Source organism: Streptomyces sp. NPDC015220, assembly GCF_043079345.1.
Taxonomy (GTDB): domain Bacteria; phylum Actinomycetota; class Actinomycetes; order Streptomycetales; family Streptomycetaceae; genus Streptomyces.
This window is the reverse complement of record NZ_JBIBUK010000021.1, coordinates 56328-113709: the sequence shown is the minus strand read 5'-3', so window position 1 is coordinate 113709 and position 57382 is coordinate 56328. Positions and strand designations below refer to the sequence as shown.

Below are 57382 nucleotides of genomic sequence, written 5' to 3'. Positions count from 1 at the left end.
GGCCGTGCCCACGCCCGCGACGATCGGGACGCGGTCGCCCACCGCCTCGCGCACGGCCCGGATCAGCTCGGCCTTCTCGGTGTCCGTCGTGGTCGGCGACTCGCCCGTCGTGCCGCTGAGCACCAGACCGTCGCACCCCTCGGCCACCAGCCGGCCCGCGAGCCGTTGGGCCCCGTCCAGGTCGAGGTGGCCGGACCCGGCCGTGAAGGGCGTGACCATGGCACACAGGGCCCGGCCGAAGGGCGGAGCGGGCGCTGGGGAGGGAGTGGCGGCAGCCGCCTCGGTCGTCGTCATGACGGTAGTGTCGGCGGGCCGACGGTGAAGCTCCACTTAAATCCGCTACGGGGTATTCATAAGCGATACTGGAGGAACGGTGCCCTGTGTCCAAATGGGCCGTTCTGGGCCACCATGGGCATGAGGTCACCGACCGGCAGCTCATGGGAGGCGTCATGAAGCTCGGCAAGGCACTGGCCACCGGAGTCGCGGAGGAGCGGCAGCGGCCGCGGACCGAGGAGCGGGCCCCCGGACGTCCCGCGCGGACCGAGGCGGAGGCCCGGACGGAGATCCGGGAGGCACCGCGGGCCACCGCGACCGAAGAGGTCCCGGCCGCCCGATGAGGCTGCGGCTGCCGACGGAACACCCGGCGGAGCCGCCGACCGGCTACAAGATCGCCCACCCGGTGCTGTCCCAGGACGGCACCCGGACCGGCTTCACCGGAGTGTCGCTCGGCGGCGCGCTCCCGTACGGCGTCGTCGCCGACGCGGCCTGCGTCTACGGCCGGCGGCACCGGCCGCCCGCCCGGCTGTGCGACTGCGGCTTCCACTGCGTGCACGACCGCGCCGTCGCGGAGGAACTGCTCTGCACGGCCGAGCACCGGGACGCCGTGCTCCTGGAGGTCACCGTCCTCGGCGCCTACATCCGCTTCGAGCGCGGCTTCCGCTACGCCCGGCAGCGGGTGCGGAGGGCGACGGTCGGACCGTGCGGCTGCGGCGCGCCCGCCGTGGCGCTGGCCGACGCGGGCTGGGGCAGGTCAGGCCGGCGGGCGCTGGCCGCCGCGTGCGGGGGCTGCGTGCGCGGCCGCCGGTCCGTGACGCTCGCCGATTTCGCCCGGCTGGCCGGTGAGGGGCTACGGGTCGTGGCCGCCTCCCCGGGGCCGCCGGCAGCCGAGGACGGCGTCCCCGGGGAGCAGCCGGGCGTGCGCGGGGCGCCGGGTGCGCCCGACGGCCTCGGCGTGCCCGCAACGCCGAGCGTCCCCGAACTGGTCGCGGAGGCGGCGCTGTTGCAGGCCCGGCTCGACTGGTTCCAGACCCAGCTGGCCAGGCTGGGGGAGCGCGGGCCGGGCAGTCCGGGAGCTCCGGGCCGGGGATGAGGGGCGTGCCCGGTGACCCCGGCGTGGGCCCGGTGGTGCGGTCGGGCCTGGCCGCGGCCGGGCGTGGCGGACCGCCCCGGCCGGGGCGGCGGGGCGACGGCCGGGTCTGCGGCCGGGTCGGCCGGGGCGGCACGGGCCCGCGCCGGGGTAGCCGGGGCGTCGCGGGGTACCCGGTAGTTCCGGACCGAGAGGAGGCGGGACACCGTGACCGGGACCATCGATGCCAGGCCAGTGGTGCGCGACGAGCGCCACCTGGTGGCCGACCGCCCGGCGGGCGACCACTCGGTGGGCGAACTCGTCCACCAGGCCACGGAACAGATCTCCCTGCTGGTGCGGCAGGAGGCGGCCCTCGCCAAGGAGGAGCTGACCGCGAAGGGCAGGCGCATGGGGCGCGGCGGCGGGCTGCTGGGCGCCGCGGGCGCCGTCGCCTACGTCGGGCTGTTCGCGCTCGCCGGCACGGGTGTCGCCGCGCTCTCGCTGGTACTGCCGGTGTGGGCGTCGGCGCTCATCGTGACGGGTGTGCTGTTCGCGATCGCGGGCCTGCTGGCGATGACCGGCCGCGTCGAGCTGCGCCGCGCCGGGCCGCCCACGCCGGAGCAGACGCTGGGCAGTGTCAGGGCGGACGTCGAGGAGATCAAGGAAAGGGCGCACCACCGATGACGGACAGGACGCAGGGGGCGGGCGGCGGGGCGACCCACGCCGTCGGCGCGAAGGGCCCCGACGAACTGCGGCAGCAGATCGAGCAGACCAGGAGCCAACTCGGCGACACGGTCGAGGAGCTGGCCGCGAAGGCGGACGTCAAGGGCCGTGCGAAGGCCCGCGCGGCCGATCTGCGGGACAAGGCCGGCGCGATGACGGTGCAGCTGCGCAGCACCGCGGCGCAGGCCGGGCACCGCGTTCAGGAGCGGACGGCCGAGGCGGGGCACCGGGCACAGGAGAAGGCGCAGCGGGCCGGGCACACGGCCGGGGACTCGGTGCGGCGGCCGGTGAGCGGCGCCGTGCGGACCTGCCGGAGCCACCCGCGCCAGACGATCGCGGGCGCGGTCGGCGTGATGGTGGTCGTGGCCGGGATCGCCGGGCTGATGGTGCGCCGCCGCAGGGGCTGAGCCCGACGCCCGGACGCGGCACGCCCCGGCCGGGCAGAGCAGGAGGCCGCCCCACCCGTCAGGTGGGGCGGCCTCCTGTTGCGCGGCTTCCGCGCCTCACGGTGCGGTCCCGAGGGGGCCCGGCCGGGGGCCGAAGGGCCGCCCCGTGAACGGACGACGCGGCCGACGGGAGGCCGCGGGGCGGCCGTCCGCGCGCAGGGTCGCGCGGACGGCCGGCGGGCGCCGGTGACGGGTCCTACGGGCGGAACCGCAGCACCTGCGGGTCGTGGTCGCTGATCTGGTCGTGGAACTCCGAGTTGATGTGCACGCTGTCGTACTCGAAGCCGTCGCCGCGCCGGATCGACGGGCTGATCAGGATCTGGTCCAGGACCTGCTGGTTGCCCTGGTAGTCGTAGGTGTAACGCTCGCTCTTGGGCAGCGACTTGATCGCCGACCACAGCTCGCCGTCGCCCTCGAGGATCTGCGCGGTGCCGGAGAACTCGAAGTCGTTCATGTCGCCGAGCGCGATGACGTCCGCGTTCTTCTGGACCTTCAGGATGTCCTTGACGAAGGAGTTCACCTCGGCGGCCTGGAGGTGGCGCTGGATCTCCGAGCTGCGCGCCGGCGGCTGGTACTGCGAGGTCAACCCCTGGTCGCCGCCCTTGGAGGCGAAGTGGTTGGCGATCACGATGACCGTACGGCCACGGAAGACGAACTCGCCGGCCAGCGGCTTGCGGCTGGACTTCCACGCGTCGCTCGTCGGGTCGATCCGGCCGGGCGAGACCGTCAGGGCCGCCTTGCCGCGCACCCTGGTGACGCCGACGGCGGTGGTGGAGTCGCCGCCCGGGCGGTCGGTGAAGGAGACCCGGGCCGGATTGAACAGGAAGGCCTGCCGGATGTTGCCGCCGGGCTCGCCGCCGTCCTGGTCGTTGACCGGGTTGATCGAGCGCCACTCGTACCGGGGGCCGCCGGCCGCGACGATCGCGTCGATCAGCTCGGTCATCGTCCGGGTCGCGTCGACCGTGCCGTCGTCGGTGGCGCCGTTGTCGTCCTGGATCTCCTCCAGGGACACGATGTCGGGCGACCGGAGGTTGTGCACGATCGCGTCGGCGTGGGCGGCGAAGGTCGAGTCGGACGGGTCGAGGTTCTCCACGTTGTACGTGGCGACCGCGAGCTCGCCGGGCGACTGCCCGGCGGTCGTCTCGCGCTCCAGGCCAGCGCTCCGCAGCGCGCCGAGCTGCCCGGCGACCAGCGTGTAGCCGCCGTACTGGTTGTAGTCCAGCGGGCCGGTGGTGGCGCCGGCGAGGGTGTCGCCGACGTTCGCGACGGGGAAGTCGGCGGTGGAGCCCAGCGACTGGACCTGGAGCCGGCCGGTGTTCTGGGAGTCGTAGGAGCCGTACACCGTGCCGCCGCGGCGGGAGGCGTTCTCGTGCGGCTTCACGGTGACCCACAGCTCGCTGTACGGGTCGGTGGCGGTGACCACCCGGGCGTCGGTGATCTGGACGTTCATGCCCTCGAGGGACTCGTAGTGGTCCAGGGCGTACTGGGCGGGGCGCAGCGGCAGGCCGTTGACGGAGCCGCCCGCGGCCGGGTCGCCCGCCGGGGTGTACGCGGCCGGCACCGACTTCGCGTCGACGACGACCGGAGCCGGCACCGCGTTGCCGCTCGACAGGACGGTGACCGTCGGCTTGGTGAGCTCCGTGATCGACTGGTTGCCGGAGGAGGCGCCGCCCGGCACGAACTCCGAGACCGTGCCGGTCACCGTCACCGAGTCGCCCACGGCGACCTTCGGGGCGGAGCTGGTGAAGACGAAGACGCCCTCGCTGGTGGCCGGGTCGGCGTCCGGGTTCGGGTCCTGCATCCAGAAGCCCTTGGACGAGCCGTAGCCGCGCACGCCGGTGACGATTCCGGCCACGTCCGTGACCTTCTGCCCGGCGTACGGGGATATCCGGGTGGTGCCCTGGATGTCGTGGATGCGCACGGAGTCCGCGTGCGCGGGCGCGGTGAACAGGATCGTGGACGCCGCGGAACACACGGCGGCGACGGTCAGCGCGGCGAGACGCGCGGAAGACTTGCTCGGCAACGGAAATCCCTCCGGGGACGTGACAAGCGCCGGGACGAGGGTGGAACGGGTGGCGCTGTGGCAACGCGCGTAGAAAGAGAGCGCGGTGCACGGCCGCCGCCCTGTTTCTACGCGCGTCAATCTCCTGCGCGTTCAGGCCGGTTGTCAAGGTTTCGGCCATGTACGGAGCCTGACGGGGAGATGAACCGGGCGGCATGGGTGGAAATCCGTCTAGGCTGAGCGGTTGAGTCGTAAGGCTTCCAGGCCCGCCGGGTTCAGATCCCCCGGGCCTCCAGGTCCGCTAGGAGAACCAGCCGATGTCAGACAGGTCCCCGTTCCCGCCGGTGCGGCTCGCTTCCGAACCGGAGCTGGCCCGGGACGCCCTCGCCGCCCCGCTGCTCGCGCGTGCCGCCCGGCTCGCCCGCTGGGCCGGACCCGGCACGCGAATCGACGCCGGCGGCGCGCTGGTGGAGGAGCAACTGCCCGCCGCCGCCGAGGTGCTGGGGCTGAGCGGCGACGACGCGGCCGCGCTGGCGAGCGAGGCCTGGCGCACCGCCGTCGACACCGGTCTCGTGGAGATCGTCGACGAGGACGAGGGCGCCGTCGAGGCCGGAGCGGATCTGCGCCTGCTGACCGGCGGTTCGCCGCACGACGTGCTCACGGTGTGGCTGACCGCGCTGGACGCCGTGCTGGCCGACGCGAGCGTGCCCGACCTGGAGGGGCTGATCGACGCGATGGACGAGGGCGGCGCGGTCGACCTCTCCGCGCTGGACTGGGACCCGCAGGCCGAGGCGGACTTCCTCGACGGTGTGCTCGCCAACCTGTACCTGCTCACCGTGGGCGAGGACGGTCCCGGCGGCGACCCGGTGCCGCTGCCCGCGCTCGCCGCCTCCATGATCGTGCCCAGCGACATGGGCGAGCCCACCAACGACATACTGCAGCAGGTCTCCGACGCGATGATGCGGCTGGACGACCAGTTCCGGCTGCTGGAGCCGACCGGGCTCGTCGAGTACCGCCCGGTGGACGAGGCGCTGCTCGTCGACGCCGAGGAGGCCGACGCCGCCGAGGAGACCGCGGCCGAGCCGTCGGCAGCGGTCGACGACGCGGACGTCAGCCGCTACGGCATGGTGCGGCTCACCCCGCTCGGGCTGTACGGGATGCGCGCCCGGCTGCTGGACGCCGGCCACGAGGCCCCGGTGGTCGGCGACCTCGCGGACAAGGGCGCGGACGCGCTGCTCGACGGCACCGCCGCCTTCCCGCCGGCGGCCTCCCACGCCGAGACCGAGCAGTGGCTGGCGCGCCGAGACCCCCTGGCCGCGGCCGCCGAGCTGCTGGCCGCGGCGCGGGGTACGGACCCCGGGGCCCCGCTGCGGCGGCTGCGCTGCCAGCAGGCGCTGTCCCTGGTGGGCGCCGTGGCCGAACCGGCGCTGCGCGAGGTGCTCGACGACCGCGAGCTCGGCGGCCTGGCCCGGGTCTGGCTGACCGAGCGCGGTCTGGCCGACGTGCCGCCGCCGACCCAGGACATGGTCTTCTGGCTCACCATCGACACGGTGGCGGCCCAACTGGCCGCCGAGGGCGACTCCGCCGAGCTGCACGCCCTGGTGCAGGGCCTCGCGGAGCAGCACGGCGGCTTCTTCGCGGCGGCCTGGCGGGTGGACCACCCGCAGACGGCGGACGTGCTGGAGGCGATGGGCCGGCTGCACCCGGACAAGCGCATCGCCAAGGAGGCGCGCAAGGCGGCCTTCAAGGCGCGGTCCGCCCACGGGGCCTGACGCCGTCCGCGAGCGGGCGGGCGGCCGCCCGAGGACGGGCCGCCGGCCGAGGACGGGCCGCCGGCCCGCCCAGGGACGGCCCGGGGTCGTCCGGGAACGGTTCCGGGCCGTCCCCGGACGGGCCGGGACCGGTGATCCAGGCTCGGGCGAGTGGGCCGTCCGGGGCGGGCCGGGACCGGTGATCCCCGCGCGGACGAGTGGGCCGTCCGGGGCGGGCCGGAGAGGATTCTCCGGGGTCCCGTGCGTGTCGTGTGGGGAGCGCTTTGCACATCCCATACGGATTCATGAAAGGGGGACCGGTGCCGTCGGCCGGCGTTCAGCTCCCGTTCAGGCTCGGGCGGGACGGTTTCGCCGGACCGAGGTCGCCACCCTCCACGGCAGCTCCCCTCTCACAGGAGACACCATGTCGCTCACCCGCAGGGACTTCGCCAGACAATCCGCGCTCACCGGCGCCGGGGTCGCCCTGGCAGGCAGCGTCGGCGCCCTCGCCACCGCGCCGAACGCCCTCGCCGCCTCGGACGCCGACGCCGCGGCGGGCGAACCGGGGGAGAGGCGCCACGGGGTCGGCTACGGCCCGCTGCGCCCCGACCCGAACGGCGTCCTCGCCCTGCCGGCCGGCTTCTCGTACCGCATCGTCACCTACAGCGGGCGGACGAAGCTGGAATCGGGCGAGTTCACCCCGTCCAACCACGACGGCACCGCCACCTTCGAGGGCCCGCGCGGCGCCGTCCTCCTGGTCAACAACCACGAGCTGAAGGGTCCGCGGTCCGGCTGGCCGCATCCCGTCCCGCTCGCCGAGGGCCTGGTCTACGATCCGGCCGCCTCCGGTGGCTGCACCGTGGTCGAGGTGCGTCGCGACCACGTCGCCGAGTGGGTCGGCATCGCCGGCACCTCCACCAACTGCGCCGGCGGCAGCACTCCGTGGGGCACCTGGCTGACCTGCGAGGAGACCGAGGACAAGGCCGGCCAGAACGGCATGACCAAGGACCACGGCTACGTCTTCGAGGTCGATCCGGAGGACCGCCGCGCCAACCGGAACCCCCGGCCGGTCAAGGCGCTGGGCCGCTACGCCCACGAGGCGGTCGTCGTCGACCCCAGGCGCGGCCACCTCTACCTGACCGAGGACGCCTCGGGGCCCAACGGCCTGCTCTACCGCTGGACGCCGCCGGAGGGTTTCCGGCACGGCCGCGGCCGGCTGCGCGCCCTCGCCGACGACGCCGGTGTGCTCCAGGCGTTCAAGTGCTTCGACTCCGGCGGCCGGTTCGTCGACGACCTCTCCCGCGCGACGCGGATCGGCACGGTGTACGGCGTCGACTGGACCGACGTCCCGGACCGTGACGCGAAGAAGACCTCCGTGCGCAAGCAGTTCACGGCCGGCCAGGTCACCCGCGCCCGCAAGCTGGAGGGCATGTGGTGGGGCGACGGCGGGGCCTACATCGTCTCCTCCTACGCCCGCGAGGAGAGCCCGGCGCAGCACGACGGCCAGGTCTGGTTCTACGACCCCAAGCGCCGCACGCTGACGCTGAAGGTGCTGCTGGGCGTCAACACCGACCCCTCGAAGGACGGCGCCTTCGACGGACCCGACAACATCACCGTCTCCCCCTACGGCGGCCTCGTCATCGCCGAGGACGGCGATGGCGTCCAGCACCTGTTCGGCGCCACCGAGAGCGGCCGCACCTACCCGATCGCCCGCAACGAGCTGAACATCGGTACCGAGGAGGAGCCGGAGTACAGCGAGTTCACGGGCGTCACCTTCTCGCCCGACGGCCAGACCCTGTTCGCCAACATCCAGGAGCCGGGCATCATGCTGGCGATCACCGGCCCCTGGAAGCGGCAGCGACGCTGACCGCTCCTGGTCCGCCCCTCGCGGTGCGGGCCGGCCCCGGTCCCTACCGGCCCCGGTCCCGCACCGGCACGGCGCCCTGACGGCGCCTCGCGGTGGACGGCGGCCCGGGGACCCGCCCGTCTCAGGCGCCGCAGCCGGACGGAGTGCGGGTCCGGCCGGGCGGGGCGCCCCCGGGTGACGGGGGCGCCCCGGCCGCCGTGGCGCCGACTACAGCGCCTGCGCCGCCGGCTTCACCATGTTCCGTACCGTGCGGGCCTTGACGAAGTCGCCCATGGCCGTCATCTCCCACTCGCCGGAGAACTGCCGGATGAGCTTGGCCATCATCACGCCGGTCTGGGCCTCGGCGTGGGTGAGGTCGAAGCGGACCAGTTCCTCGCCGGTGGCGGCGTCGAGGAGACGGCAGTAGGCCTTGGCGACATCGGTGAACTTCTGGCCGGAGAAGGAGTTCACGGTGAACACCAGGCCGCTCACCTCCTGCGGCAGCCGTCCGAGGTCGACCACGATGACCTCGTCGTCGCCGGCGCCCTCGCCCGTGAGGTTGTCGCCGGAGTGCTTGACCGCGCCGTTCAGGATGGACAGCTTGCCGAAATAGCAGCTGTCGATGTGGTTGCGCTGCGGGCCGTAGGCGATGACCGAGGCGTCCAGGTCGATGTCCGCGCCGCGGTACGCCGGCTCCCAGCCGAGCCCCATCTTCACCTGGGACAGCAGCGGGCGGCCGCCCTTGACCAGGGAGACGGTCTGGTTCTTCTGGAGGCTGACCCGGCCCTTGTCCAGGTTGACCTTGCCGGTGCCGGGGGCCGGTGCGGCGGCGGCCGGCGGGGCCGGGGGAGCGGCCGGGGCCTGCCGGGCGGCCTGGGGCGGCGTCGCGGGCGGCGGCGGAGTCGTGGGCCGCGGCGGGGCGGCCGGGGCGGGCGCGGGCTCCTCGACGCTCACCCCGAAGTCGGTCGCGATGCCCGCGAGCCCGTCGGCGTATCCCTGGCCGACGGCCCGCGCCTTCCACCGGCCGCCGCGCAGATAGATCTCCACGACCACCAGCGCGGTCTCCGTGCCCAGCCGCGGCGGCGTGAACGTGGCCAGCGCCGAGCCGTCGTCGGCGTCGCGGATGGTGGCCGTGGGCTCGATGCCCTGGAAGGTCTGCCCGGCGGCGTCCGGACTGGCGGTGACCACGATCTTCTCGATGCCCGGCGGCACGGCGGCCGTGTCCACGGTGATCGCGTCCGGCGCGCTGCCGCCGCCCGAGCGATAGGTCACGCCCGGTCCGGTCGGCTGGTTGTAGAAGATGAAGTCGTCGTCGGAGCGCACCTTGCCGTCGGCGGTGAGCAGCAGGCCCGAAACGTCGAGCCGCACGGGAGCGGCCACGTCCACCGTCACGCGCGCGGCGTCGAGAGGGATGTTCGAGCCAGGGGTCATAGCTGTCATGTGGGAGGTAACGAACGAGGCCGCTTTACCGTTCCCTTACCTGCCGAACGGGTGAGGGGGCCCGCCGCGCCGTTCGGCGGGTCAGTACGGCCAGATCGGCGGGTCGGTCACGAAGTGGCCGCCCAGGTAGGCGTGCGCCTCGTCGTCCGGGTCCAGTTCGCCCTGCTCGGCGACGAGCTTCGCGGCGTACGGCTCGGAGTCGTCCCGCGGCTCGTAGCCGAGTGCCCGCGCGCTGGTCAGGTCCCACCACAGGCGGGTGTTGGCGGAGGAGCCGTAGACGACGGTGTGGCCGACGCGCTCGGCGGTCAGGGCGGCGTGGAAGAGGCGGGCGCCGTCGGCGGGGCTCATCCACACCGAGAGCATGCGGACGCTGGTCGGCTCCGGGAAGCAGGAGCCGATGCGCACCGAGACGGTCTCCAGGCCGTGCTTGTCCCAGTAGAGCTGGGCCAGGTCCTCCCCGAAGGACTTCGACAGCCCGTAGAAGGTGTCGGGGCGGCGCGGGGTGTCGACCGGGATCAGCGGGTCCTCGCCGCGCGGCCGCGGGGTGTGGCCGACCGCGTGGTTGGAGGAGGCGAAGACAATCCGGCCGACGCCCTCCTCGCGGGCCGCCTCGTACAGGTTGTACGTCCCCTCGATGTTGGCCTTGAGGATCTTCTCGAACGGAGCTTCCAGGGAGATGCCCGCGAGGTGGATGATCGCGTCGACGCCCCGGACCGCCTCGCGCAGCGCCGCCCGGTCGCAGAGGTCGGCGGTGACGGCGTCGGGCTCGCCCTCGACGGGCCGCAGGTCGAGGAGGCGCAGCGCGTAGCCGTACTCGGGCAGCAGGCCCCGCATCAGGGTGCCGAGCCCGCCGGCGGCGCCGGTGAGCAGAACGGTGCGGGGAGCGGGCATCCTCGGTCTCCTAGCGTCGAACAGCCGCATGCGTGGACGACATTCACATGTATGGACAAGCTAAGGACGAGACGGCGGCCCGTCAAGTGTGTCGTACGGGCGTGAGATCCGCTGTCGGGATGCCGGTTCGCGCGCTTGACCGGCCCGGATGGGCCCGCGTAGCGTGACTGCGTTCATGAATATGGACATCGATCAGAAACGTGAGCGTCTGCCCCTAGGGAGAGCCCGTGCCGTCAGCCGTCCCCCTCGCCGAACGCCTCAGCATCCCCAGCGGGCCGCTGTTCTTCCCCGTCACCGCCTACGGCCCCGACGGCTCCGTCGACCTCGACACCTACCGCACCCATGTCCGCGACGGGCTTGAGGCCGGCGCCGCCGCCGTGTTCGCCTGCTGCGGCACCGGGGAGTTCCACGCGCTCGCACCCGAGGAGTTCGAGCTCTGCGTCCGCGCGGCCGTCGAGGAGAGCGCGGGACGGGTACCGGTCGTCGCCGGCGCCGGATACGGCACCGCCCTCGCCGTCCGCTACGCCCGGCTCGCCGAGGCGGCCGGAGCGGACGGGCTGCTCGCCATGCCGCCCTACCTGGTCGTCGCCGGCCAGGAGGGGCTGCTGCGCCACTACCGCGAGCTGGCCGCCGCCACCGCCCTGCCGGTCATCGTCTACCAGCGCGACAACGCCGTCCTCACCCCCGCGACGGCCGTCGAACTGGCCCGTACGGACGGAATCGTCGGCCTCAAGGACGGCCTCGGGGACCTGGACCTCATGCAGCGCATCGTCAGCGCGGTGCGCACCGGGGTCCCCGGCGACTTCCTGTACTTCAACGGCCTGCCCACCGCGGAGCAGACCCAGCTCGCCTACCGCGGCATCGGCATCACCCTGTACTCCTCCGCCGTCTTCTGCTTCGTCCCGGAGCTCGCCCTCGCCTTCCACCGGGCGCTGCGCGAGGGCGACGACGCCACCGCCGCCCGGCTCCTGGACGGCTTCTACCGTCCGTTCGTGGAACTGCGCGCCCAGGGCAACGGCTACGCCGTCGCCCTGGTCAAGGCGGGCGTGCGGCTGCGCGGGCTCGACGTCGGCGAGGTGCGGCCGCCGCTGCACGAACCGGCCGAGGAGCACGTCGAGCAGCTCGCCCGGCTGATCGAGCACGGCCGCGCGCTGCTCGGGGAGGAGGCGTGAAGGCGTCGGCGTTCCTCTACCCCTGGGACGTCGACGGCGACCCGGAGGCGCCCGCGCGCATCGCCGGGCTCGGCGTACGGTCGGTGACCCTCGCCGCCGCCTACCACTCCACCCGCGCGCTGACCCCCCGCCACCCGCGCCACCGCGTGGTGACCGCCGAACACGCCGCCGTCCTCTACCCGCCCGACGGCCGCTGGACGGGCCGCGCCCTGCGCCCGTACCCGGCCGGCGACTGGGCGCCCGGGGACGCGTACGGCCGGGCGGCGGCGGCCCTGACCGGGGCCGGTCTGGAAGTGCACACCTGGGTGGTGCTCGCGCACAACTCCCGCCTGGGCGCCGAACACCCGGACACCTCCGTCGTCAACGCCTACGGCGACCGTTACCCGTGGGCGCCGTGCATCGCCCAGCCGGCCACCCGCGCGTACCTGACCGACCTGGCCGCCGAGGCGGCCGTGCGGCCCGGCGCGCGCGGCACCGAACTGGAGTCGCTCGGCTGGTACGGACTGGCCCATCCGCACGCCCACGACAAGACCGCCGGGGTGGGCCTCGGGGACGCCGGGCAGTACCTGATGTCGCTGTGCTTCTGCCCCGCCTGCCGCGCCGGCTACGGCGGACGCGGCCTGGACCCGGACGAGCTGGCCCACGCGGTGCGCACCGCGCTGGAACCCGCGTGGCGCAGGGCGCGCCCGGACGGGAGCGCGCGGGGCTGGGCCGAGGTGGAGGGACTGCTCGGCGAGACCATGGCCACGGTCAGCCGCGCCTGGCGCGACGAGACCGCCCGCACCCTCCAGGAGCGGGCCGTCGCGGCGGTCCGCGCGGCCGCCCCCGACGGCTTCCAGGTGCTGCTGCACGCCGACCCGGTGTCGTACCACTGCGGCGCCAACGCCGGAGTCGACCCCGCGCACGTCCTGTCCGTCGCGGACGGCGTCGTGGTGCCCTGCACGGGCGACCCCGGCCTGCTCGCCCCGTTCGCCGCACAGGGACGCGCGGGCACCGTCCTGGCCGCCAACCTCACCGTCGTGTCGGGCATGGGCGGCCGGCCGGCCGAGCTCGCCCGGGACGCCGCCCGGGCCCGGGACCTCGGCGCGAGTGAACTGCGCCTGTACCACGCCGGGTTGGCGTCGGACGGTGACCTGGCGGCGGTGCGGGCGGCACTGGGGCCCGGCTGACGGTCGGCGTCGGAAACGGCCCGCGGTGTCCGGCGCCGCGCATCGCGAGGCGCAGGGCCGTCTTCGTACCGGGTGCGCGTGGGCGTACCCGGTGAGGCGGCCGATTGCCGCGGCAGGCGACGCCCGCCGGTCGAGGGGCGGCGTCCGGCGCGCCTTCCGGGGTCTCCTGCCGGAAGTGCTCGGGGGAGTGCCGGCCGGAAGCGCCGGTGCGTCCGGTACGAGGGCCCGGTGCGGCGAGCGTGGGTCCTCTGTTCGGGTCGGACGGGCCGGGCGTCGCCACGGGCCGAACACCGCCTGCCGCGGCGCCTAGCCGCGGTGCCGGGCGTCGCCGCGGGCCCGGCGGGGCTCGTCGGGCAGGGGCCGGGCGGACCGCCGGGCCAGCGGAGCCGTCGACGCCAGCAGCCCGAGCCCGGCCAGGACCAGCAGCAGCCGCCGGTCGGCCACCTCGGCCAGCGCCGCCCCCACCGCCAGCCCCACCGTGTTCGGCACGAACACGAGCGAGTTGGCGGTGGCGGCCACCCGGCCGACCAGCTCCCCCGGTGTCTTCTGCTGCACGGCGGTGAACGCCGCGATCAGCACGCACGGCAGCCCCGCGCCGATCGCGGCGCTGCACCCCAGCGCCACCGGGTCCGACGGGACCGCCCGCAGGGCCACCGCGACCGCCGTCAGGACGATCCCGTACGCCGCGAACCGGCTCGCGCCCAGCCGGCGCAGCCCGGCGCCCGAGGCGACTCCGACCACGACCGACCCCGCGCCCTGGACGGCGTACAGCACTCCGGCGTACGCGGGGGCGTGCCCGAGGCCGTCCACCACGGCGTAGACCAGCGCGCCGTTGACACCGGCGCACAGCATCGTGGCGCCACCGGCCAGCACCAGTGAGCGCAGCAGCGGGTGCGACCACAGCCGGCGGGCGCCCTCGGCGGTGTCCCGCCGCCAGGACCCGGTCGTCCGCGCCGGCCGGTCCTCCCGGGCCCGCAGGAGCGCGTACAAGCCCGCGGCCAGCGCGAACGTGACCGCGTCCAGCAGTGCCACGCACGCGCCGCCGTAGGCCGCGTACAGGCCGGCGCCGGCCAGCGGGGCCAGCAGCTTCATGCCCTCGGTCGCGGTGGTGCGCAGCCCGTTGAAGTCGCCGAGCAGCGCCGGGTCGACGGCCCGGGCGACCAGCGCCGACTGCGCCGCGTCGTGCACGACGCCGGCGGCGCCGTAGAGGAACAGGACCGCGTACAGCAGCCAGAGCCGGCCGGGCGAGTCGACGGTGAACAGGGTGAGCAGCAGAGCCGCCAGCAGCAGGTTCACGCCGATCAGCAGGGGCCGGCGGCGGGCGCGGTCGGCCACCGTGCCCAGCAGCGGCCCGGCCAGGGTGGGCGCCCACATCGCGAGCAGGCACAGCGCGGCCAGCGAGGTGGAGCCGGTGAGGTCCTTGACCCACACCCCGGACGCCAGCCACAGCGCCGAGGTGCCGAATCCCGAGACCACCACCGCCGCCAGGCACAGCCCGGCCTCGCGGTCGCGCAGGACCCGCACCAGGGTCCGGTCGGTTGTCTTCATGCCCGCCGATCGTGTCCCTAAGGCCCCGCCCCGCGGATCGGGCGGGCGCCTTAGTCGCCGCGGCGCCGGGCGGGAATCCGTCGGAAGCCGTCAGTAGGGCTCCTGGGGCGTGGGCCGGCTCCGGCCTGGCGTCGGCCGCATGCCGCGCTGCCTCGCTCCGATCGTCATCGGCGTCCTGTACGCCCTGGTCACGTCCCTCCCGCACGAGCCGCACCGCCGCCGCGTCAACGCGGTCACGGTCGCCGGAGCGGGCGCCGCCCACCTCAGCGGCGGCGGGTTCGGCGGCTGGGAGTTCGCGTTCACCGCCGCCTCCGCCTACGTCGCCTACCGCGGCCTGGACTCCTGGACGTTCATCGGCGTCGGCCGGCTGCTGCACACCGCCTGGGACGTCGTCCACCGCCCTCAAGGGCCATCCCATCGTCCCGTTCGCCCACGACTCCTCGTTCGGCTGCGCGATCTGCGACCCGGTCATCGCCCTGTGGTGCTTGCGGGGCGGGCCCTCGACACAGGAGCTGCTCGGCCGCGCACGGACCGCGCGGCAGCGAGGAGCCGGCCACCGGAGGCGACTTCCTCTGTCAGAAGCATTGACGAAAGCGCGTGCCACTCCTACTTTCATCGCGTCGTACTTCGTACGTCATATATGAGACGCGATACATGAGATTAGCTGCGCGGGATCCGGGACAGGGATCCGTGCGTCCGGAACCGGGTACCGAACCGGGGCCGGCCGTACGCGACCAGGCGGTCCGCGTGGTGGTCGACGAGATCCGAGAGGCGCGCATGACCTCTGTGCCCACGCCGATCCCCTCCCGCACGCAGTTCGTGCTGGAGGGGATCAAACACCGCATCCTCACCGGACGGCTGACACCCGGCCAGGCCCTGGTCGAGACCGAACTCGCCGCCCTGTTCGGGGTGTCCAAGACGCCGGTGCGCGAGGCGCTGAAGACCCTGGCCGGCACCGGCCTCGTCGTGATGAACCAGTACAAGGGCGTCACGGTGCGCATGGTCGACGCGGACATGGCACGCGAGGTCTACGACGTGCGCCTGCTGCTGGAACCCGAGGCGCTCAGGCGCTCGGTGCGGCGCGGCGCCCGTCTGGACGCGGCGCGGGACGCGCTGCGGCGGGCCGACGAGGCCGAGGACACCGCCGAACGCTCCCTCGCCAACCGCGAGTTCCACCGCGCCCTGTACCTGCCCTGCGGCAACCCGCTGCTCGGCCGGATGCTCGACGAGGTCCGCGACCAGGCGGCCCTCGTCTCCGCGGTCGCCTGGTCCACCGACCCGTCCTGGGAACGGGAGGCCACCGAGCACCGCGACATCCTGCGGCTCGCCCTCGACGGCGACGCCGACGGCGCGGCCGGCGCCCTGCACGCGCACATCGCTTCGTTCGTGCACCGGGCCTTCCCCGAGGTCCTCGACGAGGAAGGCAGGCCATGAGCGGCGTGACGTTCCAGTCCCAGCGGACGGCCCTGGCCGACGTGGTGGCCATCCCGGTGACCCCGTTCGCCCCGGACGGCGCCGTGGACACCGTCACCCACCGGGCCCTGCTGCGCCGACTGCTCGACGGCGGCGTCACCACCCTCACGCCGAACGGCAACACCGGCGAGTTCTACGCCCTCACCCCCGAGGAACGGCGGCTGGTCACCGAACTGACCGTCGAGGAGGCCGCCGGCCGGGCGAGCGTCCTCGTCGGCGTCGGCCACGACGTCCCCACCGCCGTCGCCTCCGCCCGGCACGCCCGCGCGCACGGCGCGCAGATGGTCATGGTCCATCAGCCCGTCCACCCCTACGTCTCCCAGGGCGGCTGGGTCGACTACCACCGCGCCATCGCCGAGGCCGTGCCCGAGCTGGGCGTCGTGCCCTACCTCCGCGACGCGCGGCTTCCCGGCGCCCGCCTGGCCGAGCTCGCCGACGCCTGCCCGAACGTCATCGGCGTCAAGTACGCCGTCCCCGACGCGGCCCGCTTCGCCGCCTTCGCCCGCGACGCGGGACTCGACCGCTTCGTCTGGGTGGCCGGCCTCGCCGAGCCCTACGCCCCCTCCTACTTCTCCGCAGGGGCCACCGGTTTCACCTCAGGACTGGTCAACGTCGCCCCGGCCGTCTCCCTGGACATGATCGAGTCGCTGCGGGCCGGCGACTACCCGGCGGCGATGAAGGTGTGGGAGCGGATCCGCCGCTTCGAGGAGCTGCGCGCGGCCAACGGCTCGGCCGACAACGTCACCGTCGTCAAGGAGGCCCTGGCCTCACTCGGTCTGTGCCGCCGGGAGGTGCGCCCGCCGAGCAAGCCGCTGCCCGAGGGCGAACGCGCCGAGGTCGCCGCCATCGCCGCGGGGTGGTCCGTATGAGCGTCCCCGGCAAGCGTCCCGAAGAGCTCAGGAGCCACCAGTGGTACGGCACCGACGGCCTGCGCTCCTTCAGCCACCGCGCCCGCACCCGCCAGCTCGGCTACCTGCCCGAGGAGCACCTGGGCAAGCCGGTCATCGCGATCCTCAACACCTGGTCCGACATCAACCCCTGCCACGTCCACCTGCGCGAGCGGGCCCAGGCGGTCAAGCGCGGGGTGTGGCAGGCGGGCGGCTTCCCGCTGGAGTTCCCGGTCTCCACCCTCAGCGAGACCTTCCAGAAGCCGACCCCGATGCTCTACCGCAACCTGCTCGCGATGGAGACCGAGGAGCTGCTGCGCTCCTACCCGGTCGACGGCGCGGTGCTGATGGGCGGCTGCGACAAGTCCACGCCCGCCCTGCTGATGGGCGCCGCCAGCGTCGACCTGCCCGCCGTGTTCGTGCCCGCCGGGCCGATGCTCCCCGGCCACTGGCGCAGCGAGGTCCTGGGCTCCGGCACCGACATGTGGAAGTACTGGGACGACAAGCGGGCCGGCCTCATCGGCGACTGCGAGATGGCCGAGCTGGAGAGCGGTCTGGCCCGCTCGCCCGGCCACTGCATGACCATGGGCACCGCCTCCACCCTCACGGCCGCCGCCGAGGCGCTCGGCGTGACCGTCCCGGGCGCCTCCAGCATCCCGGCCGTGGACTCCGGGCACGACCGGATGGCGGCGAAGGCCGGTCTGACCGCCGTCGAACTGGTCCACAAGGACCGCAGGCTGAGCGACATCCTCACCCGCGAGGCCTTCGAGGACGCCGTCACCACGGTGCTCGGCCTCGGCGGCTCCACCAACGCCGTGATCCATCTGATCGCCATGGCGGGCCGCGCCGGGGTGCGGCTCACCCTCGACGACTTCGACCGCATCGCCCGCACCGTCCCGGTCCTCGCCGACGTCCGTCCCGGGGGCCGGAAGTACCTCATGGAGGACTTCCACTTCGCCGGCGGCCTGCCCGGCTTCCTCTCCCGCATCCCGGACCTGCTCCACCTGGACCGGCCGACCGTCGCGCACGACACCCTGCGCGAGCAGACGGCCGGCGCCCGGGTGCACGACGACGACGTGATCCGCCCCCGCGGCAACCCGGTGGCGAGCGAGGGCGGGGTCGCCGTCCTGCGCGGCAACCTCTGCCCCGACGGCGCCGTCATCAAGCACATAGCCGCCGAACCGCGCCTGCTCAGGCACACCGGCCCCGCCGTCGTCTTCGACGACTACCGGACGATGCAGCGCACCATCGACGACCCCTCCCTCGGCATCACCGCCGACAGCGTGCTGGTGCTGCGCAACGCCGGCCCCAAGGGCGGCCCCGGCATGCCCGAGTACGGCATGCTGCCGATCCCCGAGCACCTGCTCAAGCAGGGCGTGCGCGACATGGTGCGGATCTCCGACGCCCGCATGAGCGGCACCAGTTACGGCGCCTGCGTGCTGCACGTGGCCCCGGAGTCCTACGTCGGCGGACCGCTCGCCCTGGTGCGCACCGGCGACCCGATCACCCTCGACGTCCCGGCCCGCACGCTCCGGCTCGACGTGGACGACGACGAACTGGCCCGGCGCAGGGCCGAGTGGACACCCCCGCCGGTGCGCCACGAGCGCGGCTACGGAGCGCTCTACACCGAGCAGATCACCCAGGCCGACACCGGCTGCGACTTCGAGTTCCTGGCCCGCCCCGGCAAGGTGCCGGACCCGTACGCGGACTGAGGGCCCCACGGCGCGGGCCGCGCACCACACCTCCCGTCATCCTCGCGAAGCACCCCCCACGTCCATGTAGCAAGCGCTTCCTGCGCGCGCTGCGCCCGCCCGCCGCCCGACCACCGCCCCCGCGGACGTCCTCCGGGCGACGCCTCATCCATGCGAACGGAGAACAGTCATGGCCCAAGCCGCAGCCGTGGCGAAACCGCCCGCGCCACCCCGGCGGCGCCGTGCCTCCGCCACGCCGCGCAGGCTCCCGTACCTGTTGATCGCCCCGGCCGCCCTGCTGATGCTGGGCTTCATCGCCTACCCGGTGCTCAGCGTCTTCTACTACAGCCTGCGCGACTACAACCCCACCAAGCCGTGGCGCGACGGCTGGGCCGGATTCGACAACTTCGTCCACGCCTTCACCGACGACCCCCAGTTCTGGGACACGCTCACCTTCAGCGCCAAGTGGGTCGTCGTCGAGGTCGGGCTCCAGCTCCTCTTCGGACTCGCCCTCGCCCTGATCGTCAACCAGACCTTCGTGGGCCGCTCGCTGGGCCGGGCACTGGTGTTCTCGCCGTGGGCCGTCTCCGGCGTGCTCACCTCCGCCATCTGGGTGCTGCTCTACAACTCCCAGACCGGCGTCAGCCGTTACCTCGCCGACCTGGGCCTCGGCTCCTACGGCGCGAGCTGGCTGTCGGACACCTCCACGGTCTTCCCGGCCGCGGTCGTCGCCGACCTGTGGCGCGGAGTGCCCTTCTTCGCCATCCTCATCCTCGCCGACCTCCAGTCCGTCCCCAAGGACCTGTACGAGGCCGCCGAGGTCGACGGGGCGAGCCGGCTGAGGCAGTTCCGGCACATCACCCTGCCCCACCTGAAGGACGCCATCGTGCTGTCCACGCTGCTGCGCGCGGTCTGGGAGTTCAACAACGTCGACCTGCTCTACACGCTCACCGGCGGCGGACCGGCCGGCGAGACCACCACCCTGCCGCTCTACATCGCCAACACCAGCGTCGACGCCCACAACTTCGGCTACGCCTCCGCCCTGACCACGGTGGCGTTCGTGATCCTGCTCTTCTGCTCGATGGTCTATCTGCGGCTGAGCAAGTTCGGAGGTGACGAGAAGTGATCACCGAGATCGCCCCCGCGCCCGGGCGCACGGCGCCCGCGCCGGCCCCGCCGCGCGGCCGGCGCCGCGCCTGGGACGAGGTCCCGCGCTGGCAGATCTACCTGCCGCTGACGGTCTACCTGGTCTTCACCCTGGTCCCCTTCTACTGGATCCTGCTGTTCGCGCTGCGCCCGGCCGGCTCCACCTCCCTGGTCCCCTGGCCCGTCACCTTCGACCACTTCGAGAAGGTGTGGACCGAGCGGAGCTTCGGCACCTACTTCGGCAACAGCGTCCTCGTCGCCGTCGCCACCCTGCTGCTCACCACGGTGGTGGCGCTGGCCGGCGGCTACGCGCTCGCCCGGTTCGACTTCCGGATGAAGCGGGCGTTCATGCTGGGACTGCTCTGCTCGCAGTTCGTCCCCGGCGCACTGCTGCTGGTCCCGCTCTTCCAGATCTTCGCCAGGCTGTCGATGATCAACTCGCTCGGCAGCGTGATCATCGCCGAGACCGTCTTCCAGCTGCCGCTGTCGATGATCCTGATCAGCGGCTTCATCCGGAACGTGCCGCCGTCGCTGGAGGAGGCCGCCTGGGTGGACGGCTGCAACCGGTTCGCCGCCTTCCGCATCGTCGTCCTGCCGCTGCTGCGGCCCGGCCTGATCGCCGTCGGCTCCTTCGCCTTCGTGCACGCCTGGAACCACTTCCTGTTCGCGCTGATGTTCCTGTCCGACCAGAGCAAGCAGACCATCCCGGTCGGCCTCAACACCCTGATGGGCGCGGACAGCGTCGACCTCGGCGCGCTGGCCGCGGGCGGCATCGTCGCCGCCGTGCCCGTGGTGATCGTGTTCGCCTTCATCCAGAAGTGGCTGATCACCGGCTTCAGCGCGGGGGCGGTGAAGGGATGACCACGGCCCCCCTGCCCCTCGTGCTCGCCGGCGCCCGCGGCCACGGCCGCCGGCACCTGGACAACGTCCGCCGCCTCCAGCGCAGGGGCCTGGTCCGGCTCGTGGGCGTCTGCGAGCTGACCCCGCTCACCGACGACGAGATCCCCGAAGGACTGGGCAGGCCCGCGCAGTCCGACGACTTCGGCGCCCTGCTCGACGCCACCGGCGCGCGGATCGCGGTCATCTGCACCCCCATCCCCACCCACACCCGCCTGGCGCTCACCGCCGCCGAACGGGGCGTGCACCTGCTCCTGGAGAAGCCGCCGGCCCCCTCCTACGCCGAGTTCCGCCGGATCGCCGACGGGGTCGCCGCGGCCCCGGTCGCCTGCCAGATCGGCTTCCAGTCGCTCGGCTCCCACGCGGTGCCCGCCGTCCGGGAGCTGATCGCCCAGGGCGCCATCGGACGGGTGACGGGGATCGGCGCGGCCGGCGCCTGGGCACGCGACGAGGCGTACTACCGGCGCGCGCCCTGGGCGGGCAGGCGCCGGCTGAACGGCGCCGACGTGGTCGACGGCGTGCTCACCAACCCCCTCGCGCACGCCACCGCCACCGCCCTCGCCCTGCTCGGCACCACCCGCGCCGAGGACGTCACCGGCATCGAGACGGAGTTGTGGCGGGCCAACGCCATCGAGTCCGACGACACCTCCTGCGTCCGCGTCACCACCACCCGCGGCCCGGTCGCCGTCGCCGCGACCCTGTGCGCCGAGCACCCCGGCGAGCCGTACGTCCTGGTGCACGGCACCAGCGGCCGGATCACCCTCTGGTACAAGCAGGACCGCGTGCTGCTGCAACGCGCCGGACACGGCCCGCGGGAGTTCCGCCACGGCCGCACCGACCTGCTCGAGAACCTGGTCGCCCACGTCACCACCGGTGCCGGGCTGCTGGTGACGCCCGCCGGAACCGGCGCCTTCATGCGGGTGGTCGAGGCCGTCCGCACGGCCCCGGACCCGCGCCCGCTGCCGTCCGGCGCCTGGCGCCCGGACGCCGGCGCGCACCGCAGGGTCGTACCCGGCATCGACGGGCTCGTCGCGGACTGCGCCGACACGCTCCGCCTCTACTCCGAACTGGGCGCCCCCTGGGCCCTGCCGGAGGAGGCGACCACCGGATGACCCCGAACGACGCGCCGGTCCTGCGGGTCGCCGGCCGCCCGGTGGCCCGCTACGTCACCCGGCCCCGGCTGCCCGCCCGGCTCGCCCCCCGCCCGTACCTGCACCCCGTCACCACCCTGTCCGGCACCCCGGTCACCGAACTCGGCCCCGCCGACCACCTCCACCACCTCGGCGTCGGTGTCGCCGTCCCCGACGTCGAGGGGCACAACTTCTGGGGCGGACGCACCTTCGTGCGCGACCGGGGCCCGACCGAGCTGGACAACCACGGCGTCCAGCGGCACGCCGGCTTCCGGCGGTGCGGCCCGGACGGGTTCGTCGAGGAGTTGCGCTGGGTGGCCGACGGGCGCGAACTGCTGCGCGAACGCCGTACCGTCGCGGCCACCGGGCTCGGCGACACCGCCTGGGCGCTGGACTTCACCTTCTCGCTCACCAACGTGACCCATGGCCCGCTCTCGTTCGGCAGCCCGGCCACCAACGGGCGCCCCGGAGCGGCGTACGGCGGCTTCTTCTGGCGCGCCCGCAAGGAGGACGAGCCCCCGCTCGTGCGCACCCCGGACGGCGACGGCGAGGCGGCCGCGCACGGCGCCCGCGCCGACTGGGTCGCCCTGGCCGGCCGCACCTGGACGCTGGTCCTCGCCGGGGCCACCGGGGCCACCCGCCGGGACGCGTGGTTCGTCCGGGCCGCCGAGTACCCGGGCGTGGGCTCCTCGCTGGCCCGCACCGAACGGCTCGCCGTCGCGCCGGGGGAGACCGTCGTGCGCCGGATCGTCACCGTCGTCGCCGACGGCCGCCTGGAGCGGGAGCAGGCGGCGGCGCTGGTGCGCGAGGCGGTGACGCCGTGAGGCCCGCGAACTCCCGGGGCGTCCCCGGCCCGCCCGGCGCCGGAGTGGGCGACGGCGTCTACCGCAACCCGGTCCTCGACGCCGACTGGTCCGACCCGGACGTCCTGCGCGTCGGCGACGACTACTACCTGACCGCCTCCAGCTTCGGCCGCGCCCCCGGCCTGCCGCTGCTGCACTCGCGCGACCTGGTCGACTGGACCCTGGTCGGGCACGCCCTGGAGCGGCTGGAACCGGAGGCCGAGTTCCGCTCCCCACGCCCCGACGGCGGCGTCTGGGCGCCCGCCCTCCGCCACCACGACGACCGCTTCTGGATCTTCTGGGGCGATCCCGACCACGGCCTGTTCCAGGTCAACGCCCCCGAGATCCGCGGCCCGTGGACCCGCCCGCACCTGCTCAAGGCGGGCAAGGGACTCATCGACCCCTGCCCGCTGTGGGACGAGGAGACCGGCGAGGCCTACCTGGTGCACGCCTGGGCCAAGTCCCGCTCCGGGGTCAAGAACCGGCTCACCGGCCACCGCATGCACCCCGACGGCACCTCGCTGCTGGACGACGGCAAGGTGATCGTCGACGGGGACCGCATCCCCGGCTGGTTCACCCTGGAGGGTCCGAAGCTCTACCGTCACGACGGCTGGTTCTGGATCCTCGCGCCCGCGGGCGGCGTGGAGACCGGCTGGCAGGGCGCCTTCCGCTCGCGCGGCTTCTTCGGGCCGTACGAGGAGAGGGTCGTCCTGGAACAGGGGGACACCGACGTCAACGGCCCCCACCAGGGCGGCTGGGTGCGCACCCGGACCGGCGAGGACTGGTTCCTGCACTTCCAGCAGCGCGGGGCCTACGGCAGGGTCGTCCATCTCCAGCCGATGCGCTGGGGTCCGGACGGCTGGCCGGTCGTCGGCGACGAGGGCGCCCCCGTCGCCGTGCACCGCAGGCCCGCCCTGCCGCCGCAGCCGCCGGCCGCGCCCGCCACCGACGACGACTTCCCCGGCGGCCGCTACGGCCGGCAGTGGCAGTGGACCGCCAACCCGCGCGACGGCTGGGCCACCGAGCACTTCGGCGACGGGCTGCGGCTGACCTGCCTGCGCTCGCCGACCGCCCACGACCTGCGGAGCCTGCCGAACGTCCTCACCCAGCGGCTGCCGGGCCGCCCCTGCGTGATCGAGGTGGACCTGCGCCTGGACAGCGCGGAACCCGGGGCCCGGGCCGGACTCGCCGTCCTCGGCGACGCGTACCGCTGGATCGGCCTGGAGCGGGGGAGCGACGGGAAGGTCCGTCTGGTGCACCGGTTCGCCGAGCGGGGCGCCGAGGCGGAGCGGGACGCCGGCCGCCCGGTGCCCGCGCCCGGCGGACGGGCGCGGCTGCGCGTCGAGGCCGGCGCGGGGGCGCGCTGCCGGTTCTCCTACGACACCGGCGCCGGCTTCCGGGCGTCCGGGCAGGTCTTCGCCGCCACCCCCTGGCGTTGGGTCGGCGCCCTGCCCGGCCTGTTCGCGCTCGCGCCCGCCGGCCGGGGACACGCCGGCGCGGCCACCTTCACGCGGTTCCGCATCACCGCCGCACACGGCACGAACGTCTCCCCGCAGTCTCACCTCGCTCGTCGGATCCAGGAGAAGAGAGCCGATCGATGAAGACCAACTTCCACAGAAACAGGCGGTGTTCCGCCGTGGCCGTCGCCGTGGGTTCCGTGCTCGCGCTGACCGCGACCGGGTGCGGCGACGACGGCGGCGGCGCCGGCGGCAAGGGCGCCGAGGGGGCCGGCAAGGGCGAGATCACCTTCTGGGACAACAACGGCGGTGTGCGCACCGACATCTGGAAGCAGATCATCGCCGACTTCGAGAAGAAGAACCCGGACATCAAGGTGAAGTACGTCGGCATCCCGGCCGCGAGCGCCCAGTCCAAGTACGACACCGCGATCCAGGGCGGCGGCCTGCCCGACGTCGGCGGCGTCGGCACCGCCATGCTGGCCGAACTCGCGGCGCAGGACGCGCTGGAACCACTGGACGGCCGGCTGGGCGACAGCGCGCTGAACGGCAGACTGAGCCAGAACCTGCTCGGCGTCAGCAAGGCGGCCGGCGGCGGCGACACCCTCTACCAGATCCCGACCTCGGTGAACAACGGCACGCTGTGGTACCGCACCGACCTGTTCGAGAAGGCGGGCCTGGAAGCGCCGACCACCTGGCCGAAGTTCTACGAGGCCGCCGACAAGCTCACGGACAAGGGCCAGAACGCGTTCGGCTTCACCATCCGCGGCGGCGAGGGAGCCATCGCGCCGGCCCTGGACGCGGTGTACGGGCAGACCGGCATCACCTCGTTCTGGAAGGGCGACCGGACCACCGTCAACGATCCGAGGAACGTGGCCGCGCTGGAGAAGTACGTCGCGCTCTACAAGAAGGACACCCCGTCCGCCGACGTCAACAACGACTTCACCAAGATGGTCGCCCAGTGGGACTCCGGCACCATCGGCATGCTGAGCCACAACCTCGGTTCCTACCAGGACCACCTGAAGGCGCTGGGCAAGGACAGGTTCCGGGGCGTGCCCAACCCCACCCTGGCCGACGGCACCCGGGTGCAGGTGTCCAACCCGGTCGACGGGCTGGCCCTGTTCAAGGCGGGCGGGAACAAGGCGGCGGCCTGGAAGTTCATCGAGTTCGCCGTCTCGGCGGCGGAGAACTCCAAGTTCAACGAGTCCGCCGGCCAGGTGCCCGCGAACGTCGACGCGGCCAAGGACGCCTGGATCCAGCAGGCCGAGCCGACCAGGCTCGCGGCCGAGGCGCTCAACGGCGCCGACACCAGGATCGTGCAACTGCCCTACTACCTGCCCGACTGGAACACCATCTCCAAGGCGGACAACGAGCCGAACTTCCAGAAGCTGCTGCTCGGCAGGATGACCGCGAAGCAGTTCCTGGACACGCTGGCCGGCCAGCTCAACAAGGCGCAGGCCGAGTGGAAGCGGCAGAAGGGCTGATCACCGTCGTGTCGCCTACCCGCGGACGAGTCGCCCGCTCGGCGCTCGCCGCCGTCCCGGCCGCCCTGGCGGTGGCCGGGACGGCCCGGGCCGCCGGGCGCCGCTCCGGGCCCCGCACCTCGCCGGCGACTCCACCGCCGCCCGGAGCCACGACGCCGTCCGGCCGCACGACCACATCCCCCGTCCCGGATCACCCGGCCCGCCGGCGATCCGGACCCGTGAGCGAGGAGATTTCCACAGTGCGCCTATCAAAATGTCATGAGCGCGTCAGCATGGTGGCCGTGACCTGCACGGCCCTGGTGCTCGCCGTCACCGGCACCGCCGCCGCCCAGCCCCGCCACCACCACGCCGACCCGGGCCGCCAGGTGCTCGCGGCCCAGGACGGCTGGGCCTCCTACGGCGCCGGCACGACGGGCGGCGCCCGGGCCGACGCGGCCCATGTCCACACCGTCCGCACCTGGGACGCCTTCAAGGCCGCCCTCGCCGCCGACGGGGACGCGCCGAAGATCATCAGGGTCAGCGGGACGATCGACGCCGACGGCCCGGGCTGCGGCTCCTTCGCCGTCCCCGGCTACGACTTCGACACCTATCTGAAGACCTACGCCCCCGAGACCTGGGGCCGGGACAGGGACCTCTCCGCCGAGCCCGAGGACAGCCCGGAGGGGCTGCGCCGTGCCTCGCAGGCGCGGCAGGACGCCTACGTCAAGGCCTACGTCCCCGCCAACACCACCATCGTCGGCGTCGGCGAGGACGCCGGCTTCAAGGGGGCCAGCCTGCAGATCAAGGACGTGGACAACGTCATCGTCCGCAACCTCTCCTTCGAGAGCCCGCTCGACTGCTTCCCGCAGTGGGACCCGACCGACACCGCCGACGGCAACTGGAACTCCGAGTACGACAGCGCGGTGGTCCACGGCGCCACCCACGTGTGGATGGACCACAATACGTTCACCGACGGCGACCACCCCGACAGCGCCCTGCCGCACTACTACGGCCGGATCTTCGAGCAGCACGACGGCGAGCTGGACATCGTCAAGGGCGCGGACTACGTGACGGCCTCCTGGAACGTCTTCGAGGACCACGACAAGACGATCCTGATCGGCAACAGCGACAGCGCGTCCACCGCCGCCGTGGACCGCGGCCACCTGAAGGTGACCTTCCACCACAACCTGTTCGCCGATCTGGTCGAGCGCGCCCCGCGGGTCCGCTTCGGCCAGGTCGACTCCTACAACAACCACTTCGTGGCGGGCGCGGACTACGGCTACAGCTACGGCATCGGCATGGAGTCCCAACTGGTCGCCGAGCACAACGCGTTCACGCTGCCGAGCGGCGTCGGCGCCGGTCGGGTCCTGAAGAAGTGGAAGGAGGCCCCGGTGACGGCCGCCGACAACTACGTCAACGGCCGGCGCACCGACCTGATCGCGGTCCACAACACCGAGGTTCCGGACGAGACCCTGCGGTCGGGCGCGGGCTGGACACCGGTCCTGCGCACCCACGTGGACTCCCCGAGGGCGGTCCCCGCCGTCGTCGACCACGGCGCGGGCGCGGGCCGGCTGCGCTGACGCCCCCGGGCCGGGGCGGTGCGCACCGCCCCGGCCCCCGATTCCCGCACCCTCGTGAAGGAGCACCCGCATGCCCACGGTCCCGGCGAACCGGCCGCAGCCCACCCGGGCCGAGGCGCGGTCGGCGACACCGCGGACGTATCCGGGCGACTGGCTGCCGGGAAGGGACGCTGACCCGGAGGACGACGGGCGGGGCGGTGCTCGGCCCGGGTGCCACCGGGGTGCTCGGCGGGGACCGGCACGATCCCGGTGTCGTCGTCGCTCCCCGGCCCCGTCCGCCACGGCCCGTGACAGCGGATCACGGCCCGGGGCGGGTCAAGGGGAGGTCACGTCGCACCCATGCGCGGGCAACGCGCCGGGCGAAGGGCGTATCGATCGGATAACGCCTCTCGCGCGGTGCCACGTGATGCGCGTAGACAATGCGTGACCTGGTGGATCAGCCACCGACTAGATCCGGAGAACCCATGCGGAAGTCCCTCAAGGCAACGGCCGTCGCCGCCAGTTGCGTCATCGCCGGTGCGGCCCTGTACGGCGCAGGCGCCGCCACGGCCGGTCAGTCCACGGCCAACTCCACCCACGAGCCCTACAACATCGGGCTGCTGACCAAGGACATCGACACCTACTACGGCACCACGCAGGACGCGAACGGCGTCTACCAGGCGTCCCCGGACAGCCCGTACGCCAAGGACCTGGCGCGCATCGACGCCGACGCCAAGCGGTACATCGACCAGGCGGCCCGCAAGGCGCGGCACCACAAGGGCGACAAGCCGGCCGTCGTCTTCGACATCGACGACACGCTGCTGCTCAGCCTGGACTACGAGAAGAAGAACAACTACGGCTACAACGGCGCCACCTGGGCGGCCTACGTCAACGAGGCCGACCGGCCGGAGGTCTTCGGCAGCCCCGAGCTCGTGCGCTACGCGGCGGAGAAGGGCGTCACGGTCTTCTACAACTCGGGCCTGTCCGAGGCGCAGCGCGCGGCCGCGGTGGAGAACCTGAAGAAGGTCGGCGCCGACGTGAACCTCGACGCCGCCCACATGTTCCTCAAGGACGCGGCCAACCCGCCGGCGTACCTGAGCGACTGCGCCACCCCGGGCGCCTGGAAGTGCACCACCGTCCAGTACAAGTCCGGCACCCGCAAGCACATCGAGGACCTCGGGTACGACATCATCGCCAACTTCGGCGACCAGTACTCCGACTTCGGCGGCGGCCACGCGGACCGCACCTACAAGCTGCCCAACCCGACGTACTTCGTGAGCTAGGCCCCCGCGTCAAGGGCCCCGGAGGGGACGGCGACCTCTCCCGGACGCGGCGGCGGCCGGTTCCCGTCCCACCTCCGCGGCGAGGAGGACCCGCGCGGGCGACGCGCCCGCCGGTCCGCCCCGCCCCGCCCGCCGGTCCGCCCCGCCCCGCCAGCCGGTCCGCCCCGCCCGCCGGTCCGCCCCGCCCGCCGGTCCGCCCCGCGCGGCGGAGCGGACCTATCCCTTCAGCGCCGCCCGCATCATCGCCTTGGCCACCGGTGCCGCCAGGCCGTTGCCGCTGACCTCCGAGCGGGCCGCGTCCGACTGCTCCACGACCACCGCGACCGCGACCTGCCTGCCCGTCGAGTCGGAGGTGCCGTAGGCGGTGAACCAGGCGTACGGCACCTGGCTGTTGTTCTCGCCGTGCTGGGCCGTGCCCGTCTTGCCGCCCACCGTCACGCCGGGGATCCTCGCGTTGGTGCCGGTGCCCTGCTCGACCACGGTCCGCATCGCGGAGCGCAGCTGAGCGGCCGTGGCGGAGCTGACGATCCGCTTGGTCTCCGCTTCGGCGTCGTAGTCCCGCAGCACGTTGCCGTCGCCGTCCGTGGTCCGCGACACCATGTGCGGCGAGACCAGTCGGCCGTCGTCGGCCAGGGCCGCGGACACCATCGCCATCTGCAACGGGGTGGCGGTGACGTCGAACTGGCCGATCCCGGACAGCGCGGTCTGCGCCTCGTCCATCCCGGACGGGTACACGCTCGGGTAGGCGCGCACGGGCACGTCCTGCGCCCGGTCGTCGAAGCCGAACCGGTCCGCCATCGCCCTCACCTTGTCCTGGCCGAGGTCGACGGCCATCTTCGCGAAGACGTTGTTGCAGGAGTACCGCAGCGCGGTGCGGATCGTGGCGTTCTCGCACGGGGCGCTCGGGTTCTCGTTCGACAGCACCCGGGTGGTGCCCGGCAGCTTGTACGGGTCCGGGCTGTCGGTCCGTACGTCCACCGACGGGTACAGCCCGTCCTCCAGCGCCGCCGCCGCCACGACCAGCTTGAACGTCGAGCCGGGCGGCAGCGGCTGGCGCAGCGCCCGGTTCGTCATCGGCTTGTCGGGGTCCTGGGTCAGCTTCCGCCAGGCGTCCTTGTCGCCGGTGCTGAGCACGGTGGGGTCGTACGACGGCGTGGAGGCCACCGCGAGGATCTTCCCGGTGGCCGGGTCCATCGCGACGGCGGCGCCCTTGTTGTCGCCGAGCGCGTCGTACGCCGCCTTCTGCACGGCCGGGTCGATCGTGGTGATCACGTCGCCGGGGGTGGCCCGCTTGCCGGTGAGGGCGTCCAGCGGGTTCTTCAGCCGGGAGTCGGTGCCGTTCAGCAGGTCCTGGTAGACGCCTTCCAACTGGGTCGCGCCGTAGACCTGGGAGCTGTAGCCCGTGACCGCCGAGTACAGTCCGCCGTCCGGGTACGTCCGCTCGTATCTGAGGTCACCGCTGGTCGTCCGCGCGGACCCGGTGACCGCGCTGCCGCCCACGATGATGTTGCCCAGCGGCTCGGCGTACGTCTCGATCGCCTTGCGCCGGTTGTCCTTGTCGTCCGCGAGGGCCTTGCCGTCGTAGAACTGCACCCAGGTGGCCCGCGCCAGCAGGGCCACCACGAGCAGCAGTACGAAGACGGACGCCCGCCTGATCGTCTTGTTCATCCCGGTCCGGAAGACGAGCGGGTCGGGGCGAATCGTTCCCGTCCGCCCGTTTTCTCATCGGACGTTCATGAAGCCCGCCCCGTGCGCCGCGGTCACCGCCGCGCCGCGTCCGGGCCGGCGGGCCGGACGCGGCGCCGGGGGAGAGGCGTCTCCTCCGCCGTCGGCCCGGAAGGGCTCAGCCGTTCGGACTCGGTCCTTCAGTCCTCCAGGACGAGAACGGCCTCGTCGATCTCCTCGCCCCGCGCCTGGGCGAACCCGCGGGCCAGGGCGGTCTGCCGGAAACCGCACTTGCGCAGCACCCGCAGCGAGCCCGCGTTGTCGGCGGCCGCCCGTGCGTACAGCGGCCGTTCGGGGACCTCTGCGAGCAGGGCGCGCAGCGCGGCCGTGGCGATGCCCCGCCCCCAGTGGGCGCGGTCCACCCAGTAGGTGACCTCGCGCTCGCCGGGCTCCCCGTACACCGCCGTGCTGCCGACCACGTCCCCGTCCACCAGGATGGCGCGCAGCACGTCGGAGGAGGCGCGGATCCCTCGCCAGTGGGTGTCGAAGGCGTCCCGGTCGGCCGGGTCCAGCGGGGTGAAGGCGGCCATTCTCAGTGCCTCGGGGTCGTTGAGCTGCCGGAAGAACACCGGCAGGTCGCTGTCGTGTACCTCGCGGAGCACGACGTCCATCTCTCACAGCCTCCGGGTGGCGAGCGTCAGACGGTCACGGGCGTCGAAGAGGGCATCCTTCACCATCTGCTCGTGCGCGGGGGTCAGGCGCGCCACCGGGATCGAGCAGCTGATCGCGTCCCGGGCCGGGGTGCGGTACGGGATCGCCACGCCGAAGCAGCGCAGGCCGAGGGTGTTCTCCTCCCGGTCCACGGCGAAGCCCTGCTCGCGGATCAGGTGCAGCTCCTCGATGAGCCTCTCGCGGTCGGTGATGGTGTTCTCGGTCAGCGCGGGCAGCGTCTCGGGAAGCATCTTGCGGACCTGCTCGTCCGAGTACGTGCTCAGCAGCGCCTTGCCGAGCGAGGTGGAGTGGGCCGGCAGCCGGCGGCCGACCCGGGTGAAGGGGCGCAGATAGTGCTGGGACTGGCGGGTGGCCAGGTAGACGACGTTGGTGCCGTCCAGACGTGCCAGGTGGATGGTCTCGGTGGTGTCGTCGGACAGGCGGTCCAGGGTCGGCCGGGCCGCCGCGACCACCTCGTCGCCGTCGATGTAGGAGGTGCCGACCAGGAGCGCCCGCACGCCGATGCCGTAGCGGGTGCCGGTGGCGTCGGTCTCCACCCAGCCCAGCTCGACGAGCGTGCGCAGCAGCATGTAGAGGCTGGACTTGGGATAGCCGACGGCCTCCTGGACCGCGGCCAGGGAGTGCATGCCGGGCCGGCCGGCGAAGTACTCGAGCAATTCAACGGTCCGCACCGCGGACTTGACCTGTGCCCCGCCGCCCGTCTCGCCTGCCGACATCGCCCTTGACCCCTTCGTTCGACGAGAAATAGTCTCCTCGTGCATTCATCATCAGAGACGGCGTTCAGTATATCGAACAACACCGATGGATGACGTACGTACTGCGGCAAGACATGTGGAGGGACCCGCGGTGGCAGCAGCACCAGTCTGGAGTGTCGATCCCCGTACCGGGAAGCAGCGGGAACAGGTTGCGGTGGAGGCCACGGCGCAGGAGGTGGACGCCGCCGTCCGCGCCGCGCACGCGGCCCGCGCCTCGCTCGCCGACCGCACCCTGCGGGCGGCCTTCCTGCGTACCGCCGCCGACCGTCTGGAGGCCGCCCGGGACCTGCTCGTCGAGGCCGCCGACGCGGAGACCGCGCTCGGCCCGGCCCGGCTCACCGGGGAACTCGCCCGGACCTGCTACCAGTTGCGGGCCTTCGCGGACATCGTCGACGAGGGCGCGTTCCTGGACGTGATCGTCGACCACCCCGACGACACCGCCACCCCGCCCGTCCCGGACCTGCGCCGCTACAAGGTGCCCCTGGGGGTCGTCGCCGTCTACTCGGCCTCCAACTTCCCGTTCGCCTTCTCGGTCGCCGGCGGCGACACCGCGAGCGCGCTGGGCGCCGGCTGCCCGGTCGTGGTCAAGGCCCACCCCGATCACCCGGCCCTGTCCGAGCTGGTCGCCCGGGTGCTGCGCGCGGCCGCCGCCGAACACGGCGTCCCGGAGGGCGTCGTCGGCCTGGTGCACGGCTTCGAGGCGGGCATCGAGCTGATCAGGCACCCGCTGGTGGCCGCCGCCGGCTTCACCGGTTCGGTGCGCGGCGGACGGGCCCTGTTCGACGCGGCGGCGGCCCGTCCGGTGCCGATCCCCTTCCACGGCGAGTTGGGCTCCCTCAATCCCGTCCTGGTCACCGACGCGGCGGCCGCAGAGCGGGCTGAGGCCATCGGGACCGGGCTCGCCGGGTCGATGACCCAGGGCGTCGGCCAGTTCTGCGTCAAGCCCGGCCTGGTCCTCGTTCCGGCGGGCGCGGCGGGCGACCGGCTGGTGAAGTCGCTGACCGACGCCGTCGGCGGCACCGCGGCGGGCGTCCTGCTCGACCAGCGCATGCGCGACAACTTCCTGGCCGGCGTCGCCGAGCGCACCGGACTGCCCGGCGTCGAATCGCCGGTCGCCCCCGGCGCGGCCGGCGAGCGCACGGTGACTCCGGGCTTCCTGACCGTCCCGGCCGCGGAGCTGACCGGCGAGGGCGCGCACGACCTGCTCCTGGAGGAGTGCTTCGGACCGGTGACCGTGGTGGTCCGCTACGCCGACGAGGCCGAGGCCACGGCCGTGCTGTCCCGGCTCCCCGGCAACCTCACCGCGACCGTGCACCTGTCCACCGAGGAGGCGGCGGGGGAGGGGCGCGGCGCGGAACTCCTCGCCGAGCTGACCCCGCTCGCCGGGCGCGTGCTGGTCAACGGCTGGCCGACCGGTGTCGCCGTGGCCCCCGCCCAGCACCACGGGGGCCCCTACCCGGCGACGACCTCCACGTCCACCTCCGTGGGCGGCACGGCGATCGAGCGGTGGATGCGGCCGGTGGCGTACCAGAACGCGCCGGAGGCGCTCCTGCCGCCCGAGCTGCGCGACGACAACCCGCTCGGCCTGCCCCGCCGTCTCGACGGCCGTCTGGAACGCTGACCCCCCGGGCCGGGCGGCGGGAAGCGGACTGGGAGACTCGGTGAATGGACGTCGAACTGCCCGAACTCCCCTTCGCCCTGCGCCCCTACGGCCCGGACGGCGACTGGTCCTACCGGGACGGGACCCTCACCGGCCGCGCCGGTGCCCGCCAGGACCGCTTCGTCCCGCCCGCCGGTGAGGCCCTGGAACCGGCCTCCGACGCGCCCCGCCTGCTGGGGGCGCCGCCCGAGGGTGACTTCCAGCTCATCGCGCGGGTCACGGCCGGTTTCGCCGCGCCCTTCGACGCGGGAGTGCTGTACGTCCACGTCGGCGACCGGGCCTGGGCCAAGCTGTGCCTGGAGTACTCCCCGGACGTGCCTACCGTCTGCACGGTGGTCACCCGGGGGCACTCCGACGACGCGAACTCCTTCACCGTGGAGGGGACCTCGGTCTGGCTCCGGGTGAGCCGCACCGGCCGCGCCTTCGCCTTCCACGCCTCCCGCGACGGGCGGCGCTGGACCTTCGTCCGCGTGTTCACCCTGGGCGGGGAGCCGGAGCCGGGCGCGACCCTGGTCGGCTTCATGACCCAGTCCCCGACCGGGGAGGGGTGCGCGGTGACGTACGACCGGATCGAGTTCCGGCCGAGCGCGCCGGACGACCTGCGGGACGGGAGCTGAGCGGGCGGGTCACCGCCGGCGGGACGGCGCGGACGACGGGGCCCGCCCCGGGCCCCGCGACGAATCCCGCAGGGGACCGGCGTCCCGAAGACGGCGGCCCCCGGACCGCCGGCCGCCGGCCGGCCTGCCGGACCGCGCCGAGTGTCCCGCCACCGGGCCCGCTCGTCCGCTCGGCCGGCACGGCGTCCGGCATCACGGCGTCCGGCGCCGCGGTGGTCAGGGGCGGGGCGATCGCCCCGCGGCCCCGCGGCCCCGCGGCGTCCTGCGGCGGGTGATCCACGACCCTGCGGCGCGACCGGGTGACGGGGGATCCGCGCGGCCGGGGAATGAAGCACGCTGCTTGAAGGTTCACGCGTCGTGGGCGGAATCCGCCGTCCGCGTGCGTACGAGCGGGAGAGAACACAGAGCATGCGCGTCGAGATCTGGTCGGACATCGCCTGTCCGTGGTGCTACGTCGGAAAGGCGCGCTTCGAGAAGGCGCTGGCGGGCTTCGAGCACCGTGACCGGGTCGAGGTGGTGCACCGCTCGTTCGAGCTGGACCCGCACCGGGCCAAGGACGACGTCCAGCCCGTGCTCACCATGCTGACCCGCAAGTACGGCATGAGCGAGGCACAGGCGCGGGCCGGTGAGGACAACCTCGGCGCGCAGGCCGCCGCCGAGGGACTGGACTACCGCACCCGGGACCGCGACCACGGCAACACCTTCGACATGCACCGCCTGCTGCACCTCGCCGGGGAACGCGGCAGGCAGAGCGAGCTGCTGGACGCGCTCTACCGGGCGAACTTCGCCGAGGAACGGTCGGTCTTCACCGAGGGGGAGGAGCGGCTGACCGAGCTGGCGGTCGCCGCCGGGCTCGACGCCGACGAGGTGCGCGGGGTGCTCGCCGACCCGGCCGCGTACGCCGACGAGGTCCGCGCCGACGAGCAGGAGGCCGCGCGGCTCGGCGCCACCGGGGTGCCGTTCTTCGTGCTGGACCGCAAGTACGGCGTGTCCGGCGCCCAGCCCGCCGAGGTCTTCGCCCAGGCCCTCGCCCAGGCGTGGGGCGAGCGCGCGCCGCTGACCGTCCTCCAGGACGGCGACGGGGACGCCTGCGGCCCGGACGGCTGCGCGGTGCCGCGGGGCTGAGGCGCCGCCCGGTCCTCCGGGGCGGGCACGTGGCGCCGCGGTGCCGAATCCCCCGGGGTGCGCGCGTTCCCCGGCGCCCCGGGTCCGCGGAGACCGCGCGCCCGCCGGGGCCGCGCGCCCGCCGGGGTGAGGCCCGTCCGCCGGGGTGGGGCACGTCCGCACGTCCGGCAGGGTGGGGCCCGTCCGCCGGGCGAGGCGGGTTCGCGCGGCTCGGCGGCGATGCATAAGCAGTCCTTGGACGAGTCATGCGGGATTATGCGATGGACTTTGACTTCAGGGGGCCGCAGAGTGGTCCCATGGAGACCTTCGAGAGCCTCGTCCGTGCCGAGTTCACCCCGAAGAACACCTATCTGAACACCGCGAGCCTGGGGCTGCTGCCGGCCCGTACGGTGGTCGCCCTGCGCACCGCCGTGGAGGCGTCGGCCACCGGGCAGCCGACCGACATGTTCGCGGACGTCGAGGCGGCCCGCGCCTGTTTCGCCCGGCTGGTGCGGGTGCCGGACCACCGGGTGGCCGCCGGTGGCTCGGTCGCCGTCTACAGCGGGGTCGTCGCCGCCTCGCTCCCCGAGGGCGCCGAAGTCCTCACCGCGGAAGGCGACTTCAGCTCCGTGGTGAACCCCTTCCACGTGCGCCGCGACCTGAAGGTGCGCAGTGTGCCGCTGGACGCTCTGGCCGAGGCGGTGCGGCCCGGGACCGCGCTGGTCGCGGTGAGCGCCGCGCAGTCGGCGGACGGCCGCGTCGCCGACCTGTCCGCGATCGGCGCCGCGGCGCGCGAACACGGGGCACGCACGTACGTCGACGCCTCGCAGGCCGCCGGCTGGCTGGACTTCGACGCGGGCGCCTACGACTACGTCGCCGCAGTCGCCTTCAAGTGGCTGCTGTGCCCGCGGGGCGTGACCTTCCTGGTCGTCCCGGAGGACCTCGGCGACCTCAGCCCGCTGTTCGCCGGCTGGGTGGCGGGGGAGCGGCCGTGGGACAGCTGTTACGGCCCGGTCGCCGAACTCGCCCACTCCGCGCGGCGGTTCGACGAAAGCCCCGCGCTTTTCTCCTACGCGGGCGGTCGCCGCTCGCTGGAACTCGTCGAGGAACTGGGCGTGGACGCCGTACGCGTCCACGACCTGGCCCTCGCCGACCGGTTCCGCGCCGGGCTGCGGTCGCTGGGGCACGAGCCCCTGCCCGCGCCGGACTCCCCGATCGTCTCCGTTCCCGGGCTCGGCTCCCGGCAGGGCGGGTTGAGCGAGGCGGGCATCGAGGTCTCCGACCGCGCGGGCAATCTGCGGGCCGCCTTCCACCTCTACAACACGGCGGCGGACGTGGACCGGCTGCTGGAAGTGCTGGCGGGCTGAGGAAACGCGGCGCAGGGGCCTCCCCGTCCCGTACGAGGAGGCCCCTGCCCGGTCGACCACGGATGATCACTTCGCCGTGAGGCCAGGCCCGGCTCCCGCCCGGTGTCCACCGCACCGGGCGGGGCCGGGGCCCGCCGCGGGCCCGCTCCGGGGCGGCCGGGCTCCCGGCCGGTGTTCACCGCACCGGGGTGAAGTCCCGCGCCCCGATGAACTCCGGCCTGCGCACCGGCGCGGAGAACGGCTCCACCGCCGTGTTCTCCACGCTGTTGAACACGATGAAGACGTTGCTGCGCGGATACGGCGTGATGTTGTCGCCGGAGCCGTGCATGCAGTTGCAGTCGAACCAGGTCGCCGAACCGGCCCGGCCGGTGAACAGCCTGATGCCGTGCTCGCCGGCCAGCGAGGTCAGCGCCTCGTCGGAGGGCGTGCCCGCGTCCTGCATCTGCAGCGACTTCTTGTAGTTGTCCTCCGGGGTGGCCCCGGCGCAGCCGAGGAACGTCCGGTGCGAGCCCGGCATGATCATCAGGCCGCCGTTGGTGTCGAGGTTCTCGGTCAGCGCGATCGAGACGGACACCGTCCGCATGTTCGGCAGGCCGTCCTCGGCGTGCCAGGTCTCGAAGTCCGAGTGCCAGTAGAAGCCGCTGGCCCCGAAACCCGGCTTGACGTTGATCCGGGACTGGTGGACGTAGACGTCCGAGCCGAGGATCTGCCGTGCCCGGCCGACCACGCGCTCGTCGCGCACCAGGTTCGCGAACACCTCGCTGATCCGGTGCACCTCGAAGACCGAGCGGATCTCCTTGGACCGCGGCTCGACGATCGACCGTTCGTCGGCCCGGATCGCCGGGTCGTTCACCAGCCGGTCCAGCTCCCGCCGGTAGACGGCGACCTCGGCGTCGGTGATCAGCTGGTCGACGGCGAGGAAGCCGTCGCGCTCGAACGCCTGGAGGTCGGCGGTCGCGATCGGGCCGGGCGTGTCCGGGGAACCCCAGACGACCGGGTCCTGGCGCGGGAGGCTCACCTCGGTGGCGCCGCGGGTGGGGTAGAGGTCGGTGACCGTCGTGGTGGTCGTGGTCATGGGTTCCTCACACCTCCTCGGGCTCGGTGAGCAGCGGGTAGACGCCGTTCTCGTCGTGGTCCTCCCGTCCGGTCACGGGCGGGTTGAACACGCAGATGCAGCGGAAGTCCTCCTTGACCTTGAGCGTGTGCCGCTCGTGGCCGTTGAGGCAGTACATGGTGCCGGGCGTGATCGTGTACGTCTTCCCGGTCTCGCGGTCGGTCAGCTCGGCCTCGCCCTCGACGCAGACGACGGCCTCGATGTGGTTGGCGTACCACATCGACGTCTCGGTGCCGGCGTACAGGATCGTCTCGTGCAGGGAGAAGCCGACCTTCTCCTTGGCGAGGACGATGCGCTTGCTCTCCCAGGTGCCGGACGCCGCCTTCACGTGCCGGTCGGTGCCTTCGATCTCCTTGAACGAACGGACGATCACGGTGGTGCGTGCCTCCTTGTGAATGGGGATGGTGTTCTGCCGAGGGCTCAGGCGGTCTCGCGGACCGCGCGGGCGAGGACGGCCATGCCCTCGTCCAGTTCCTCGGGGGTGATGGTCAGGGCGGGCAGCAGCTTCACGACCTCGCTCTCGGGACCGGAGGTCTCGACGAGCAGCCCGAGCTCGAAGGCGCGCCGCGCGACGCGCCCGGCGCGTTCGGCGGCGTGGAACTCCAGGCCCCACACCAGGCCGCGGCCCCGGTACTCCTTGACGTCGGCGAGGTTCTCCTCGGCGATCGAGACCAGCCACTGCTCGACGAGTTCGCCGCGGGCGCGGGTCTGCTTCTCCATCGCCGACCCGTCGGTCCAGTACGTCTCCAGGGCGGCGGTGGCGGTGACGAAGGCGGGGTTGTTGCCGCGGAAGGTGCCGTTGTGCTCGCCCGGCTCCCAGATGTCCAGCTCGGGCTTGAACAGGCACAGCGACATCGGCAGGCCGTAGCCGCTGATGGACTTGGACACGGTGACGATGTCCGGGGTGATGCCGGCCTCCTCGAAGGAGAAGAAGGCGCCGGTGCGGCCGCAGCCCATCTGGATGTCGTCGACGATCAGCAGCATGTCCTGGCGCTCGCACAGATCGGCCAGGGCGCGCAGCCACTCGGCGCGGGCGACGTTGATGCCGCCCTCGCCCTGCACGGTCTCCACGATCACGGCGGCCGGCTTGTTCAGGCCCGAGCCCTGGTCCTCCAGCAGCCGCTCGAACCACAGGAAGTCCGGGACCTGGCCGTCGAAGTAGTTGTCGAAGGGCATGGGCGTGCCGTGCACCAGCGGGATGCCGGCGCCGGCCCGCTTGAAGGAGTTGCCGGTGACCGCGAGCGAGCCCAGGGACATGCCGTGGAAGGCGTTGGTGAACGACACGATGGCCTCGCGGCCCTTCACCTTCCGCGCCAGCTTCAGCGCCGACTCCACCGCGTTGGTGCCGGTCGGGCCGGGGAACATCACCTTGTACGGCAGGTCGCGCGGCCGCAGCACCAGGTTCTGGAAGGTCTCCAGGAAGCGGCGCTTGGCCGTGGTCGACATGTCGAGCCCGTGGGTGATCCCGTCGCGCTCCAGGTAGTCGAGCAACGCCCGTTTCAGCACGGGGTTGTTGTGCCCGTAGTTGAGCGAGCCTGCGCCCGCGAAGAAGTCGAGGTACTCGTGGCCGTCCTCGTCGTACAGCCGGCTGCCGCGCGCACGGTCGAAGACGGTGGGCCAGCCGCGGCAGTAGCTGCGCACCTCGGACTCCAGGGTCTCGAAGACACTCAGGTCGGGCTGGGTGATGGTCACGACGGATCGCTCCTCGGTGCTGGGGAGTGGGAAGTCGGTTCGGGCCGGGGGGGAACGGCCGGGAGGTCGGGTCCGGCCGGGAGGGAGCGGCCGGGAGGTCGGCCCGGCCGCGGCGGGAAGACGGTGAGGTCAGAGGGAGAGGGGACCGATGCGGTGCAGGACCTCGGGGTCGTGCTGCCCGTCCGGGAACCGTTCGCCCGGGAACAGGACCTCGCGCTCGACCTGGGCGCCGTGACGGGCGGCGTAGGAGGTGAACAGCCGCTCGGAGGCGGTGTTGCCCGGGGTGATGGTGGTCTCGACGGTGGTGAGCCCCTGCTCGGCGGCGACACGGGCGGTGAGCGCGTCCAGCAGCCGGGCGGCGAGACCCCGGCCGCGGTGGCCGGCGTCGACGGCGACCTGCCACACGAGGAGGGTGCCGGGGCGGTCGGGCCGCACGTACCCGGTGACGAAACCGACCGGCTGGCCGTCGGCGTCACGCGCCACCGCGGACGTGGCGGCGAAGTCGCGGCACCACAGCAGATAGCTGTACGAGGAGTTCACGTCCAGCGTCCCGGAGTCCTTCGCGAGCCCCCAGAGCGCGGCGCCGTCGGCGACGACGGGGCGCTCGATGGATATGCCGTCGGAGTCGGCGCAGGCACCGCTGGATACGGCGTTCAGCATTTCCGGGTGAACTGTTTGCAGGTCTGCTTGTGCGGCAGTCATGCGAAATGAACTTACCGAGCTGAATTAAAAAATGCATCGCCCGCTGCCCTTACATGGAACGGTTCCATGTGTTATCGCGCGAGCGCGTGGTCGCGCGAGGGCGCGGCTTGATGTGGGGGTTTGCCCGTTAATTACTGGACAAAATGGCCACCTCTGTGGAGTGCGTCACAGTGGTGTAACTCCGCTGTCGACCCCGGAATTACGCCATGGAAGCTTCTCTGGATCTTCGCGTTTACAGACGGGGAAACGGGGCAGAAGCAAAGCGTGATTACCCGGATTAAATTCCTGGAATTGCTTTCTTTCGCTGCCCCGGAAAACCCGGCCGGCGGTTACTGCCGCCATGCCTCGGCGACAGCGCGCCGGGCGCCTTCGAGGTCCGCGGGCGTGCCCCGCTCGGCGGCCAGGGCGGAGCCCAGGGCCGTCACGGCCGCCTCGACGGTCTCACGGGTCGCGTCGGGGCCGTAGTGGTTGACCCGGATCATCTCCTTGGCGAGGGAGCCGCCGCCGGCCGCCAGCGGGAGGGCGGGGTCCGCCGCCAGGGCGCGGGCCACCAGGCCGGAGGCGGTGACGTCCGCGGGCACGCGCACGGTGGTCGCGACGGGGGCCGCCTCGGACGCCTTGTGCACGTACGGCTCCAGGCCGAGGCCCAGGGCCGGGACTCCCGCGCGGGTGGCCGCGGCGGCCGACCGGTGCCGGGCCGTCACCGCGTCCAGGCCGGTCTTCTCGATGCGCTCGACGCACGCCTCCAGGGCGAGCATCTCCAACTGGGCCGGAGCGTGCAGCAGCGTCTTGCGGCCGCCGTCGATCCAGCGCTCCTTCCAGTCCAGCAGGGACAGGTAGGAACGGCGGGGCGCCCGCGGGTTCGCCGCCATCCGGGCCCAGGCGCGCTCGCTCACCGACACCGCCGACACGCCGGCCGGCCCGCCCATCGCCTTCTGCGCCCCGATCACGCACAGGTCCACGCCCCATGCGTCCGGCAGGACCGGCTCCGCCCCGATGGACGCCACCGCGTCCAGGTAGAACAGGGCGCCCTGCTCCCGTACCGCCTCGCCGATCTCCGCGACCGGGTTGGTGTTGCCGGTCGCCGCCTCCGCGTGCACCAGCGACACGAAGTCGATCTCCGGGTGCGCGGCGAAGGCCTCCCGGACCTGCTCGGCGGTCACCGCCGTGTGGTACGGCACCGACAGGTCGTGCACCGTCGCACCGCAGTCGCGCAACCAGTCGCCGAACGTCTGCCCGTACGGGCCGGTGATCACGTTCAGTGCCGTCGTGCCCGGACCGGCCGTCGCGCGGATCGCGCCCTCCAGCGGGAGCAGCGCCTCGCCCTGCATGATCACGACGTCCTGCTCGGTGCCGAGCAGGCGCGCCACCCGGTCCTCGATCGAGGCGAAGCGGTCCGCGCTCAGCGGTGCGAGGTCCAGGAACGGGTGCGTCACGGCGGTGCTCTCTTCTCGATCGTCGCGGGGTCGACGGAGTCGAGCGTAACCGGCGGCCCGCCCCCGCCCGTCACCGGCGACCGGCGGGACCCCACGGCCCCCGGCGGGGGAGGGCCGGGGCCCGGGGCGGAAGGGCGTGGAACCGCGACCGGGTGCCCGGCACCGGCCGCGGCTAACTAGGGTGCGGTACATGAGCGATCAGGCGGTGCTGCACGTGAAGGGGCGGGTGCTCGTCGGCCCGGACGAGGACCGGGTCCGCGACGAGGTGTGGGTGGTGGGCGGCCGGATCTCCTACGAGCGTCCGGCCGGCGCGAGGGACGTGCGGACCGTCGAGGGCTGGGCGCTGCCCGGCCTCGTCGACGCGCACTGTCACGTCGGCCTCGACGAGCACGGTCCGGTCCCCGACGACGTCTCCGAGAAGCAGGCGCTGACGGACCGGGAGGCCGGGACGCTGCTCATCCGCGACGCGGGCTCGCCGTCCGACACCCGCTGGATCGACGACCGCGAGGACCTGCCGAAGATCATCCGGGCCGGCCGGCACATCGCCCGCACCCGCCGCTACATCCGCAACTACGCCCACGAGGTCGAGCCGGACGACCTCGTCGCGTACGTCGGCCGGGAGGCCCGGCGCGGCGACGGCTGGGTCAAGCTCGTCGGCGACTGGATCGACCGCGACCTCGGCGACCTGTCCGCCTGCTGGCCGCGGGCGGCGGCCGAGGCGGCGATCGCGGAGGCCCACCGCCTGGGCGCGCGGGTGACCGCGCACTGCTTCGCGGAGGACTCCCTGCGCGACCTCGTCGAGGCGGGCATCGACTGCGTCGAGCACGCCACCGGGCTGACCCAGGACCTGATCCCGCTGTTCGCCGAGCGCGGCGTCGCGATCGTCCCCACCCTCGTCAACATCGCCACCTTCCCCCGCCTCGCGGCCGGCGGCGAGACCAAGTACCCGCGCTGGTCGGCGCACATGCGCCGGCTGTACGAGCGGCGCTACGACACCGTCCGCGCCGCGTACGACGCCGGCATCCCGGTGTACGTCGGCACGGACGCCGGCGGCTCGCTGCCGCACGGCCTGGTGGCCGGCGAGGTCGCGGAACTGGTCAGGGCCGGCATCCCGCCGGTCGAGGCCCTCTCGGCGACGGCCTGGGCCGCCCGGTCGTGGCTCGGCCGGCCCGGCCTGGACGAGGGTGCGCCGGCCGACCTCGTGGTGTACGAGCAGGACCCGCGCGCCGACGTGCGGGTGCTCGCGGCGCCGCGGCGGGTGGTGCTGAACGGCCGGGTCGTCGGCTAGCCCGGGTCACCGGCCAATCCGGCGCGGGCCGGGTCCGGCGCGGGCCGGGTCCGGTGCGGGCCGGGCGGTTCGCCGGAGGGATCACCGAGCGGTCGCACCGACGGCCGGGCGGTGGGGCGTCGGCCGTGTGGTGGGGCGTCGGCCGGATCGCCGGATCGCCGGATCGCCGACGCGCCGGCGTGTCGGTTGACGGGGCGTGACCGGTGTCAGGGTGGTGTCGTTGTGCACCCCGTCGTGTGCGCCGGTGCGTCAACCAGTGCGTTCGTACGCGGGGCGGTGTGCGAGTGACACGGAGGAACATCTGTGCCGAAAGAATCGAAAAGAAGGCCGGAAACCCCACGATGGAGTGAAGTCACGCAGGATCGCTGACCGTTCACTCTGAGTGCGTAATTCTTGCCGGGTCCCAAGCACTCTTCTCTGGGGGTCCCACACCTTGAACGGCCACACCTTCCGCACGCCCGCGCGCCGCTGCGCCGCCGTCGCCGCGGTCACCGCCCTCGCCGCCGGCCCGGCGGCACTGACCGGGGCGGGTGCCGCGCACGCGAGCGCCGACCACGGCCGCGCGAGCGCCTCCGTGCTGCGCACCGGCCTCGACGTGTCCCTGCTCAACAAGACGGTGAACGTGCCGCTCACCGTCTCCCTGAACGAGGTCCAGGCGCCGCGGAGCGCCCGGCAGACCGCGCTGACCGCCCGGCTGGACGGCGTCGACGGCGGAAAGCCGTTCAGCGTCGTGCGCGCGGACGTGGCGAAGGCGGACGCGACCGTCTCGGCGAGCAGGGCGGAGGGCAGCGTCGAACTCGCCCACGCCCGCGTCCACGTTCCGGGCCTGCCGCTGCTGTCCGTCATCGAGGTCGACCAGATCACCTCGAAGGCGACCTGCGAGGCCGGCAAGCCGCCGGTGGCGAGCAGCGACGTCCTGGGCGCCGTGACGGTGCTCGGCAAGAGGGTCACGCTCACCGCCGGCGGCACGACCGACGTCGAGGTGCCGGGCGTGGGGGAGGTCCGCCTCGACCTCTCCGAGCGGGCGACGACCTCCCGCACGGCCGCGGCGACGGCCCTGCGGCTCGAGGTCTCCGTCAACCCGCTGAAGCTCAACGTCGCGGAGGTCGAGGGGACGCTCACCCTCGCCCGGGCCACCTGCGAGTCCCCGAAGGCCCCGGTGAAGCAGGCCGAACCGGCCGCCTCCACGACCGCGCCGGCCGCCGAGGTGAAGCCCCAGGGCGCGCCCGCGAAGCCCGCGCCGACCGGCGGGACCGACCTGGCCGAAACGGGCGGCGGCTCGCTGACGCCGTACCTCGCGGGCGGTTCGGCGGTGCTGCTGGCGGCGGGCGGCGGGGCCGTGGCGCTGACGCGCAGGCGGAGGGGCTGAGGCCACTCGTCGCGGGCGGAGCGGTCGAGGGCCCGGCCCGGTCCTGACAGGCCGGAGCGGACCGCGGACGGGAAGGCCCGGCACCTCCTCGGTCCGTCCGGCGCCGGACGGCGCCCCGGCGCCCGCCGAGCGCGGCCGGGAGGGGGCTCCGGGCGGTAACCTCTTCGCGCGGAAGGCTGAGCGAGGATCTCTTCGCCCGGAGTGCCGGGCGAGGACTCCTTCGCCCACCCGGCGCTCGGGCGGGGGGGCCGGGCGGGCCGAACCGGACCGGACCGGGGGCCTGTCGGGGCACCGGGCGGGGCACGGCGCGGGAGCACTGACCGGCCCCACGAGTCGGGCGGACTCGGGGCGAGGCACCGGCCGGCCCCACCGAGTCGCGCGGGCCCGATCCGAGCGGGCCCACCGATGAGGGCGGGCCCACCGATGAGGGCGGGCCCACCGATGAGGGCGGGCCCACCGAGTCGCGCGGCCCCGAGCCGCGCGGGCCCGGGGTGGGCCCCGGGCCGCTCACCCCGCCCGCGGGGCCAGCGCCCTTTCCAGCGCGCGCAGGAACCCCTCGGCCGTCCCCGGGTCCCTGACCGCGAGCCGCAGCCACTCCTCGTCCAGCCCCGGGAAGGTGTCCCCGCGCCGCACGGCGTACCCCAGCTCGCGCAGCCGTCGCCGTACCCCGGCCGCCCCCTCCACCCGGACCAGCACGAACGGGCCCTCGGCCGGTCCGGCCACCCGTACGCCGCGTCCGGAGAAGGAGGCCAGGCCCGCCACCAGATGGGCGCGTTCCGCGGTGATGAGGTGCGCCGCGCGCGCCGCCTCCGCCAGCGCCCGCGGCTCCACGCACGCCACCGCCGCCGCCAACGCCGGCGTGGACACCGGCCACAACGGCTGGGCCCGCTCCAGCGCGGCGATGATCCCGGGCTCGGACAGGACGTACCCGATCCGCAGCCCGGCCAGCCCCCACGTCTTGGTCAGGCTGCGCAGCACCACCAGGCCGGGCACGTCCGTCCGCCCGGCCAGCGCCTCCCGTTCGCCCGGCACCGCGTCCATGAAGGCCTCGTCGACCACCAGGGTCCGCCCGGGCCGGGCCAGTCGGGCGATCGCGGCGGCGGGGTGCAGCACGGACGTCGGGTTGGTCGGGTTGCCGATCACCACGAGGTCCGCGTCCTCGGGGACGTCCGCCGGGTCGAGCCGGAAGCCGTCCGCCGCCCGCAGCAGCACCCGGTCGACGGTGTGCCCGGCGTCCCGCAGCGCCGCCTCCGGCTCCGTGAACTGCGGATGCACCACGACCGGCCGACGGACCTTCAGCGCTCGCGCCAGCAGGACGAACGCCTCCGCCGCCCCCGCGGTCAGCAGCACCCGCTCGGCCGGCAGCCCGTGCCGCGCCGCCACCGCCGCCCGCGCGGCCCGCCCGTCCGGGTAGGCCGCGAGGGAGTCGAGCGAGTCGGCGATCCGCTTCCGCAGCCACGCCGGCGGTGTGTCCGCGCGCACGTTCACGGCGAGGTCGACCAGCGCGGAACCGTCGCCCCGCACCTCGGCGTCGCCGTGATGGCGCAGGTCGTACCCGCCGGCGGGCACGCCGTCGTCAGTGCGCATGCGAGTGGGCGTGGCCGCCGTGATGGTGGTGGCCGTGGTGGCCGTCGTGGTGGTGGCCGTCGTCGTCCGGGTGGAAGTGCGGCTGCTGGGGCAGCCCCACCTTGTCCTCGAAGCCGGGCAGCGCGACGCGGTACACGCACGTGTCGCAGTTCATCCGCAGATCGCCCTCCACCGCCTCCGCGTACCGCTCCATCACCAGGTCCAGCAGCTCCGGCTCAGGACCGATGACGTCGGCCGACAGCACCTCGGCCTCCGGGTGCGCGGCCGCCCACTCGGCCGTCTGCCGCCGCACCCGTTCCGGCAGGATGCCGGTGAACAGGAAGTACGGCAGGACCACGATCCGCTTCGCGCCCAGCCGCGCGCAGCGGTCGAGCCCGCCCGGCACGTCCGGCGCCGCCAGCGACACGAACGCCGTCTCCACGTTCGCGTACCCGCGCCCCTCCCACAGCAGCCGGGCCGCCTTGAACACCTCCGCGTTGGCGTCCGGGTCGGTCGAGCCGCGTCCGACCAGCAGCACGGTCACCTCGGACCGCTCCCCGGCCGTGCCCTCCAGAGCCTGGTCGAGCCGCCGCTCCAGCACCGACAGCAGCGCGGGGTGGGGCCCCAGCGGGCGGCCGTAGGCGTAGGAGATGCCCGGGTGCCGTTCCTTCTCACGGGCCAGCGCCGCGGGGATGTCGCCCTTGGCGTGCCCGGCGGACACCAGCATCAGCGGTACGGCGGCGAACCGGCGCACACCGCGCTCCACCAGTTCGGCGACCGCCTCGCCCAGCGGTGGCGGGGAGAGCTCGATGAAGCCGCCGGCGACCGGCAGTTCGGGGTGGCGGCGCGCCAGCTCCCGCACGAAGTCGCGGAACGCCTCGGCTCCGGCGTCGTCCCGGGTGCCGTGACCGGCGATGAGCAGGGCGGGCGGCGTCGGGGTGGTCACTGGGTCTCCTCGGGTGCGGCGGGCGGAACGGACGGGATGGGGGATACGGGGTGGTAGAGCAGGGCGTTGAGCGCGGCGGCGGCGACCGCCGAACCGCCCTTCTCGGACACGTTGCTCACGGCGGGCAGCCCGCTCTCTCGCAACGCGGCCTTGGACTCGGCTGCGCCGACGAAACCGACGGGCAGGCCGATGACGAGCGCGGGGGAGGCGTCCAGCGTCAGCAGTTCCTCCAGGGCGGTCGGCGCGCAGCCGATCACCCACAGGGCGCCCGGGCCGACCTCCTCGTGGGCGAGGCGGATCGCGTGCGCCGAACGGGTCATGCCGGGACCGGAGCTGGCGTCCCCCAGCCGGCAGACGGTGTCGCGCCGGGTGATCCCGGCGGCCACCATCTCCACGTCCACGACCACCGGCGCCCCGGCGTGCAGCGCCGCGTGCGCCCGCACCAGTTCGTCCTCGTCCATGACGAGGTCGTCGGCGTAGGCCAGGTCGGCGGAGGAGTGGATCACCCGCTCCGTCACCGCCCGGGTCAACGGCGCGAGGTGCGAGGTGTCCAGACGGGCCCGCAGCCGCCGGAACGACTCCTGCTCGATCGGATGGACGACGCGGTTCACCGGGCCTCCTCCTGCCGGGTCTCCCGGCCGTTCTGCCAGCGGTAGCCGCGCGGGGTGACCATGCGGCCCGCGATCTCGCGGGTCGCGGTGTTGCCCACGGTCACGACCGTCATCATGTCGACCGTCGACGGGTCCAGTTCCGCCAGCGTCGTCAGCCGGCTGGACTCGTCGGGCCGCGAGGCGTTGCGCACGACACCGACCGGCGTGGTCGGCTCCCGGTGCCCGCCGAGGACCGCCAGCGCCTCGGGGAGCTGCCAGTGGCGCCCCCGGGAGCGGGGGTTGTAGAAGGTCACGACGAGATCGGCCTCGGCCGCCGCCCGCACCCGCCGCTCGATGACCTCCCACGGCGTGTGCAGGTCGGACAGGCTGATCGACACGTGGTCGTGGCCGAGCGGCGCGCCGAGGACGGCCCCGGCCGCGAGCGCCGCCGTGACTCCCGGGACGCCCAGCACGTCGATGTCGTCCGAGGCCTCGGCGAGCGCGGGGGAGGCCATGGCGTACACCCCGGCGTCCCCGCTGCCGATCAGCGCGACGGCATGTCCCCGGCGCGCCTCGGCGACCGCCGTGCGCGCCCGTTCCTCCTCCGCGCCCAGTCCGGACTCCAGGATCCGGGTGCCGGGCCGCAGCAGGTCGCGGATCTGGTCGACGTACTGGTCGAGCCCCACCAGCACGGAGGCGCGCCGCAGTTCGGCCGCGGCGCGCGGGGTCAGCAGGTCCCGGGCGCCCGGGCCGAGGCCGACCACCGCGAGCCGCCCGCGCACGGGCCGCCGTACCACCGCGCAGGTGGCCATCGCCGGCCGCCCGTCCGCGCGCCGCGACTTCCGCTTGGGGACCAGGAGTTCGCCGCCGCGCAGCAGCGCGGCGGCCTCCGCGACGGAGGGCGTGCCGACCGCGGCGAGCGGCGCGTCGGACGGATGGGGCACCGGCACCCGGGCCAGTTCCTCGGCGGAGTACGTCACCAGGGGCACGCCCAGTCGCCCGGCCGCCGCGACCAGGCCAGGCTCGTCGGCCTTGGCGTCGACGGTGGCCAGCTCGGCGACCGACCGCGCGGACAGCCCGGCGTCCCGCAGCACGCCCTCGACCAGCTCCAGCACCTCCGCCTCCGGCACGCCCCGGGAGGCGCCCACCCCGACCACGAGGGACGGCGGCCGCAACAGCGCCTCCCGCTCGGCGGGTTCGACGGCGCGGTCGGTGACACGGACGGCGTACGACCCCTGGGCGGCCACCGGCAGCGGCGGCAGCGGCCACGGCACCTCGGCGTCGAGGACGACGGCCTCGCCGTCCAGCAGCGCCCGCGACACCCCGGCCACGTCCCCCTCCACCGGCAGTCCCAGCGTGTCGAGACCGGCCATTCCCACGGAGTCCGTCGCCGTCGTCACCACCGGCTCGGCGCCCAGCACCCCGCCGACGGCGGCGGCCAGTTCGTTCGCCCCGCCGCCGTGCCCGCCGACCAGCGACACGGCGAACCGGCCGCCCTCGTCCACGCAGACCACACCGGGGTCGGCGGTCTTGTCCCCCAGCAGCGGCGCGATCAGCCGGACGACCGCGCCCGTCGCGAGGAAGCACACCAACTGCTCGCACTCGGCGAAGGCGGTCCGTACGGCGTCCCCGGCGGGCCCGTCGTACACCCGCGTACGGTCCGGCCACGCGGCCGCCAGCCGGTCCCGCGCAGCCGCGCCCGCCGCGGTGGCGGAAATGAGGCCGATCACTGAGCAACTCCTTCTCTGAACCCGGTGGGTGCCGGGGATGCCGTGGGCGCCGCGGATCGCACGCCCCACAGCAGGAAGACGGGATTGGTCGCCGCCAGCCGGGTCACGTCCCCCGGCAGCGGCGCGAGCCGGGAGGACTGCAACAGCACCCCGTCGCAGGCGAACCCGGCCTCGGCGAGCGCCCGGCGCGCGGCCGGCACCCGGTCGAGCGCGGCCAGGGCGACGACGACGGTCCGCCGGGCCCGGCGCGCGCACGCGGCGACGATCGCGGGCAGCTCGCGCCCCCCGCCGCCGACGAACACGGCGTCCGGGTCGTCACCGAGCCCGGTCAGCGCCCCGGGCGCCGATCCGTGCAGCACGGTCACGTCCACCCCGTGGGCGGCGGCGTTGGCGCGTACCCGCTCGGCCCCGTCGGCGGTCCTCTCGACCGCGACGACGGCCGCGCCGAGCCGCGCGCACTCCACGGCCACCGACCCCGAGCCGGCGCCGACGTCCCACACCAGGTCGCCCAGGCGCGGCCCGAGCCGGGCCAGGGCCAGCGCCCGCACCTCGAACTTGGTGATCATCGAGTCGCGGTGCGCGAACGCCTCCTCGGCCGGCGCCCAGCCCGCCGGGTGCGCCGGGGCGCCCGCGACCGTCCGCGCGGCGCCCAGCGCCCGCGACTCGTCCAGGCACAGCACCACGCTGACCGCCGTGCCCCAGTCCCGGGCGGCCGCCTCGGCGGGCGTGACCCGTTCCACGCGCTCCCGGCCGGCCTCGCCGAGCGCGCAGGCGACGACCAGCACCCGGTCGCCCGAGTCGCCGGCGAGTGCCGCACCCAGCTCGGCCGGCCCGGCGCCCGGCCCGGTCAGCACGGCGACCTTGGGCCGGGCCCGGCACACGTTGACGGCCGTGCGCAGCTCGCGTCCGTGCGCGCTCACGACCACCGCGTCGTCCCAGGGCAGCCCGATCCGGGCGAAGGCGGCGGCGACGGAGGAGACGCCCGGACGGACGTCCAGCCGCCCGGACCCGAACCGTTCGGCCAGCGCCCGCACGATCCCGAAGAAGCCGGGGTCGCCGGAGGCCAGCACGACCACCCGCCGCTCGGCGTCGAGGTACTCCCCGATGACGTCGAGAGCGGGTGCCAGCGGCCCCAGCACCACCCGTTCGGCCCCCTCCGGCAGCCGTACGGCGTCCAGGTGCCGCCGGCCGCCCACGACGAGCTCCGCCCCGGCGAGCAGGTCCGCCGCCGGCGGCGTCCCGGTACCGGTGCCGACGACCGTGATCACGTGCTCGCACCCCGCTCGCGCAGGGCCCTGCGGGCCTCGGGGTCGGCCTTGCGGTAACCGTGGAAGTGGCCCGGGTGGTACAGGTGCGAGCGGGTGCCGTGCGCGTCGAGCGCCGGGCCGACCAGGAAGAGCGTGTGCTTCCAGAGCCTGTGCTCCTTGACCGTCTCCTCCAGCGTCCCGATCGTGCACCGCACCACCAGCTCCTCCGGCCAGGTCGCCTGGTACGCCACCACCACCGGCGTGGCCGTCGGGTAGCCGCCCTCCAGCAGTTCCCGCACCAGCTGGCCGCTGCGCGCCGCCGACAGGAAGATCGCCATGGTGGTGCCGTGCCGGGCGAACTCGCGGACCTCCTCGCCCGGCGGCATCGGCGTCTTGCCGCCGCCCAGCCGGGTCAGGACCACCGACTGCGCCACCTCGGGAATGGTCAGCTCGCGCCGCGCCAGCGCGGCGACGGCGGAGAACGCCGAGACACCGGGGACGACCTCGGTGTCGATGCCGAGCGCCGCGCACCGGTCGAGCTGCTCCTGCGTGCCGCCCCACAGGGCCGGGTCGCCGGAGTGGATGCGGGCCACCTTCAGGCCCTCGGCGCGGGCCCGCTCGTACACGGCGACGACGTCCTCCAGGGACATGGTCGCGGAGTCCAGGATCTCGGCGCCCTCGCGGGCGTGCTCGAGGACCTCGGCCTGCACCAGGCTGGCCGCCCAGATCACGACGTCGGCCTCGGCGATCGCCCGCGCGGCGCGGAACGTCAGCAGGTCGGCGGCGCCGGGACCGGCACCGACGAAGGTCACCTTGCCGGTGGGGGCATCGGCCATGGGGTCGGGTCCTTCCGTACGGATTGTCATGGTGTGTGGTGGTCCAGAGGGGGCCGGATGTGCGCGATCGGGGGTCGATCGGATAGCAAGGGCACATGGCGGTCTTCGTCGCGCTCGGCGCGTTCCTGATGACGCTGGCCGGCGGCTGGACGGCACAGCGGGTGACCGATCGTCGCCACCTGGTCCTCGGACTGGCGGGCGGCCTGATGCTGGGCGTGGTCGGCCTGGACCTGCTGCCCGAGGCGCTGCGCGCCGCGGGCCGCGAGGTGTTCGGCGTACCGGCGGCCCTGCTGCTGTTCGTGGCCGGCTTCCTCCTGGCCCACCTGGTCGAGCGGCTGCTGGCCGCCCGGCAGGCCGCGCACGGCGGCGACGAGGCGCACAACCACCGCGCGCCCGAGGTGGGCCTCACGGCGGCGGCCGCGATGGTCGGTCACAGCGCCATGGACGGCGTGGCGATCGGCGCGGCCTTCCAGGTGGGCGGCTCCATGGCCGCCGCCGTCGCGCTCGCCGTCGTCGCCCACGACTTCGCCGACGGCTTCAACACCTTCACCCTCACCAGCCTGTACGGCAACGCACGCCGCAAGGCCGTCGCGATGCTCCTCGCGGATGCCCTGGCGCCCCTGGTGGGCGCCGCCTCGACCGCGTTCATCACCATCCCGGAGTGGTTCCTCGGCGGCTATCTCGGCCTCTTCGGCGGCGTGCTGCTCTACCTCGCGGCGGCCGAGATCCTGCCCGAGGCCCACCACGAGCACCCGGCCCGCTCCACCCTGCTGTGCACGCTCACCGGCGTGGCCTTCATCTGGGCCGTGGTGGGCCTGGCGGCGTGAGCGGGCCCCGGGGAACGGGCGCCGGGCACGGCTCACAGCTTGCCGCCCCGTCCGCCCTCGCGCCGCGCGGGCGCGATGAGCGTCGACAGGTACGGCAGCGCGGCGCCGTCCAGATCGGCGGCCGGCCGGATCGACTCCTCCGGCAGCCCCAGCGCCGACCCCCACACGGCGTCGGCGAGCCGCCCGCTGTCCCGCAGCGCCTCGGCGACCTCCCGCGCCTGCCGCCCGAACTTGTAGGCGACGACCGTCCCGGGCCCCTTCAGCGCGTTCTCCAGCACGGCCGTCCCCGCGGTCACCGGCACCAGCGTCAGCGGCTCGGTCCCCTCGGTGAGCACCGCCCCCGAGCGCGCCGCCAGGTCCTGCATGGCGGTGATGCCCGGCACGGTCTCCACCACGACCCCCGGCACCAGCTCGGCGACGGTCTGCGCGAGATAGGTGAAGGTCGAGTACACGTTCGGATCGCCGATGGTGGCGAACGCGACCGAGCCGTGCCCGCGCAGCAGCCCGGCGACCCGCTCCCCGGCGGCGTCCCAGGCGGCCTCGCGGCGGCCCCGGTCCGACCGCTCGTTCAGCGCGAACACCACCCGCACGACCTTCTTGGCGGGCACGTAGTGCAGCACGGTCGCCTCCGCGCGCCCGCGCTCCCCGGTGTCCATCACGGGGACGACGACGACGTCGGCCGCGCGCAGCGCGCCCACGCCCTTGACGGTCACCAGCTCCGGATCGCCGGGACCGACCCCGACTCCGACCAGCCTGCTGCTCATGACGTCCGGCACCTCTCCACGAACCGACGGGCGGCACCGGGCGCGCCGGCCCAGTGCGTGTGCAGATAACTCGCGTGCACGTTGCGCTGCACGAAACCTTCGACCCGCCGGGTGGGGACGCGCACGCCCCAGGCGGGAGCCGCCGGGCCCGTCCCCGAGCCCGGCTCGACGACGGTCCGGTGGAACTCGTGCCCGCGCATCCGCTCCCCGGCGGCGGCGAGCACGCTGTCGGTGACGGCCACGGCGTCCCGGTATCCGAGGGTGAGCCGCTCTGTCATCCGCGCGGCCGCGTCCAGCACCCCGCACATCGGCCGCCCGTCCAGCTCCCGGCACAGGTACAGCAGCCCGGCGCACTCGGCGGCGACCGGGGCGCCGGCGCGCGCGAGGGCGCCGACGTCCCCGCGCAGCGACTCGTTCGCGGACAGCTCGGCGGCGTACACCTCGGGGAAACCGCCCCCCACGACCAGGCCGCTGGTCCCCTCGGGCAGCCGCTCCTCACGCAGCGGATCGAAGGTGACCACCTCCGCCCCGGCGGCGGCCAGGAGCTCGGCGTGCTCGGCGTAGGAGAAGGTGAAGGCGGCGCCGCCGGCGACGGCGATCCTCGCCCTCGGGCCCCGGCCGGCCGCGACCGGCGGCAGCGCGGAGGCCACCGCCTCGGCCGCGTCCCAGGCCGCGCCCGGCAAAGCCCCCGCACCGCGCGCCAGCGCGACCAGGGCCTCCAGATCGCACCCCGCCTCGACCTGGGCGCCCATCGCCTCGACCGCCTCGACCGCCGCGGCCCGACGCTCGGCGACCGGCACCAGGCCCAGGTGCCGGGACGGGGTGTCCACCTGCGGCGCCCGCCGCAGCACCCCCAGCACCGGCACCCCCACCGACTCCAGGGCCTCCCGCAACAGCGCCTCGTGCCGGTCCGAGGCGACCTTGTTGAGGATCACGCCCCCGATCCGCACCCGCGGGTCCCACGTCACGAACCCGTGCACCAGCGCGGCCACCGACCGCGACTGCGCGGACGCGTCCACGACGAGCACCACGGGCGCCCGCAGCAGCTCGGCCACCTGCGCGGTGGAGGCCAGCTCACCGTGGCCGGCGGCTCCGTCGAACAGCCCCATCGCGCCCTCGACGACCGCGATGTCGCACCCGCGCGCGCCGTGCAGGAACAACGGCCCGACCAGCTCGGGCCCGCACAGGAAGGCGTCCAGGTTGCGCCCCGTCCGCCCGGTGGCGAGCGCGTGGTACCCGGGGTCGATGTAGTCCGGCCCGACCTTGTGCGGCGACACGGCGAGCCCCCGCCGGGCCAGCGCGGCCATCAGGCCGGTGGCGACGGTGGTCTTGCCGCTGCCGGAGGCCGGCGCGGCGACGACCAGCCGGGCGACGGACGACGAGGAGGAGGTCAGCACGGAGTCACCACTCGATGCCCCGCTGGCCCTTCTGACCCACGTCCATGGGGTGCTTGACCTTGGACATGTCGGTGACGAGATCGGCGAGGTCCACCAGCCCGGCCGGCGCGTTCCGCCCGGTGATCACCACGTGCTGGGTCCCCGGCCGGTCGCGGAGCACCTCGACGACCTCGTCGGTGTCCACCCAGCCCCAGTGCATCGGGTACGCGAACTCGTCGAGCACGTACAGCCGGTACGTCTCGGCGGCCAGGTCCCGCTTGACCTGCTCCCAGCCCTCACGGGCCTTGGCCTCGTTGTCCATCTGGGCGTCCCGCTGGACCCACGACCAGCCCTCGCCCATCTTGTGCCAGTCGACGCTCCCGCCCTGGCCGGAGGCCCCGAGCACCCTGAGCGCGTTCTCCTCGCCGACCTTCCACTTCGCCGACTTGACGAACTGGAACACCCCGATCGGCCAGCCCTGGTTCCAGGCGCGCAGCGCCAGCCCGAAGGCGGCGGTGGACTTGCCCTTGCCGATCCCGGTGTGCACGACCACGAGCGGCCGGTTGCGCCGCTGACGCGTCGTCAGCCCGTCCTCCGGTACGACGCTCGGCTGTCCCTGCGGCATTACGCGGCCCTCCTCGAAGTCCCCTGCGCTCCCTGCACGTCCCGCACCAGCCCGGCGATGCTGTCCGCCCGCAGCTCGTCCAACGTCACCGCCGTACCGCCGAGTTCACCGGCGAGTCGGCCGGCCAGCCCCAGCCGTACCGGTCCCGACTCGCAGTCCACGACCACACAGGCGGTCCCCTCGGCGGCGAACAGCCGCGCGGCACGCCCGGCCAGGGCCACCGGCTCCTGACCGCCGGTGGCCCGCCCGTCGGTCACCACGACCACCAGCGCCCGCCGCGCCGGGTCCCGCAGCCGCTCCACCCGGAGCACCTCGTGCGCCCTGAGCAGCCCGGCCGCCAGCGGCGTACGCCCGCCCGTCGGCAGCGACTCCAGCCGGGCCGCGGCCGCGTCGACCGACGAGGTCGGCGGCAGCGCCACCTCGGCGTCCCTGCCGCGGAACGTCACCAGCCCCACCTTGTCCCGCCGCTGGTAGGCGTCGAGCAGCAGCGACAGCACGGCGCCCTTCACCGCGCCCATCCGCTGCCGTGCCGCCATCGACCCCGACGCGTCCACCACGAACAGCACGAGGTTCCCCTCGCGCCCCTCCCGGGCCGCCTGCCGCAGATCGTCGCGGCGCACCACCAGCCCCGGGCCGCTGCGCCCGCGCGCCCGCTGGTGCGGTGCGGCGGCCAGCACGGTCGCCGCCAGGTGCAGCTTGGTCAGCGTGCCCCGGGGCCGGCGCGCCCCGGTCGTCCGCCCGTGCTCGGTCCGCGCCCGGGACCGCCGCCCGGCAGCGCCCTCACCGATGCCCGGAACGCTGAGCGCCTTGGTGCGGAAGGGCTCCGAGGCGCGTGCCGGGGACCGCTCGCCCGCACCCGCGCCGGACGGCTGCGGCTCTCCGCCGTCGTCACCGGCCTCGGGCCGAGCGGCGGTGTCGCCACCGTGCGGTCCGCCGTCCTCGGGCGCGGGCCCGCCGCCCCCGCCGGGGCCGTCCGGACCGGGATCGGGATCGTCGTCCTGTCCTCCGCCGAACTCCTGGAGGGTCTCGTCGAGCTTGTCCTCGTCGAGACCGGGCGCGTCGAAGGGATTGCGCCGCCGCCGGTGCGGCAGGGCCAGCAGCGCGGCCTGCCGCACGTCCTCGGCGAGCACGTCGGTCCGGCCGGCCCAGGCGGCCAGCGCGGTCGCGGTCCGGGCCATCACGATGTCGGCGCGCATGCCGTCCACCTCGAAGGCGGCACAGGTCGCCGCGATCTGCCGCAGCGCCCCGTCGCCGAGCCGGACCCGCGGCAGCAGCTCCCGCGCGGCCGCGATCCGGGCCCGTACCGCGCTCTCCTCGCCCGCCCAGCGCGCCGCGAAACCGGCCGGATCGTCGTCGTACGCCAGCCGGCGCCGCACGACCTCCACCCGCTGATCCGGCTCCCGGGAGGCCGCCACCTCGACAGTCAGCCCGAACCGGTCCAGCAACTGCGGCCGCAGCTCGCCCTCTTCCGGGTTCATGGTCCCCACCAGCAGGAACCGCGCCGCGTGCCGCACGGACACGCCCTCGCGCTCGACGTAGGAGGCGCCCATCGCCGCCGCGTCCAGCAGCAGGTCGACGAGGTGGTCGTGCAGGAGGTTGACCTCGTCGACGTAGAGGATGCCCCGGTGCGCGCCGGCGAGCAGACCGGGCTCGAAGGCCTTCACGCCCTCGGCGAGCGCCCGCTCGATGTCCAGGGCGCCCACCAGCCGGTCCTCCGAGGCGCCGACGGGCAGTTCGACCATCCGCGCCGCCCGTGACTCGTAGGCGCCCGGCTCGTGCGGCCCGTCCGGGCACGCCGGGTCGGGCGAGCCGGGGTCGCAGGAGAAACGGCACCCGGCCACGACGTCCACCTCGGGAAGCAGCGCGGAGAGCGCGCGCACCGCGGTGCTCTTCGCGGTGCCCTTCTCGCCGCGCACCAGCACCCCGCCGACCGCCGGGGAGACGGCGTTCAGCAGCAGCGCGAGCCGCAGGTCGTCCTGGCCGACGACGGCCGTGAACGGAAAGGGGGTACTCACTTCTCGTCGCCCTCCAGGTCGCCCTCGAGTTCCAGGTAGGTGGCGCGCAGCCGCTCCAGCGTGTCCGCGTCCGGCTCGGCCCACAGCCCCCGGTCGGCGGCCTCCAGCAGCCGCTCCGTGATGCCGCGCAGCGCCCATGGGTTGGACTTCTTCATGAAGTCCCGGTTCTCGGCGTCGAAGACGTACTCGGCGCTGAGCTTCTCGTACATCCAGTCGTCGACCACGCCCGCCGTGGCGTCGTAGCCGAAGAGGTAGTCGACGGTCGCCGCCATCTCGAAGGCGCCCTTGTAGCCGTGCCGCCGCATGGCCGCCATCCAGCGCGGATTGACCACCCGGGCACGGAAGACCCGGTGGGTCTCCTCGCCCAGCGTGCGGGTCCTGACCTGGTCGGGCACGGCGGAGTCGCCGACGTACGCCTCCGGGCTCGCGCCGGTCAGGTGCCGGACCATGGCGACCATGCCGCCGTGGTACTGGAAGTAGTCGTCGGCGTCGACGAGGTCGTGCTCACGGGTGTCGACGTTCTTCGCGGCGACCGCGATGCGCCGGAACGCGGTCTCCATGTCCCCGCGCGCCGCCCGCCCGTCCAGCCCGCGCCCGTACGCGTAGCCGCCCCACACCGCGTACACCTCGGCGAGGTCCGCGTCCGAGCGCCAGTTCCGCGCGTCGATCAGCGGCAGCAGTCCCGCGCCGTACGCACCCGGCTTGGAGCCGAAGACCCGGGCGGTGGCGCGCCGCCGGTCGCCGTGCTCGGCGGTGTCCTCGTCGGCGTGGGCCTTCACGTAGTTCCGCCCGGCCGGCTCGTCCAGTTCCGCGACCGCCCGCACCGCGTCGTCGATCAGCCCCACGACGTGCGGGAACGCGTCCCGGAAGAACCCGGAGATGCGGACCGTGACGTCGATGCGGGGCCGGCCCAGCTCCGCCAGGGGGACCACCTCGAAGCCGGTGACCCGGCGCGAGGCGTCGTCCCACACCGGGCGGCAGCCCAGCAGCGCCAGGATCTCGGCGATGTCGTCGCCCTGGGTGCGCATCGCGGACGTGCCCCAGACGGTCAGCCCGACCGACTTCGGGTACTCGCCGGTGTCCCGCAGGTAGCGCTGCACGAGGGAGTCCGCGAGCGACTGCCCGACCTCCCAGCTCAGCCTGGACGGGATCGCCTTGGGGTCGACCGAGTAGAAGTTCCGCCCGGTCGGCAGGACGTTGA

The 57382-nt window shown here is 74.1% G+C and carries 50 protein-coding genes and 1 pseudogene (2 of these 51 only partly in view); 27 read left to right on the top strand and 24 right to left on the bottom strand.

Annotated elements, in window-relative coordinates; genetic code table 11:
* Positions 1-294: the 5' portion of a 4-hydroxy-tetrahydrodipicolinate synthase gene (dapA, locus tag ACF061_RS30820; RefSeq protein WP_392270295.1), read on the bottom strand. It extends 636 nt beyond the left edge of the window; only the first 294 of its 930 coding nucleotides appear in the window; its start codon is at positions 292-294; its stop codon lies beyond the left edge, outside the window.
* An 86-nt stretch (positions 295-380) separates the two neighbouring features.
* Between dapA and ACF061_RS30815 the strand changes: the two genes are divergently transcribed.
* The 4 genes from ACF061_RS30815 (at position 381) to ACF061_RS30800 (ending at position 2475) form a co-directional block, all read left to right on the top strand.
* On the top strand, positions 381-617 hold the full coding sequence (locus ACF061_RS30815; protein ID WP_392270294.1) for a hypothetical protein: 237 nt from the start codon (positions 381-383) through the stop codon (positions 615-617).
* Positions 614-1369, top strand: coding sequence for a hypothetical protein (locus ACF061_RS30810; protein WP_392270293.1), 756 nt, complete (start codon positions 614-616; stop codon positions 1367-1369). The genes ACF061_RS30815 and ACF061_RS30810 overlap by 4 nt, the downstream gene beginning before the upstream one ends.
* Positions 1370-1573: 204 nt before the next feature.
* Positions 1574-2029 carry a phage holin family protein gene (locus ACF061_RS30805; RefSeq protein WP_392270292.1) on the top strand — a complete coding sequence of 152 codons (456 nt, stop codon included), beginning with the start codon at positions 1574-1576 and terminating at the stop codon, positions 2027-2029.
* The gene (locus ACF061_RS30800; RefSeq protein WP_392270291.1) at positions 2026-2475 is read left to right on the top strand and encodes a DUF3618 domain-containing protein; all 450 of its coding nucleotides are present in this window, start codon (positions 2026-2028) and stop codon (positions 2473-2475) included. The genes ACF061_RS30805 and ACF061_RS30800 overlap by 4 nt, the downstream gene beginning before the upstream one ends.
* Positions 2476-2710: 235 nt before the next feature.
* Here the strand turns inward: ACF061_RS30800 and ACF061_RS30795 are convergent, their stop codons facing one another.
* A complete protein-coding gene (locus ACF061_RS30795; protein WP_392270290.1) occupies positions 2711-4537 on the bottom strand; it encodes an endonuclease/exonuclease/phosphatase family protein in 1827 nt (608 codons plus the stop codon).
* A gap of 296 nt (positions 4538-4833) precedes the next feature.
* Here ACF061_RS30795 and ACF061_RS30790 point away from each other — a divergent pair, with 296 nt between their 5' ends.
* Both ACF061_RS30790 and ACF061_RS30785 read left to right on the top strand, forming a co-directional pair.
* Positions 4834-6288 carry a hypothetical protein gene (locus tag ACF061_RS30790; RefSeq protein ID WP_392270289.1) on the top strand — a complete coding sequence of 485 codons (1455 nt, stop codon included), beginning with the start codon at positions 4834-4836 and terminating at the stop codon, positions 6286-6288.
* A gap of 403 nt (positions 6289-6691) precedes the next feature.
* Positions 6692-8134, top strand: a complete 1443-nt coding sequence (locus tag ACF061_RS30785; RefSeq protein WP_392270288.1) for an alkaline phosphatase PhoX — start codon at positions 6692-6694, stop codon at positions 8132-8134.
* A 207-nt stretch (positions 8135-8341) separates the two neighbouring features.
* Here the strand turns inward: ACF061_RS30785 and ACF061_RS30780 are convergent, their stop codons facing one another.
* Both ACF061_RS30780 and ACF061_RS30775 read right to left on the bottom strand, forming a co-directional pair.
* Complete coding sequence (locus tag ACF061_RS30780; RefSeq protein ID WP_392270287.1) at positions 8342-9544, bottom strand: TerD family protein; 1203 nt, start codon at positions 9542-9544, stop codon at positions 8342-8344.
* Positions 9545-9634: 90 nt separating this feature from the next.
* The gene (locus ACF061_RS30775) at positions 9635-10444 is read right to left on the bottom strand and encodes an NAD-dependent epimerase/dehydratase family protein (protein WP_392270286.1); all 810 of its coding nucleotides are present in this window, start codon (positions 10442-10444) and stop codon (positions 9635-9637) included.
* 227 nt (positions 10445-10671) lie between these two features.
* On the opposite strand from ACF061_RS30775, the gene ACF061_RS30770 reads away from it, so the two are divergent.
* Positions 10672-11616 (top strand): 5-dehydro-4-deoxyglucarate dehydratase, encoded by a 945-nt coding sequence (locus tag ACF061_RS30770; RefSeq protein ID WP_392270285.1) that lies wholly within the window; start codon positions 10672-10674, stop codon positions 11614-11616.
* On the top strand, positions 11613-12785 hold the full coding sequence (locus ACF061_RS30765) for a hypothetical protein (protein ID WP_392270284.1): 1173 nt from the start codon (positions 11613-11615) through the stop codon (positions 12783-12785). Before ACF061_RS30770 ends, ACF061_RS30765 begins: the two co-directional genes overlap by 4 nt.
* A 306-nt stretch (positions 12786-13091) precedes the next feature.
* On the opposite strand, the gene ACF061_RS30760 is transcribed toward ACF061_RS30765, so the two are convergent.
* Positions 13092-14333 carry an MFS transporter gene (locus ACF061_RS30760; protein ID WP_392270283.1) on the bottom strand — a complete coding sequence of 414 codons (1242 nt, stop codon included), beginning with the start codon at positions 14331-14333 and terminating at the stop codon, positions 13092-13094.
* Positions 14334-14472: 139 nt separating this feature from the next.
* Here ACF061_RS30760 and ACF061_RS30755 point away from each other — a divergent pair.
* The 12 genes and pseudogenes from ACF061_RS30755 to ACF061_RS30700 all read left to right on the top strand — a co-directional run bounded on the left by ACF061_RS30755 (position 14473) and on the right by ACF061_RS30700 (position 28158).
* Positions 14473-14977 (top strand): annotated as a pseudogene (locus ACF061_RS30755) (DUF6010 family protein).
* A 133-nt stretch (positions 14978-15110) separates the two neighbouring features.
* Positions 15111-15767 (top strand): GntR family transcriptional regulator, encoded by a 657-nt coding sequence (locus ACF061_RS30750; RefSeq protein ID WP_392270282.1) that lies wholly within the window; start codon positions 15111-15113, stop codon positions 15765-15767.
* Entirely contained in the window at positions 15764-16675 is a 912-nt protein-coding gene (locus tag ACF061_RS30745; protein WP_392270281.1) for a dihydrodipicolinate synthase family protein, read from the top strand. The genes ACF061_RS30750 and ACF061_RS30745 overlap by 4 nt, the downstream gene beginning before the upstream one ends.
* Positions 16672-18405, top strand: a complete 1734-nt coding sequence (araD, locus tag ACF061_RS30740; RefSeq protein WP_392270280.1) for an L-arabinonate dehydratase — start codon at positions 16672-16674, stop codon at positions 18403-18405. The genes ACF061_RS30745 and araD overlap by 4 nt, the downstream gene beginning before the upstream one ends.
* A 169-nt stretch (positions 18406-18574) precedes the next feature.
* Entirely contained in the window at positions 18575-19510 is a 936-nt protein-coding gene (locus ACF061_RS30735) for a carbohydrate ABC transporter permease (RefSeq protein ID WP_392270279.1), read from the top strand.
* The gene (locus ACF061_RS30730; RefSeq protein ID WP_392270278.1) at positions 19507-20391 is read left to right on the top strand and encodes a carbohydrate ABC transporter permease; all 885 of its coding nucleotides are present in this window, start codon (positions 19507-19509) and stop codon (positions 20389-20391) included. The genes ACF061_RS30735 and ACF061_RS30730 overlap by 4 nt, the downstream gene beginning before the upstream one ends.
* Positions 20388-21539, top strand: a complete 1152-nt coding sequence (locus ACF061_RS30725; RefSeq protein ID WP_392270277.1) for a Gfo/Idh/MocA family protein — start codon at positions 20388-20390, stop codon at positions 21537-21539. Before ACF061_RS30730 ends, ACF061_RS30725 begins: the two co-directional genes overlap by 4 nt.
* Positions 21536-22381, top strand: coding sequence for a PmoA family protein (locus tag ACF061_RS30720; RefSeq protein WP_392270276.1), 846 nt, complete (start codon positions 21536-21538; stop codon positions 22379-22381). The genes ACF061_RS30725 and ACF061_RS30720 overlap by 4 nt, the downstream gene beginning before the upstream one ends.
* Positions 22378-24000: a glycoside hydrolase 43 family protein gene (locus ACF061_RS30715; RefSeq protein ID WP_392270275.1), complete on the top strand. Its 1623-nt coding sequence runs from the start codon at positions 22378-22380 to the stop codon at positions 23998-24000. Before ACF061_RS30720 ends, ACF061_RS30715 begins: the two co-directional genes overlap by 4 nt.
* Complete coding sequence (locus ACF061_RS30710; protein WP_392270274.1) at positions 23997-25337, top strand: ABC transporter substrate-binding protein; 1341 nt, start codon at positions 23997-23999, stop codon at positions 25335-25337. The genes ACF061_RS30715 and ACF061_RS30710 overlap by 4 nt, the downstream gene beginning before the upstream one ends.
* A 272-nt stretch (positions 25338-25609) precedes the next feature.
* Positions 25610-26896, top strand: a complete 1287-nt coding sequence (locus ACF061_RS30705) for a polysaccharide lyase family 1 protein (protein WP_392270273.1) — start codon at positions 25610-25612, stop codon at positions 26894-26896.
* 464 nt (positions 26897-27360) lie between these two features.
* On the top strand, positions 27361-28158 hold the full coding sequence (locus ACF061_RS30700) for an HAD family acid phosphatase (protein WP_392270272.1): 798 nt from the start codon (positions 27361-27363) through the stop codon (positions 28156-28158).
* A gap of 216 nt (positions 28159-28374) precedes the next feature.
* Here the strand turns inward: ACF061_RS30700 and ACF061_RS30695 are convergent, their stop codons facing one another.
* The 3 genes from ACF061_RS30695 to ACF061_RS30685 all read right to left on the bottom strand — a co-directional run bounded on the left by ACF061_RS30695 (position 28375) and on the right by ACF061_RS30685 (position 31271).
* A complete protein-coding gene (locus ACF061_RS30695) occupies positions 28375-29826 on the bottom strand; it encodes a peptidoglycan D,D-transpeptidase FtsI family protein (RefSeq protein ID WP_392270271.1) in 1452 nt (483 codons plus the stop codon).
* A 197-nt stretch (positions 29827-30023) separates the two neighbouring features.
* Positions 30024-30494 (bottom strand): GNAT family N-acetyltransferase, encoded by a 471-nt coding sequence (locus ACF061_RS30690; RefSeq protein WP_392270270.1) that lies wholly within the window; start codon positions 30492-30494, stop codon positions 30024-30026.
* A gap of 3 nt (positions 30495-30497) precedes the next feature.
* Positions 30498-31271, bottom strand: coding sequence for an IclR family transcriptional regulator (locus tag ACF061_RS30685; RefSeq protein WP_392270269.1), 774 nt, complete (start codon positions 31269-31271; stop codon positions 30498-30500).
* Between the two features lie 130 nt (positions 31272-31401).
* Between ACF061_RS30685 and ACF061_RS30680 the strand changes: the two genes are divergently transcribed.
* The 4 genes from ACF061_RS30680 to ACF061_RS30665 all read left to right on the top strand — a co-directional run bounded on the left by ACF061_RS30680 (position 31402) and on the right by ACF061_RS30665 (position 36058).
* Positions 31402-32931 carry an aldehyde dehydrogenase (NADP(+)) gene (locus ACF061_RS30680; RefSeq protein ID WP_392270268.1) on the top strand — a complete coding sequence of 510 codons (1530 nt, stop codon included), beginning with the start codon at positions 31402-31404 and terminating at the stop codon, positions 32929-32931.
* Between the two features lie 44 nt (positions 32932-32975).
* Entirely contained in the window at positions 32976-33587 is a 612-nt protein-coding gene (locus tag ACF061_RS30675; protein ID WP_392270267.1) for a DUF1349 domain-containing protein, read from the top strand.
* Positions 33588-33995: 408 nt separating this feature from the next.
* Entirely contained in the window at positions 33996-34712 is a 717-nt protein-coding gene (locus ACF061_RS30670) for a DsbA family oxidoreductase (protein WP_392270266.1), read from the top strand.
* Between the two features lie 260 nt (positions 34713-34972).
* Entirely contained in the window at positions 34973-36058 is a 1086-nt protein-coding gene (locus tag ACF061_RS30665; RefSeq protein ID WP_392270265.1) for an aminotransferase class V-fold PLP-dependent enzyme, read from the top strand.
* Positions 36059-36233: 175 nt separating this feature from the next.
* Here the strand turns inward: ACF061_RS30665 and thpD are convergent, their stop codons facing one another.
* The 5 genes from thpD to ACF061_RS30640 form a co-directional block, all read right to left on the bottom strand.
* Positions 36234-37133 carry an ectoine hydroxylase gene (gene thpD, locus ACF061_RS30660; protein WP_392270264.1) on the bottom strand — a complete coding sequence of 300 codons (900 nt, stop codon included), beginning with the start codon at positions 37131-37133 and terminating at the stop codon, positions 36234-36236.
* 7 nt (positions 37134-37140) lie between these two features.
* Entirely contained in the window at positions 37141-37545 is a 405-nt protein-coding gene (locus tag ACF061_RS30655) for an ectoine synthase (RefSeq protein ID WP_392270263.1), read from the bottom strand.
* Positions 37546-37592: 47 nt separating this feature from the next.
* Positions 37593-38864 (bottom strand): diaminobutyrate--2-oxoglutarate transaminase, encoded by a 1272-nt coding sequence (gene ectB / locus ACF061_RS30650; RefSeq protein WP_392270262.1) that lies wholly within the window; start codon positions 38862-38864, stop codon positions 37593-37595.
* Between the two features lie 129 nt (positions 38865-38993).
* Positions 38994-39524, bottom strand: a complete 531-nt coding sequence (gene ectA, locus ACF061_RS30645; protein ID WP_392270261.1) for a diaminobutyrate acetyltransferase — start codon at positions 39522-39524, stop codon at positions 38994-38996.
* 371 nt (positions 39525-39895) lie between these two features.
* Positions 39896-41002 carry a pyridoxal-phosphate-dependent aminotransferase family protein gene (locus ACF061_RS30640; protein ID WP_392270260.1) on the bottom strand — a complete coding sequence of 369 codons (1107 nt, stop codon included), beginning with the start codon at positions 41000-41002 and terminating at the stop codon, positions 39896-39898.
* Between the two features lie 190 nt (positions 41003-41192).
* On the opposite strand from ACF061_RS30640, the gene ACF061_RS30635 reads away from it, so the two are divergent.
* On the top strand, positions 41193-42290 hold the full coding sequence (locus tag ACF061_RS30635) for an amidohydrolase family protein (RefSeq protein WP_392270259.1): 1098 nt from the start codon (positions 41193-41195) through the stop codon (positions 42288-42290).
* A 433-nt stretch (positions 42291-42723) separates the two neighbouring features.
* Positions 42724-43659 (top strand): SCO1860 family LAETG-anchored protein, encoded by a 936-nt coding sequence (locus ACF061_RS30630; RefSeq protein WP_392270258.1) that lies wholly within the window; start codon positions 42724-42726, stop codon positions 43657-43659.
* Between the two features lie 507 nt (positions 43660-44166).
* On the opposite strand, the gene cobC is transcribed toward ACF061_RS30630, so the two are convergent.
* Genes cobC through cobM form a run of 6 tightly spaced genes read right to left on the bottom strand, consistent with a single transcriptional unit; the run spans position 44167 to position 50574 of the window.
* Positions 44167-45246 carry an Rv2231c family pyridoxal phosphate-dependent protein CobC gene (gene cobC, locus ACF061_RS30625; RefSeq protein ID WP_392270257.1) on the bottom strand — a complete coding sequence of 360 codons (1080 nt, stop codon included), beginning with the start codon at positions 45244-45246 and terminating at the stop codon, positions 44167-44169.
* Positions 45236-46171: a sirohydrochlorin chelatase gene (locus ACF061_RS30620; RefSeq protein WP_392270256.1), complete on the bottom strand. Its 936-nt coding sequence runs from the start codon at positions 46169-46171 to the stop codon at positions 45236-45238. Before ACF061_RS30620 ends, cobC begins: the two co-directional genes overlap by 11 nt.
* Entirely contained in the window at positions 46168-46782 is a 615-nt protein-coding gene (locus ACF061_RS30615; protein ID WP_392270255.1) for a precorrin-8X methylmutase, read from the bottom strand. The genes ACF061_RS30620 and ACF061_RS30615 overlap by 4 nt, the downstream gene beginning before the upstream one ends.
* On the bottom strand, positions 46779-48491 hold the full coding sequence (gene cobJ, locus ACF061_RS30610) for a precorrin-3B C(17)-methyltransferase (protein WP_392270254.1): 1713 nt from the start codon (positions 48489-48491) through the stop codon (positions 46779-46781). The genes ACF061_RS30615 and cobJ overlap by 4 nt, the downstream gene beginning before the upstream one ends.
* Positions 48488-49759, bottom strand: coding sequence for a precorrin-6y C5,15-methyltransferase (decarboxylating) subunit CbiE (gene cbiE / locus ACF061_RS30605; RefSeq protein WP_392270253.1), 1272 nt, complete (start codon positions 49757-49759; stop codon positions 48488-48490). Before cbiE ends, cobJ begins: the two co-directional genes overlap by 4 nt.
* Entirely contained in the window at positions 49756-50574 is an 819-nt protein-coding gene (gene cobM / locus ACF061_RS30600; RefSeq protein WP_392270252.1) for a precorrin-4 C(11)-methyltransferase, read from the bottom strand. The genes cbiE and cobM overlap by 4 nt, the downstream gene beginning before the upstream one ends.
* Positions 50575-50669: 95 nt before the next feature.
* Between cobM and ACF061_RS30595 the strand changes: the two genes are divergently transcribed.
* Positions 50670-51401 carry a ZIP family metal transporter gene (locus tag ACF061_RS30595; RefSeq protein ID WP_392270251.1) on the top strand — a complete coding sequence of 244 codons (732 nt, stop codon included), beginning with the start codon at positions 50670-50672 and terminating at the stop codon, positions 51399-51401.
* Positions 51402-51433: 32 nt separating this feature from the next.
* Here the strand turns inward: ACF061_RS30595 and cobI are convergent, their stop codons facing one another.
* The 5 genes in view from cobI to cobN are tightly spaced (at most 4 nt apart) and all read right to left on the bottom strand, a layout consistent with a single transcriptional unit that may run on beyond the window.
* Entirely contained in the window at positions 51434-52165 is a 732-nt protein-coding gene (gene cobI, locus ACF061_RS30590) for a precorrin-2 C(20)-methyltransferase (protein ID WP_392270250.1), read from the bottom strand.
* On the bottom strand, positions 52162-53562 hold the full coding sequence (locus ACF061_RS30585) for a cobyrinate a,c-diamide synthase (RefSeq protein WP_392270249.1): 1401 nt from the start codon (positions 53560-53562) through the stop codon (positions 52162-52164). Before ACF061_RS30585 ends, cobI begins: the two co-directional genes overlap by 4 nt.
* 4 nt (positions 53563-53566) lie before the next feature.
* Positions 53567-54166 carry a cob(I)yrinic acid a,c-diamide adenosyltransferase gene (gene cobO / locus ACF061_RS30580; RefSeq protein WP_392270248.1) on the bottom strand — a complete coding sequence of 200 codons (600 nt, stop codon included), beginning with the start codon at positions 54164-54166 and terminating at the stop codon, positions 53567-53569.
* Positions 54166-56181, bottom strand: coding sequence for a putative cobaltochelatase (locus ACF061_RS30575; RefSeq protein ID WP_392270247.1), 2016 nt, complete (start codon positions 56179-56181; stop codon positions 54166-54168). The genes cobO and ACF061_RS30575 overlap by 1 nt, the downstream gene beginning before the upstream one ends.
* Positions 56178-57382, bottom strand: partial view of a cobaltochelatase subunit CobN gene (cobN, locus tag ACF061_RS30570; protein WP_392270246.1) — the 3' portion only. It continues 2449 nt past the right edge of the window; 1205 of the gene's 3654 nt are visible here — the last part of the coding sequence; its start codon lies off the right edge, out of view — the gene reads right to left on this strand; the stop codon is at positions 56178-56180. Before cobN ends, ACF061_RS30575 begins: the two co-directional genes overlap by 4 nt.

Excerpts from the sequence above, each read along its gene's own strand:
- cobM (WP_392270252.1), bottom strand. The coding sequence starts at position 50,574 with ATGGCCGATGCCCCCACCGGCAAGGTGACCTTCGTCGGTGCCGGTCCC.
- ectA (WP_392270261.1), bottom strand. The coding sequence starts at position 39,524 with ATGCTGAACGCCGTATCCAGCGGTGCCTGCGCCGACTCCGACGGCATA.
- ACF061_RS30780 (WP_392270287.1), bottom strand. The coding sequence starts at position 9,544 with ATGACCCCTGGCTCGAACATCCCTCTCGACGCCGCGCGCGTGACGGTG.
- ACF061_RS30710 (WP_392270274.1), top strand. The coding sequence starts at position 23,997 with ATGAAGACCAACTTCCACAGAAACAGGCGGTGTTCCGCCGTGGCCGTC.
- ACF061_RS30705 (WP_392270273.1), top strand. The coding sequence starts at position 25,610 with ATGGTGGCCGTGACCTGCACGGCCCTGGTGCTCGCCGTCACCGGCACC.
- ACF061_RS30670 (WP_392270266.1), top strand. The coding sequence starts at position 33,996 with ATGCGCGTCGAGATCTGGTCGGACATCGCCTGTCCGTGGTGCTACGTC.
- ACF061_RS30700 (WP_392270272.1), top strand. The coding sequence starts at position 27,361 with ATGCGGAAGTCCCTCAAGGCAACGGCCGTCGCCGCCAGTTGCGTCATC.
- ACF061_RS30775 (WP_392270286.1), bottom strand. The coding sequence starts at position 10,444 with ATGCCCGCTCCCCGCACCGTTCTGCTCACCGGCGCCGCCGGCGGGCTC.
- cobI (WP_392270250.1), bottom strand. The coding sequence starts at position 52,165 with ATGAGCAGCAGGCTGGTCGGAGTCGGGGTCGGTCCCGGCGATCCGGAG.
- ACF061_RS30720 (WP_392270276.1), top strand. The coding sequence starts at position 21,536 with ATGACCCCGAACGACGCGCCGGTCCTGCGGGTCGCCGGCCGCCCGGTG.
- cobC (WP_392270257.1), bottom strand. The coding sequence starts at position 45,246 with ATGCGCACTGACGACGGCGTGCCCGCCGGCGGGTACGACCTGCGCCAT.
- ACF061_RS30725 (WP_392270277.1), top strand. The coding sequence starts at position 20,388 with ATGACCACGGCCCCCCTGCCCCTCGTGCTCGCCGGCGCCCGCGGCCAC.
- araD (WP_392270280.1), top strand. The coding sequence starts at position 16,672 with ATGAGCGTCCCCGGCAAGCGTCCCGAAGAGCTCAGGAGCCACCAGTGG.
- thpD (WP_392270264.1), bottom strand. The coding sequence starts at position 37,133 with ATGACCACGACCACCACGACGGTCACCGACCTCTACCCCACCCGCGGC.
- ACF061_RS30800 (WP_392270291.1), top strand. The coding sequence starts at position 2,026 with ATGACGGACAGGACGCAGGGGGCGGGCGGCGGGGCGACCCACGCCGTC.
- ACF061_RS30750 (WP_392270282.1), top strand. The coding sequence starts at position 15,111 with ATGACCTCTGTGCCCACGCCGATCCCCTCCCGCACGCAGTTCGTGCTG.
- ACF061_RS30760 (WP_392270283.1), bottom strand. The coding sequence starts at position 14,333 with ATGAAGACAACCGACCGGACCCTGGTGCGGGTCCTGCGCGACCGCGAG.
- cobO (WP_392270248.1), bottom strand. The coding sequence starts at position 54,166 with ATGCCGCAGGGACAGCCGAGCGTCGTACCGGAGGACGGGCTGACGACG.
- ACF061_RS30790 (WP_392270289.1), top strand. The coding sequence starts at position 4,834 with ATGTCAGACAGGTCCCCGTTCCCGCCGGTGCGGCTCGCTTCCGAACCG.
- ACF061_RS30675 (WP_392270267.1), top strand. The coding sequence starts at position 32,976 with ATGGACGTCGAACTGCCCGAACTCCCCTTCGCCCTGCGCCCCTACGGC.
- ACF061_RS30665 (WP_392270265.1), top strand. The coding sequence starts at position 34,973 with ATGGACTTTGACTTCAGGGGGCCGCAGAGTGGTCCCATGGAGACCTTC.
- ACF061_RS30735 (WP_392270279.1), top strand. The coding sequence starts at position 18,575 with ATGGCCCAAGCCGCAGCCGTGGCGAAACCGCCCGCGCCACCCCGGCGG.
- ACF061_RS30810 (WP_392270293.1), top strand. The coding sequence starts at position 614 with ATGAGGCTGCGGCTGCCGACGGAACACCCGGCGGAGCCGCCGACCGGC.
- ACF061_RS30690 (WP_392270270.1), bottom strand. The coding sequence starts at position 30,494 with ATGGACGTCGTGCTCCGCGAGGTACACGACAGCGACCTGCCGGTGTTC.
- ACF061_RS30745 (WP_392270281.1), top strand. The coding sequence starts at position 15,764 with ATGAGCGGCGTGACGTTCCAGTCCCAGCGGACGGCCCTGGCCGACGTG.
- ACF061_RS30695 (WP_392270271.1), bottom strand. The coding sequence starts at position 29,826 with ATGAACAAGACGATCAGGCGGGCGTCCGTCTTCGTACTGCTGCTCGTG.
- ACF061_RS30635 (WP_392270259.1), top strand. The coding sequence starts at position 41,193 with ATGAGCGATCAGGCGGTGCTGCACGTGAAGGGGCGGGTGCTCGTCGGC.
- ACF061_RS30595 (WP_392270251.1), top strand. The coding sequence starts at position 50,670 with ATGGCGGTCTTCGTCGCGCTCGGCGCGTTCCTGATGACGCTGGCCGGC.
- ACF061_RS30685 (WP_392270269.1), bottom strand. The coding sequence starts at position 31,271 with ATGTCGGCAGGCGAGACGGGCGGCGGGGCACAGGTCAAGTCCGCGGTG.
- ACF061_RS30785 (WP_392270288.1), top strand. The coding sequence starts at position 6,692 with ATGTCGCTCACCCGCAGGGACTTCGCCAGACAATCCGCGCTCACCGGC.